Raw genomic sequence first — 55427 nt, forward strand, 5'->3', positions numbered from 1 at the left:
CGCGCTGCGCCATCTGAAAGCTCCGCACGGATGTCGGTTGCTCCACCTGCGCCAATCGGCGTATCAAACCAAAGGGCTCCGGTTCCGGCTGGATGAAAGTTCAGTGGCAGGTCACACGTAGCAAAGGCGGCTGGGTCGCGCTCTTTCTGCGTATCATGCGCTTTTCTGCAGCTTGGCTTTGCCATCACAGTCTGGGAAGCGGACACAGCCGAGAAATGCTCCATAGCGGCCGCGCCGTTCGACAAGCCATCCTGCGTCACAACTGGGGCAAGCCTGCTGGCTCTCGCCGCAATCACCACAAATCATTTCTCCACTGGTTTCGGAACGGACCGGGAGGCCGACACCGCAGGCCGGACAAGCCGGCATGCGACTGCCGCACAGCTTCACTTGCTCGCAGCGATACCAGTCGCGACCGTCCTTTCCGGCCATGTGAAGCAGACGCCCGCCGCAACCCGGACAGGTGTGGGTGTGCTTCTGAGCCTCCAGGGGCACGACCACGCCGAATTCGGGCTCTTTCATCAGCTCCTCGACGAAGACGGAGGGACGCGCCTCGGATGCAAGGATGGTCACGGTTCGCCGGGCCCGGGTCACGGCGACATACATGACGCGCCGCTCTTCGGCATTCGGATAGGGCTCGGCCTCGGGCGATACCAAGCTGAGCAAAGGGTCGTCCACGATCATCGATGGGAAGCCCATCTTGGCGTTGTCGGCACCGAGGATGATGACGTGATCGGCCTCGAGGCCCTTTGATGCATGGATGGTCTTGAAGGTGATCGTCGCCCCGGGGTTTTGGCGCTGAAGCCGCCCGACATCAGGCCTCAGGAACCGATATCGCCCGAGGATCAGGATTGACGGCTTCCCGCCACCCTTCCCTTCTGTGGCGGCAAGAAAAGCCACGGCGTCATTCAAGGTCGTCTCCCCGGTGTCGCGGCGCGTCCAGGCGATCCTGATAGAAGGCTCGTCCGTCTCACCTGCCGGGATCACCGTCTTGGTGATTTGAGCGGGGTTACGGAGAACGAAGCGGCGAGCCGCCAATGCGATCTTGTCGACTGATCGGAAGGTCCGGCCGAGATCGACCGTGCGGTGGACCCCCGTGGCTCCTGCATAGGTGCCGCCGAATTCCGCGCCGAAGTTGCGCATGATATGGATGTCCGACCCGGCGAAGCGGTAGATCGATTGCCAGTCATCGCCGACGGCAAACATTTTGGCATCGGAATGCTGGCGCTTGAGTGCCTGGATCAGCTTCGCACGTCCGGTCGAGATATCCTGGAACTCGTCGACGAGGATATGCCGAAACGGGCTCTGGTAGCGTCCGCTTTCGACGAGGGCCGTGGCGCGGTTCACCATGTCCTCGAAGTCGATCCGATCACCGAGGCGGGACTGATACTCGCGGAACACGGCCCCGAATATCTTGAGGAAGGCCTCGGCCCGCTTGCCCATCTTCAGCGTCTGCGCCTTGTCTGAACAGTCCTCGACCCGGTAGCCGCCGTTCTTGAAGTGGCGCAGGAAGGTGCCCATCAGCGAGGTGAAGCTATCCACCACCCCGACCTCGGCGACGCGATCGTAGATCTCGATATCGGGGATCGGCCGCAGCGTGACGTGGGGTTCGAGCTTTTCGGCAAGCGCGTCGAGCAGTCGGCCCTCTTCACGCTCCCAGCTGTAGGTTTCCACCAGAACCGTCTCGTGCTCGGCATGGACCTGCCGTTTCCAATCCATGCTCTCGAGATATTCCTGGCGATCGACGTAAGGGGCCGTCGTCAGCTCCTCCTTGCCGTCCCTGCCGCGTTTCTTGCGCACGCCGAAATGCTCAATGTAGATGCCGCTCTCTGTCAGCCGGAAATCAGGCGTGTAGACGCGGCGCCCGGTCTTCTGGAGTTTGTGCTCGTAGCTCGGCTCGTATTCATAGGCGATGCCGTTCCGGAAGAGCCAGTTGGCGATCAGCAGCTCTTCGAAGCTGTTCACGGTCTCGCCTTGCAGCGTCCGCAGGTTGCGGCTCTCGATCTGCGCATACCATTCGTGCTTAGTCTTGAAGTCCCACTCGGAGGGAAAATCGTCAAAGAAGCCGGCGAACCAGCCGATAACTGTCCGCGCGATGTCACTGGCGGTCGCCACGACGTGCCGCAGGATCTCCTTCATGAGCGACAAGAACGCGTTGTCGTCTGTCGCTGTCGGCGCCAACGGCGGCTTCTCGCCTTCCACCTCACCGATTATCTCATAGGCCAACGCGTGGAATGTGCGAGCTGCCACGGAAACCCCGCACCTGGCTTCGATCCGCTCCGACATCTCGGTCGCTGCGTCTTTCGCGAAGGCAAGCAGCAGGAGTTCGCTTGGCTTCCGTATCTCCGCCTTCACGAGGTAAGCCGCCTTGGCGGTGATCACGCTGGTCTTGCCCGATCCTGCGCCAGCCAGAACCAGAGTCGCATCTTCGTCGACGACAACCGACAGGCGCTGTTCCGGCGTCAGAGGCAAGGACTCGACCGTGTCGAAGAAATCTTTCCATCGAAGCAGCTGAGCTTCCACGAATGCCTCGATTGACTCGTCCCGGGCGGCATTCGGATCGGATGCAAACGCCATGATCGGGGCAATTCGGGACATCACCTTGGCGCCGACGGCCTCGGCATTCAGCTTGGACAGCACACGTCTGTTCAGATCGGCAGCATCGCGGGCCAGCGGCGCTACGTGGCATGCTGCAGGATAAGCATCCGACACCTTGAGCGCATCGAGCGCATGCAGGATGCGCCGGACGGCTGCGTCCTCCTTTTCCAGCTCCGCACGGTTGAAATCCGTCCATGCGCTGGCAGCCGCCTCCGCGAATTTCCTGGCCGTAGACGTCTCCACCGCTGGCAAGGTCAGGTTTCGGCCACCCCCAAGATCGAGCGAAAGCGACGTTGAGAGAAGGCCCTTCCTCACCGATGGGCGCGTCGCGATAGCTTCAAACCCTATCCAGGGCGAACCAGCCCCGCGTGCCGCAATACCCTTTTCTTGCAATGTGAGGGATCTTGGATGTCGGCCCAGAGGGTCGACCAGGAACCCCAAGAAGGATTTTGAGGTGAGATTCATGTGCACCGCATTGCCAGTCTTTCCAGAGGTGTAGCAGATATCTGACAGCGGGGAACCTTGTGGGGCGCATTTCAGGCGCCAATGGGCGCCTGCCTTGTTCATTTATGCCCGGCAATGCACTCGAACCGGGCGAAAGACGGCGGAAAGCGGGCTTTCGCTGCACATGGCGGAACCGCAGCTATCGCTTTATCCGATCTATTTGACCATTTGCGCTGGTAGCCGTCTCGGAGATGGCGTTGCGCCGGCCTTGGTGCTTCACCGGCATGCAGACATCGAATGGTACTACAGTACCATTCGCTGGGTGTATAAAGACTGCGCGAGTGCTGAGATAGTCAGCCAAACCCTTGAAGCAAAATTGGCACACTGCATCTGATTGGTCGCTATCGTCTTCCGTTGACGCGCTTACTCTATCGAGCGTTGCTGCTCACTCTAATCTGACATAAATATCACGCAAACGTGATTTATGTTTCAGCAATCCGAGCATCGAACCGCTATAGCAGAGGTATCGAAGCGAGGTGTATCATGGGAAAACGCAAAAGTAGCTTCACTGTCAGCGATGTTAAAAGAGCTGTGACAGCTGTTTCAGGCTCGGGGCTGACGGTGTTCGGCGTGACTATCAGCAACGACGGAAGCATCAGGATTGATACGGCAGCCAACGAGGGAGGGCGTGTTGTCGATACTGGCTCGAGTTCTTTCGATCAGTGGAAATCGAAGCGTGCTGCATTGGGCAACGATTGATGCGTGTCCAATTGAAGGGCATTAACTCCATCCGGAAGAAGCTCTCAGATGGATCAGTGCGCGTTTACTATTATGCTTGGAAGGGTGGTCCACGTTTGCCTGGGAGACCCGGAGATCCTGAGTTCGTGGACGCCTATCATACAGCCGTTCGAGAGCGACGCTCGCAGCCAGAAGGCACTTTGCAGGCCATTCTGAACGCTTACCAGGAAAGCCAGAAGTTTCAGGACCTCGCTCCGCGGACCCAAAAGGATTACGTGCGTCACATTCGGAAGATCGAGGGGGAATATCACGACTTTCCTCTCACAGCTCTTTCGGACCGAGGTGCGAGAGGCGAATTCCTGACATGGCGGGACAGGATGGCCAAGACATCTCGACGCCAAGCTGACTATACCTACTCAGTGCTAGCTCTGATAATTGCTTGGGCGTATGATCGCGGTCTCGTGCCTGCAAATCCGTGCGAGCGTCCTGGCAAAGTCTATAGGTCTAAGAGGATCGACAGCATCTGGACGACACAGGATGAAGCCGCGTTTCTGAAGGTAGCCCCCTCGCATATCGGCCTTGCCTTTATGCTCGCGCTCTGGACTGGCCAGCGCCAAGGAGATCTGCTGCGTTTGCCCTGGTCTGCTTATGATGGCCAGAGGATTCGCCTCCGGCAGCGTAAGACTGGTGCTCGTGTTGAAATTCCTGTTGGTAGGCCGTTGCGCGCTGTACTGGACCAGACATCGAGGAACGCAGTCACGATACTGGCAACGAGCAGGAACACCTCATGGACGGAGTCGGGCTTCAGGGCGTCCTGGGGCAAAGCCTGCAAGAAAGCAGGGGTGGAGGACGTGACGTTTCACGATCTTCGCGGCACCGCCGTAACCAGACTGGCTGTAGCGGGCTGCAGTGTCCCCGAAATCGCCTCCATTACCGGGCATAGCCTGAAGCAGGTCACCGCGATCCTCGATGCGCACTACTTGAGCCGGGATTCGAAGCTTGGGATCTCAGCGATCCAGAAGCTGGAGGCGCACGAAAAAGGAACAAAATCTCCCAACTGACCTCCCAACTTTGGGAAAGCGTCCGGTCGCCTGTTGCCTAAGTGGTTGAAAAATTTGGTAGCGGAGGAGGGACTTGAACCCCCGACACGCGGATTATGATTCCGCTGCTCTAACCAACTGAGCTACTCCGCCAAACCGTGGCGCTAGTTAGGATAGGCGGGCGGGAGCGTCAAGGTGGAAAATGCCCGCGCTTGACGAACTTGTGGCGGTCCGGGCTTTGCCGCAGTATCGGCGCATGACAAATGCGAATGATCCCGTCCTTGACGACTTGCGCAACCTGATCGGGGCCCGCCAGGTGCGGACCGGCACCGCTATGGCCCCTTGGTCACGCGATTGGGCCGGTCAGACGGACTGGCGGCCGCGTGCGGTGCTGCACCCCGCCGATGCGCAGGAGGTGGCGGCCCTCCTGCGGCTCGCCAACCGGTGTGGCCTGCCGGTGGTGCCAGTCTCGGGCAATACCAACCTCGTCAAGGGCACGCGCGCCGAAGGCGCGCTGATGCTGTCGCTGGCGCGGCTGAACGCGATCCGCGAAATCCGGCCTGAGGCGCGTATCGCGGTGGTCGAGGCCGGGGTGGTGGTCGAGGCCCTGCAACAGGCCGCCCAAGCGCATGACCTGCTCTTCCCGCTCAGCTTCGGAGCGCGCGGATCGGCCATGGTGGGGGGCGTGCTGTCGACCAATGCGGGCGGCGCGAATGTGCTGCGCTACGGCAATACCCGCGATCTGTGCCTGGGGCTGGAGGTGGTCACGCCGACGGGCGAGGTGATGAACCTGATGAGCGCGCTGCACAAGAACAACGCGGGCTATGACCTGCGCCACCTGATGATCGGCGCCGAGGGCACGCTTGGCATCATCACCGCTGCCGTGTTCAAGCTCTTCCCGCGGGTGCGCGCCCATGCCACGGCGATGGTGGCGGTGCCCTCGGTCGGCGTGGCGCTGCGGCTGCTCAACCGCTTGCAGGACGACACCGGCGGCGCGGTCGAGGCGTTCGAATACATGCCGCGCAGCTTTCTGGACGCGCTCCTGCAGCGCTTTCCCGAGATGCGCCCGCCCTTTGCCAAGCGGCACGCGGTCAACGTGCTGGTGGAACTGGGCGCGCGCGCACCGCGTGACGTGACACCGGGGCCAGACGGGGAACTGCCCGTCGTGGCGCAGTTGGAGGCGGTGCTGGCCGCCGCCTATGAGGCGGGCGAGGTGCTGGATGCGACCGTGGCGCAGAACGCCGCGCAACGGGCCGAGATCTGGGCGAGGCGCGAGGCCTCGGCGCAAATCCTGCGGATGCGCAGCCCGGTGGTGGAAAATGACATCGCCGTGGCCACCGACCGGATGGAGACGCTGTTGCAGCGCATCGAAACGGTGAGCCACGCAATTGATCCCGGCATCGAGAATACCGGCGTCGCGCATCTGGGCGATGGCAACCTGCATTACGTGGGCTGGCCATCGCGCGACGATCCGGCGCTGTGCCGTGCCATTCAGGAAGCGGTCGAGGCGGAGGTGATCGCCCTTGGCGGCAGCTTCTCGGCAGAGCATGGCATCGGCCTCTCGAAGCGCCCGGCGATGGCGGCGCACAAGGATCCGGTCGCGCTGGCCACGATGCGCGCGATCAAGGCGGCGCTCGATCCCAACGGCATTCTCAACCCCGGCAAGGTCTTGCCCGACCCGTGATCCGCCCCGGCCCTCACTCGCGCCAGTCAAAGAATCCTTCGCCCGCCTGCGACAGCAGCTTGGCGGCCATCGCGCGGCCCAGGTCCGCGCCATCCTCGATCGGCGCGCTCTGGTCGTCGCTCAGGCATTCGCTGCCATCGGGGCGCAGGATTTCACCGCGCAGGCGCAGCGTGCCGCCCGACAATTCCGCAAGCCCCGCAATCGGCGTCTCGCAAGACCCGTCAAGAGCGGCGAGAAAGGCGCGTTCGGCGGCGAGCCGCTGGCCGGTTTGCGTGTCATGCAGCGCGCTCAGCATCTCGGCGGCGCGGTGGTCGTCGGCGCGCCGCTCGATGCCGATGGCACCCTGCGCCACGGCGGGTAGCATCACCTCGGGGGCAATCGCCGCGGTCGCCACATCGGCGCGGTCCAGCCGGTTCAGCCCAGCCATGGCGAGGAAGGTGCAGGCGGCAACGCCGTCGTCGAGTTTCTTCAGCCGGGTCTGCACGTTGCCGCGAAATTCCACGACCTCCAGATGCGGATAGGCGACCAGAACCTGCGCGCGGCGGCGCAGCGACGAGGTTCCGACTCTGGCCCCCGCTGGCAGGTCGGCAAGCGCGGGTGCATGGGGCGAGACGAAGGCATCCCGCACATCCTCGCGCGGCAGGTAGGTGTCGAGCAACAGCCCCCCGGGCTGCAGCACCGGCATGTCCTTCATCGAATGCACCGCGATGTCGATCTCGCCGGTCAAGAGCGCCTCTTCGATCTCGCGGGTGAACAGCCCCTTGCCGCCGATCTCTTTCAGCGGGCGGTCAATGATCCGGTCGCCGGTCGTCTTTATGACCGAGATTTCAAAGGCATCCTCGGGCAGATCAAAGGCGGCCTGCAGCCGCGCGCGGGTCTCGTGCGCCTGCGCGAGCGCGAGCGGCGAGCCGCGTGTGCCGATCTTGAACGGTTTGGTCGGGGTGGGCAGATCACGTGTCATGACGAAGGTTTAGACGCGACAAAGGGAGGTGACAAGCGGCGTGATGCTTGACATCGGCTGCGGGGGCGGCGACGAGACTTAAAACGGAGGAATTCATGCCCGCTCAAAAGACCATTCTGCGCGCCCTTGCCGGCGAGACCCTGCCCACCCCACCCATTTGGATGATGCGTCAGGCGGGACGCTACCTGCCGGAATATCGCGCGACGCGGGCGCAAGCCGGGGATTTCCTGTCGCTGTGCTATAACAGCGATCTGGCGACCGAGGTGACGCTGCAACCGATCCGGCGCTATGGCTTTGACGCGGCGATCCTGTTTGCCGATATCCTGCTTTTGCCACAGGCGCTTGGCGCGGATCTGTGGTTCGTCACCGGCGAAGGGCCACGGCTCTCGACGATCACGGATCAGGCCGGGTTCGACAAGCTGAAACCGGTCGAGGAGATCCAAGAGACGCTGAACCCGATCTACCAGACGGTGCGCAATCTGGCGGGCGAACTGCCAAAGGACGTGACGCTGATCGGCTTTGCGGGGGCACCCTGGACGGTGGCGACCTACATGATCGCGGGCAAGGGCACGCCGGATCAGGGCCCCGCGCATGCGCTCAAGGCCGAGAACAGGCCGGTCTTCGAGGCGATCATCGACCGGCTGACCGAAGGCACCATCGAGTATCTGTCATGCCAGATCGAGGCCGGGGCGGAGGTGGTTAAAATCTTCGACAGTTGGGCGGGCTCGCTCAAGGACGAGGATTTCGACCGCTACGCCCTGGCCCCCGCCAAGCGCATCATCGCCGAGTTGAAGGCGCGGCATCCGGGCATTCCGGTCATCGCCTTCCCGCGTCAGGCGGGCGACAAGTATATCGGCTTCCACGAGAAATCCGGGGCGGATTGCGTCGCGGTGGACGATTCCGTGACCGCCGAGTGGGTGGCGCAGCATGTGCAGCCGTCGGGTTGCGTGCAGGGCAATCTCAAATCCTCGCATATGGTGACCGGCGGCGACGATCTGGTGCGCGAGACCCTCAAGATCGTCGAGGCGTTGAAGAACGGGCCGCATATCTTCAACCTCGGTCACGGGATCACACCGGATGCCGATCCGGAAAATGTACAACTGATGATCGACACGGTGCGCGGGGCCTGAGCTGGGCCTGGTGTAGGGGCGCGCCGCCTACCAGCGGCTGAGCGCGTCCTCGTCCTCATCCCGTGCGGCGACCCAATCGGCCCCCGCATCTGTCACCTCCTTCTTCCAGAAAGGTGCGCGGGACTTGAGGAAATCCATCAGGAACTCGGCGGCCTGAAAGGCATCTGTTCGGTGGCGCGAGGCGGTGGCGACCATCATGATCATCTCGTCGGGGGCAAGGCGGCCGTGGCGGTGCAGGATCAGCGCATCGCCGATCTGCCAGCGGCTCGCGGCCTCGTCGGCGATGGCGCGCAGGGCCTTTTCGGTCATGCCGGGGTAATGCTCGATCTCCATCGCATCGAGATCGCCGCCAAGGTCGCGGACGATGCCGGTGAAGGTCACGACCGCGCCCATGCCAGTCTGGCGCGCGGCAAAGGCATTGGCCTCGGCCCCGAGATCGAAGGGCGCCTCCTGCACGCGAATATCCATCGTCTGAGCCTCCGGGTTACCCGCCGGTCATCGGCGGAAAGAATGCCACTTCGCGCGCGCCGGTGAGCGGCGCGTCGAAATCCCGCAACTCCTGATCGACGGCGACGCGCAGCACCGTGAGGTCGGAGAAGGCGGCGGCATAGCGATCCTCGCGCGCGCGCAACTCCTCGACGAGATCCATCACCGTTGCGGGGGCGCTGTCCACCCGGTCCTTGGGGTGGCCGATGCGTTCGCGCACCCATGCGAAATAGAGCACATCCATCAGTGTTCATCCTTCAGATGCGGCGTGGCCTTGCGCAGATAGTCCACGCCTGTGATCAGCGTCAGCCCGGCGGCCAGCCAAAGCAGCCAGATGCCCAGATGCCCGGCCCAGACCATGCCGTGATATTTCCACCAGAGACCATGAAGATCCTCGGTGCGTCCGGCGAGAATGTCGGCCACGATCTCGTTGTCCATGCCGAAGACCGACATTCCGAAATAATGCTCGAACACACCCTGCGCAAAGAGCACGGCAATGGCGACCATCTGCGCCGTGGTCTTCCACTTGGCCAGTTTCGTGACCTTGAGCGTGCCCGCCGTATCCCCAAGATATTCACGCAGGCCCGAGACGAAAACCTCTCGGAACAAAATAACCGTGGCGGGCAGCACCAGCCAGGGCGACATCGAGGAATAGCCGACGATCACCATCAGCGCGATCACCACCATCGCCTTGTCGGCGATCGGGTCGAGCATGGTGCCGATCCGGGTGACCTGTTTCCAGCTGCGCGCGAGATAGCCGTCGAACCAGTCGGTGATCGCGGCACTGACGAACAGAATGAGTGCGAACCAGTCGGCATAGGGCCGGGTGAAATAGAGAAACATCACCGCCACGGCGGGGGCCGCCAGCAGGCGCAGCATGGTCAGGATATTCGGCAAGGTCCATGTCATGGCACGGTTCTAGCCTGTCGCGTTGCCAAGGGAAAGCGCAGTCGGCATCTAAAAATCGCTGAGGCGGCGGGTGGTTTCGGGGTCCATGAAGCCCGCGACGGTGGCCTCGGTCTCAAGGTCCATGGCGCGGCGCAGATCGGGTGTCGCGGTGGCATTGAGCACCCGCTTCATCGCCCGCACCGAGAGCGGCGGGAGTTGGGCCAGGCGGCGGGCGGTGGTGTGGGCGGTGTCGAGCAGGTCGGCATCGGGGGCGGTTTTCCACGCCAGCCCCATCTGATGCAGCGTTGCGGCCTCGTAGCGGTCGCCGAAGGTGAGCATCTCGCGGGCGCACGCCAGCCCGACGAGCGCGGGCAAGAGCGCGGTCACCCCGCCGGTCACGAAGAGGTTGAGCGTGACCTCGGGGAAAAAGCCGCGCGCGCTGTCGGCCCAAATCGGGAAATCGCAGTTGATCGCCCATTCGAAGCCGCCACCCACGGCCCAGCCGTTGATCGCGCCAACCACGGGTTTCGGCCCGAATGTGATCGCAAGGGTGGCGCGCTGGATCGCCAGCACCAGATCGCGTGCCTCCGCCTCCGATGAGGGGTGGACATGATCCTGCCGGTCATCGCCCGCGCAGAACGCCTTGCCCGCGCCGGTCAGCACGATGGCGCGGGTCTCGGGGTCGGCATTGGCGTCGTCGAAGGCGCGCGCCACGTCGTCGATCAATGCCCGGTTCATCGCGTTGAGCCGGTCGGGACGGTTGAGGGTGATGCGGCGCACGGCGCCCTCGTGTAACGCGCTCAGCACCGTGTCATAGGTGAAATCGGTCATGGATATGTCCTTTGCACACGGCGGGTCTTGCCCTCGGTCAGCGGGAAGGTGCCGTACGGCACCAGCGTGATGCGCGCGCTCGCGCCGAGGTCGCGCTTGATGGCCTGCGCCACCTCTTCGGCCAGCCCCGGCGCGGCGTCCTGCCCCTTGGCCAGTTCCGCCGTAACCGGCAGGCTGTCATGGGGCGGGGGCGTGTCGAGTGATATGCGGTAATCGCCGGAGAGCGCGTCGAACCGGTTGAGCACGGCGGCGACCATGGTGGGAAAAAGGTTGAGGCCGCGTACCACCACCATGTCGTCCGAGCGCCCAACCACGCGAAACCGAAACCCCGTACGCCCGCAGGAACAGGAGGCGGTTTCGTCCACGGTGATGATGTCGCCGCTGCGAAACCGCACCAGCGGCTGACAGTCGCGCACCAGATGGGTCAGAACCAGTTCGCCGGTCTGTCCTGCCATGAGGGGCAGGGGCGTGCCGCTCTCGGGTTCGATCAGTTCTGGCCAGAGCACGTCGGCCGCCATGAAATGCAGGCGTGTGTCATGCTCGCATTGCGCCGCGAAATTGCAGAACACGTCCGAGACGCCGTAATTGGCGTTGCGCGGCTCCATCCCCCAGACGTCCTTCAGACGGGCGCGAAAGGCCGGATCGTCCAGCCCCGCCTCACCGCCGAACAGCCCTAGTTTCAACCCGAGGTCGCGGGGGGTGAGATTGGGGAATTTCTCGGCGATGACACGCTCGAGCACCGCCGGATAGGACGGCGTGCAGGAGATCGCGGTGATCCCGACCTCGCGGATGGTGCGCACCAGCAGATCGGTCGCGCCCACGCCAAACGGGACCACCAGCGCGCCGGTGGCCTGTAGCGTCATGTGATCGGTGAGGCCCCCCATCCACATCTGGTAATTCAGGCAATGCACCACCGTGTGATCGGGCGTCAGCCCGGCGGAGGATTGACAGCGCCCGCCCACGGCCTCGGTCACCGCGCAATCGCGTGCCGAGAGGGCAAGGTTCATCGCCTGCCCGGTGGTGCCCGAGGTGCGGTGCAGGCGCACCGCGTTGTGGCGGGACGCGGCCATGTAATGACCGAAGGGCGGGTGATCGGCCTGCGCCACGCGCAGTTGCGCCTTGTCCGAGACGGGCAGGGCGGGCAGGTCAGCGAGATCGGCGGGCGGGCGCGCGCCTTGCCAAAGGTCACGGTAAAAGGCCGAGTGGCGGGCGACGTAATCGCCCTGAACGGCCCAGGCGGCGGCCTGATGGGCGCGCAGCCGGTCTTGGCTTGCGAATTCGGCTTGGTCGAGCAGGCTCATGGCTGCAATCCCCGTTCCCAGAGTGTGGTAAGCGTGCCGATCACCGCCGCACGGTCGGTCGAGACCGCAACCAGCCCCGGCTCGGCGGAGAGGTGGAGGCTGGAGAGGTAGTGATCGGTCATGCCGCCAAGCGCATAGGCGCGGCGGGTGAGTTCGGCCTCGGACAGCGTGTCACACCCTTCGCGGGCGTGGCGACGGCGGGTGGCCCTGACCACGGTGGCGATCCAGTCGCGGTTGAGCCGGTGAAAGGCGGCGCGCGCCGCCGGGAATGCGTAGAGATGATGAATCAGGCATTTCATCAGCCCGCGATTGACCTCGAACAGGGTGACGTAGGCCTCGGTCGCGGCGCGCATCGGCGCATCGGGGTGGGTGTGGCCTGCGTCGATCATGCGGGTTTGCAGAAAGCTGGCGAAGCCTTGCAGCAGGTCGTCGAGAAGCTGCGCCTGATCGGGAAAGTAGAGGTAGAACGTGCCGTTGGCGATGCCCGCTTCGCGGCAGATGGCGGCGATGGTCAGATCCTGCGGCGCACAGTGTTCCAGCAGGTGACACGCGGCGATACGAATGGCCTGCGCGGTGCGCTGCCCCTTGGGTAGATGGATGGCCTCGGCGGCAAGACTCTGTGGGTAGCAGTGAGACGGGGGCATGGGGGCACGATAATTTATGAAGATGAATTCATGTTCATATTTTTGAGCGACATGTCAAGATGATTTGCTATGATCGCGGACTCGCCTGTTGCTGCCTGTTCAGCCCATGCGGCGCCCCGGCGGGTCGAAGGGCAGGAACTCGACCGCCGACTGCTTGACCGGAGCGGGGTAGAGTTTCATCAGGTCGAGCACCTCCTGCGGCAGGCCAACAGTGACCGCGAGGCCAAGCGACGTGGCCTCTTCCGGGGTGAGGGCGTAGTCATGCGTCCATGTCCCCGAGGCGAGTTTAGCGGCCAGCGCCTCGGCCTCGGCGCGCTCCATGCGCGGGGTCATGATCTCGACCGCGCCGCGCTTGACCTGCGCGGTGGCCTTCTCGCTGACATCGGCGAGCACCAGCGCCAGATCCGAGACATGTTCCACCGGCTTGGCATCTCGTGCGGCAAGGATCGAGGCGGCGGAGACGCCCATGATCTGCGGGTCGATGGGGCCGAGCATGGAAAACTCGCCCATCACGATCTCGTCGGCGGCGAGCGCAATGAGCGTGCCGCCCGACATCGCATAGATCGGTACGAAGACCGTCACCTTGGCGGGATGCGCCTCGACTGCGCGGGCGATCTGCATGGCGGCGAGCACAAGGCCGCCGGGGGTGTGCAGCACCAGGTCGATGGGCATGTCGCGCGGCGTCGCCTTGATCGCGGAGATAATGGATTGGGCATCCTCCAGCCCGATCATGCTGGACATGTTGAAGCCGAACAGGCTGCGCTTTTCCTGCCGATGGATCATGGTGATGACCCGGCTGCGCCGGCGTGTCTCGATGTTGCGGATGGCCCGTGCGCGACGCAGGGCGAACATCCGCCCGGTCATAAGCGGTTGCAGCATCATCGCGAGAAAAGCGAGGACGATGAGGGTAGAAAGGTTAAGTTCCATACACTTGCCTTGCGTTTGGATATGTGTCGGGTCGGGTTTTGGCACATCTGTTGCAATCAAAGAGCGGTAGGTGAATTGAAAAATCAGACGGGATGCTACAATGATGGCAATCGGTTCAATGTCTCGGAAAGAGACGTGTAAGACAAGTCCAAGAGGCGCGGGCGATGAAACAGGTTGTTATTCTACTCATGATCCTCGGCTTGTCGGGCTGTGGCGGGGCAAACCGGTTTGGCGGAGATGTCCGTGCGGCGCGGCCCATGGCCTCGGGGCCGATTTCGGATGCCTGCCTGCAATCGGATCGCAAGGCACGGTCACGCGCGCTCTGCGGCTGTATTCAGGCCGTGGCCAACGATACGCTTAGCGGACGCGACCAGCGCCGCGCCGTCAGCTTCTACCGCGATCCGCATTCCGCACAGGAAATCCGGCAATCGGACCGTCCCGGCGACGAACGCTTCTGGCGCGTATACACCACATATGCCGAGCAGGCGGAGCGCATCTGCGTCTGATGCGCTCCGCCCGGTTCGGGCCCGAGACCCTTCTGAAACATCCCTGTTCAAGCCTTGCGCGCCTCAATCTCCGTGTCGCCGCAAGGTATATTTTTCCCGTTAAACGTGAAAAATAGTTGCCTTTCTCGGAGATTTTGCCCTAATTAACGTGAAATTTCACATGACACGGGAGTTTGTGATCCGAATGGATCGCACCCTCGCGCCGCGCCCTGCCGGTGTCGAGCCCTATGGAAGTGGAGTGTCGGGATGACGTTCAATCTTGCTCTCGAAGAGATCGCGCAGAACGCCTACACGTCAGCGCATTTCGGCGGCAACATCCTTGCCACCGGGGACCGTCTGGGGGCCGATGGCACGTTTGACGAGACCGCCGAAGCGCTCAACATCGAGTTTCTGCGCTATCCCGGCGGAGCGCTCACCGAATCCTGCGGCTGTGTCTACGAGGCGGCGCGCGCGACCGGCGACGAGACGGGCTGGGATGTCGACACGCGCAGCACCCCGGACGCGCTTTTGCCGATGACGGAGATGTTCGGCTATGCCGAAGACGCGGGCATCGCGGTGACGGTGGTGTTGCCGACGCGTGATTTCCTGTCCTCTGAAAAGGATACCAATGGCGACCGCTACGCCGATGTGGACGAGGACGCCGTGCGGCTTCTGGTCAGTGACGTGATGAGCGGCAAATTCGGCGGCATGCCTGAAATCCAGTCTTTCGAGATCGGCAATGAATACTGGGGCAGCGGCGAGATGAACGCCGTGGAATACGGGCGTGTGGCCTCGGAAATGGCGACGATCATCAATGACGAGATGACGAGGCACCCCAACGCCTTCCAGTTCGAGACGACCGACATCCTCGTTCAGATGGGAATGAACTACGGCTATTCGAACCTGTCGAACAGTTTCGAAGGCACGGCGGAGGAACAGCTTGCGGCCGTCAATGAGATCTACGGGCTCAACCTGTCGCCCGGTGACTACATCTATTCCTCCGGCAACGTGGCCTGGCCCAAGGTCAATAACGCGATCATCGTCAACGAGTTCGGCACCGAAGCCGAGCGCGAGAGCATCGACGCCGTGGTCGCACATATCTATTCGCGTGGCGATGAGACACCCAACAGCCGGTACTTCGAGTTGTCGCAGATCGACGACACCTGGCGCGAGGCAATGCCCGATCTTGAGGTCTACGCCACCGAATGGAACCTCAAGCGGTCGGTCAGTGATGATCGCCAGGACGAGTTCGGCCTGAAACAGGCGCATGAGATGCTGAATATCGTCGAGGCGTTCGAATGGGGCGGCGTGACGGCGGCGCATGTCTGGCCGGTTCAGATGAACAGCCGGACCGGGCTGGCCAAGGGGGAAGGCGATGGCGATCTGCGCGTCGCCGGTGAGATGTTCCGGATCATGAGCGAGACATTGCCCGGCACCCGCCCGCTGTCACTGGTGGGCCGCGAACGGCGCGAAACCGAGATCGAAGGCGACACGGCGGATGTCCACAGTTTTTTCGCCGATGACCGGCTGATGACCTATCTGGCCTCGACCTCGGACGAGACGAAGGAACAGGTGGTTGATTTCAGCAACCTCGTCAGTTCTGCCGAAAGCGTCTCGATCACGCGGCTGGGGGTGGCCGAAGGCGAAAACCCCACCTCGACCAATGCAGAGCCGCGCGTGACGCAAGACGACCCCGAAGCGCTGTTCGAGGATGGTGTGTTGATGACCGATCTGGCCCCGCACGAGATTCTGGTGATCGAGATGTCGAACCCGGTCTATACGCAGGAACTTTACAGCGTGGCCGGGGCATCTGAGGAGCTCGATCCGGTGATCGGGGAGCTGATGATAGAGGGCACACCGCAAGCCGAGGCGGCGGAGCCGGAGCTGTTGTCACTCCTGATGCGTGCCGGAGGGAATGGCCCGGACGATAACGAGGATGAGGGCGAGGCGACCCTGCCAGGCCTGCCGGTGCTGCCCCCGCAAGAGCCGCCATCCGAGGACGAGGGCACGGCCGCGGTGGCGGACGATGGTGATGACGGGGGCGGCGGAGGAATGGGGTTCCTCGGTCTTGCATTGCTGCCGCTTTTGTTGCTGGCGGGCGCGGGCTGAAGCCAGCGTGCACATCACGCCTTGAGCCGGTAGCCCCGTGCCAGCATCCACCAAGCCAGCAGGCAGACCGCGAGGGTCGATCCCGTACCGACCGCAAGACCCAGCATCGGCCCGCTGTCGGAGACACCGATCACCCCAAAGCGCACGCCGTCGATCAGGTAGAAGACCGGGTTGAAATGGGTGATCGAATAGAGCCCCGCTGGCAGCGCCTCGACCGAGTAGAACGTGCCCGACAGAAACGCCAGCGGTGTCACTACGAAATTGGTGATCGCCGCCATCTGGTCGAACTTGTTGGCGAAAATCCCCGCGACGATGCCGACCCCGCTCATGAAGGTCGCGCCAAGCAGCACGAAGATCAGCGCCCAGACCGGGTGCGCCGGGACAATGCCGAGCACCACGAACAGCCCTGCGCTGATCGCGAACGCCACGAACACACCGCGCCCGATACCCCCCGCGAGATAGCCCAGCACCAACTCGCCGCCCGACAGGGGCGGCATCAGCGTGTCGACGATATTGCCCTGCACCTTGGAGATCACGATCGAGGACGAGGTATTGGCAAACGCGTTCTGGATCACTGTCATCATCAGGATACCCGGCGCGATGAAGGTGGTGAAGTCCACGCCCATCACATCACCCCGGCGTGGCCCGATGGCGATGGAGAAGATTACCATGAAGAGGCCCGCCGTGATCAGCGGGGCCAGCAGCGTCTGTGTCCAGACCGCGAGGAAGCGGCGGTTTTCGCGCTCGGCCAGTGTCATCAGGCCCAGCCAATTGACCCGGCCAAAGCGGCGGGTGCCCATCTCGGCAGGGCCGGTGGTGGCTGTCTCGGTCGTGTGGTCTCTCATGGGGGCTCCCGGCCTGAAGGTTTGGCGTGAAAACTGCGCGTGGATGGGTGCGTGGACGATTCGATGCCTTGTAACTCACACACCAGTGATTAGAATAGGGCCTCGATCCGAATGACAAGGCGGCGGGCCAATGGCCGGGCCGCCTTTTGATGCCGTAAGATGCAGAACCTGATGCAAGGAAGCCCCGATGTCGTGGAATGACGAACGCGTAGAGCTGTTGAAGAAGATGTGGGGCGAGGGGCAATCCGCCAGCCAGATCGCGAAGGAGTTGGGCGGTGTGACGCGCAACGCGGTGATCGGCAAGGTGCATCGCCTCGGCCTGTCCAATCGCAACGGCTCTGGCGCGTCGGGTGCGGCGAGTGAGGCAAAGCCCGCGCCCGCCGCCGAGGCCAAGCCCAAGCCTGCGCCAAAGCCTGCCCCCAAGCCTGCGCCGAAACCCGCCGCCAAGACCGAGGCCCCGGCCGAGGCCGCCCCGGCCCCCGTCTCGCGGATCAAGGCGATCATCCCGGCAGGCCAGCCCCTGCCGCCACAGCCCTCGGCCAATGAGATCGATCCCGAGGCGCTCGCCAAGGTGAGCGAGATCGAGAAGAAGGCCAAGCGGCTGACATTGATGGAACTGACCGAGCGCACCTGTAAATGGCCGGTGGGCGACCCCGCGACCGATGATTTCTGGTTCTGCGGTCTGCCGGTGCAGGCAGGCAAGCCCTATTGCGAAGCGCATGTCGGCGTCGCGTTCCAGCCGATGTCGAACCGGCGCGACCGCAAGCGCTGAGCTTTTCCGAAAGGATGAAACAAGGTGCCCCGGTCATCATGCCGGGGCGCTTTGTTTTGGTTGCTTTCTGGCCTGTTGCGGACCTTGGAGCGAACCGCGCATCGCGCGGGTGCCTCAATCAGAAGTCCGCGTCAGACCACATTCTTGTGTCTCGACAAGAAGGTCCGGCCCCGGGCCTCGGGCCCGGGACCTCATCAATCAACCGATGGCCGCTGCCTTGACGTCCTCGTCGATGAACGGGACGTATTGCGCGAAATTGTCGGCGAACATCTGCACCAGCTTGGCCGCCTGACGGTCATAGGCTGCCGGGTCGTCCCAGGTGCGGCGCGGGTCGAGCAGCACTTCGGCCACGTCCGGTACGGCCACCGGCACGTCAAAGCCGAAATTCTCGTCCTTGCGGAATTCCACATCGCCGAGTGAGCCGTCGAGTGCCGCCGTCAGCAGCGCGCGCGTCGCCTGGATGGGCATGCGCGAGCCGGTGCCATAGGCACCGCCGGTCCAGCCGGTATTGACCAGCCAGCAGGTCGCGCCGTGCTTGGCGATCTTGGCTTTCAGCAGGTTGCCATAGGCCTCGGGGCGGCGCGGCATGAAGGGCGCGCCAAAGCAGGTAGAGAAGGTCGGCTCGGGCTCGGTCACGCCGCGCTCCGTGCCTGCCACCTTGGAAGTGAAGCCCGACAGGAAGTGATACATCGCCTGTGCCGGTGTCAGCCGCGCGATGGGCGGCAGCACGCCAAAGGCGTCGCAGGTCAGCATGATGATGTTCTTGGGATGCCCGCCAAGCGCCGTCTCGGAGGCGTTGGAGATATAGTGCAGCGGGTAGGCGCAGCGCATGTTCGCCGTCAGGCTGTCATCCGCAAAGTCGAGTTCGAGCGTGTCCTCGTCGAACACCATGTTCTCGATCACCGTGCCGAATTTCGACGTTGTGGCGTAGATTTCAGGCTCTGCATCGGGATCGAGGTTGATCGTCTTGGCATAGCAGCCGCCCTCGAAATTGAAGGTGCCCCGATCCGACCAGCCATGCTCGTCATCGCCGATCAGCGTGCGCGCGGGATCGGCCGAAAGCGTCGTCTTGCCGGTGCCCGACAGGCCAAAGAACACGGCGGTGTCGACCGGGTTGCCCTTGGCATGGTTGGCCGAGCAATGCATCGGCATGATGCCCTTTTCAGGCAGCAGGTAGTTGAGCAGGGTGAACACGGATTTCTTGTTCTCGCCCGCGTATTCGGTGCCTCCCACGAGGATCATCTTGCGCTCGAAATTCATCGCGATGACGGTTTCGCTGCGGCAGTCATGCTTGGCGGGGTCCGCCTTGAAGCCGGGGCAGTTGATCAGCGTGAAATCGGCGATAAAGCTGTCGAGCGTCTCGCGTTCGGGTCGGCGCAGCATGGTGCGGTTGAACAGGCTGTGCCAGGCCAGTTCCGAGATCATACGCACATTGATCGAATGCGCCGGATCGGCCCCGCCAACGAGGTCCTGCACGTAATAGTCACCGTCCTTCATATAGGCGAGCATGTCGTTGTAGAGCGCGTCGAACCCCTGCGCCGACATGGCGGCGTTATTCTCCCACCAGATGCTGCTAGCGACGTTGTCGGTCTTGACGATGTGCTTGTCCTTGGGCGACCGGCCGGTGAATTTGCCGGTGGTCACGAGGAATGCGCCGCCATTGCCGAGGGTGCCTTCGCCGCGCTTGAGCGCGGCCTCGATCAGCGCCGGTTCGATGAGGTTGTAATAGACATTGCCCAGCCCGGTGATGCCCTGATCTTCGAGCCGGAATTGCGGGTTTACCCGTCCGAATGTCATGTTGCCTTGCTCCTGTTCGTCGAATCCGCGGAAACGCGGGATCAGAGAGGGGGCGCCGGCGGGCGGCGCCGGTCGGGCACCTTGCCCGGCTGCGCGCGTCTTAACATGACGTTTCCGTAAAATAACAGGGCGGTTTCACGCAGTTAGCGCAACCACGGTCAAGTTAGCGCAACCAGATGGCTGTTAGCCAAAACGCGGGTCGCCCTCTCGGAGAAAAGTGAGTCAATTTAGCCATTCGCAACAATTTTTTGCCCCAATGGGGCGGCGCGACCCCGGTGATTCGCAGTTTTGGATTGATAATGCAGTGGGAAAAGGCACATAATGGCACAAAAAATGCAGGTAATCTGAGCAGCAATAAGGAATAAAGCAATGTCCAGGATCGCCCTTGTGGACGATGACAGGAATATTCTGACATCCGTAGCGATGACACTCGAGGCCGAAGGTTTCGAGGTGGAAACATATAATGACGGGCAACAGGCCTTCGACGCGTTCAGCAAGAAATTGCCGGACATGGCCGTGCTCGACATCAAGATGCCGCGCATGGACGGGATGGACCTGTTGCAGCGTCTGCGCCAGAAATCGCAGATGCCGGTGATTTTCCTGACCTCCAAGGATGACGAGATCGACGAGGTTCTTGGCCTGCGCATGGGGGGCCGACGACTATGTGAAAAAGCCGTTTTCCCAACGGCTTCTGGTGGAGCGCATCCGCGCGCTCCTGCGGCGGCAGGATGCGCAGAACGGCGAGGTCGTGGCCGAAACCGAAGAGACCAAGGTGATCGAGCGCGGCTATCTGCGGATGGACCCGCTGCGCCACGCGGTAAGCTGGAAAGGGCAGGACGTGTCGCTGACCGTGACTGAGTTTTTGCTGTTGCAGGCCCTCGCGCAGCGCCCCGGTTTCGTCAAGAGTCGCGATCAGCTGATGGATGTGGCCTATGACGATCAGGTCTATGTCGACGACCGCACCATCGACAGCCATATCAAGCGTCTGCGCAAGAAATTGCGCGTGGTTGATGCCGAATTCTCGGCGATCGAGACGCTTTATGGTATCGGATATCGGTACAACGAAGAATAATGACCCTTGCCGAGGGGATAGACGTGCGCGATTTGCCGCCGCGAAAAGACAGCGATCTCGTCCTTGGGGATGATTTCGTGGCCCCCGACCGTGTCGATGAGGCCGAACTGACCGCGCGCCGCGCGCGGCGCGGCTTCCTATCGCTGCGCGAATCCTCGCTGACACGCAAGATCGTCACATTCAACCTCATCGCGCTCAACGTGCTGGTCGTGGGCATCCTATATCTCAGCGGGTCGCATGACACGATGGTTAGGCAGCGCGTCGATAGCCTGACGCAGAACGCGGCGCTGATGTCGGACGTGGTCGAGGCCCGGCTTCCGGCGACGGCACCGATCAATTTCGCCACCGGCGACGGGCTTGATGTCGAGGACACGCTGGCGCGCCTCAATGTCGAGACCGGCACCGAGTTGTTACTGTTTGACCGCACCGGCATGCTGTTGGGGCAAAAATCCGGCAACGTGTCGCGCCGCGGTGCAGACCGCGCACTGCCGGCAACGCCGATGACGGATTTCCTCGGACGGTTTTGGGACTGGATGTCGGCCCCGTTCTCGGGCGGCCCTGACGCCGACGCCGTGCGCAGCCTAGAGGGCATGGTCCGTGATATGGTTGACTCGGCGGTGGCCGACGGCGTGCAGGTGCGCAGTGCCGCTGGGCCGAGCGGCACGATCCTTTCGGCGGCAGCCCCGGTTTTGCAGGGCAATACACCGGTCGCGGTGGTGGCGCTGGCCAATGCCTCGGGCGAAATCGACAAGCTTGCGCGGGTCGAGCGCGAGCGCGTCTTGCAGATGTTCCTGATCGCCACGTTGATTTCGGTCGGGCTCAGCCTGATCCTCGCCTCGACCATCTCGAACCCGCTTGCCGACCTGGCCGCAGCCGCCGAGATCGGGCGTGAGCGCAACCGCCAAAAGGGTGCGGGCGGGCGCATCCGCATTCCCGACCTTACCGCGCGGCCCGATGAGATCGGGCGTCTCTCGGGTGCGCTCCGGGGCATGGTCGGTGCGCTTTACCACAGGATCGAGAGTAACGAGCAATTCGCCGCCGATGTGGCGCATGAGATCAAGAACCCGTTGGCGAGCCTGCGCTCGGCAGTGGGCACGATGCGCATCGCCAAGCGTGAGGATCAGCGCGAGCGCCTGCTGGAGGTGATCGAACATGACGTGCGCCGCCTCGACCGACTGGTCAGCGACATTTCCAACGCATCGCGGCTGGACAGCGAGTTGGTGAAGGAAGAGCAGGAAGCGTTCGACCTGCTGACGATGCTGCGCAATCTGGGCCAGTATCTGGGCGAGGAAGCCGAGAAGAAGAGCGTCGATTTCATCACCGATTTCCCCGAACAGCCCATTGTCATCACCGGGCTGGAGGCGCGTCTGGCGCAGGTATTCGTCAACCTGATCACCAATGCGATCAGTTTCTGTGAAGAGGGCGACGCGATCCGGGTCTGGGCCCGGCGGCGCGCCAACCGGGTGCTGGTCGTGGTCGAGGATACCGGCCCGGGCATTCCGGATCAGGCGCTGGAAAAGGTGTTTCAACGCTTCTACTCCGAGCGGCCCGAGGGCGATTTCGGCAACAATTCCGGGCTGGGCCTGGCGATTTCCAAGCAGATCGTCGAGGCGCATGACGGTGTGATCTGGGCCGAGAACATCCGTCCCACACATGCCGATGCCACCTCCGATCCGCTGGGCGCGCGCTTTGTCGTGGGCCTGCCGGTCTGATCCGGTGACCGCCCACGCGCCCGCTCAAGAGATTGTCATTCATGCCACCTGCGTGGCGCTGGAAGGACGCGCCGCGCTCATTCGTGGTGCGGCGGGGCAGGGCAAGTCGGGGCTGGCCCTGCAACTCATTGCGCTCGGGGCCACGCTGGTCGCCGATGATCGCACGCGGCTCTGGCGGAACGATGATCGGCTGATCGCCGATGCGCCCGACACGATCCGCGGCCGGATCGAGGCGCGCGGGTTGGGCATCCTGCATCTGCCGCAGACCGGGCCCGCGCCCGTGGCCTGCGTGGTCGATCTGGACCGCAGCGAAACCGACCGGCTGCCGTCCCTTTGTCACGAAACCGTGATGGATCTGCGCCTGCCGTCCTTCGGAAAATCGCCGCATCCGCATTTTCCTGCCGTGATCCTGCTATATCTCAGATATGGGACGATAAGTTGAGGCCTGATGCCAGCATGACCATCAACGCGGATACAGAAGCAACAGAGGTGGCGGGAGACGGGCGCCCACGTCTGGTCTTGGTGACCGGCCCATCGGGGGCTGGGCGCAGCACCGCCATTCGGGCGCTCGAGGATATGGGCTTTGAGGCGATCGACAACATGCCGCTAAGCCTGCTGCCCCGTTTGCTGGAAGGGGGCGCGCCGCCGGACAAGCCTCTCGCGCTGGGTCTCGACGTGCGCAACCGCGATTTCTCGACCAATGCGCTGGTCGAGTTGATCGACCGGCGCGACTGGCATGCCGGGCTGCCCTTGCAGGTTCTCTACCTCGATTGTCGCCCCGAGGTTCTGCAGCGGCGCTTTTCCGAGACCCGTCGCCGCCATCCCCTTGCGCCGGCGGAAAGTGCCGAACTGGGCATCGCGCGGGAATTCGACCTGCTTGGACCGGTGCGCGCGCGGGCCGATCTGGTGATCGACACATCCGATATGTCGCCGCACGACCTGCGCGCGGACCTGGAACGTTGGTTCATCCCGCGCGGTGCCGTCCGGCTGGCAGTGTCGGTGCATTCGTTTTCCTACAAGCGCGGCCTGCCGCGCGGGCTCGACATGGCGCTGGATTGCCGGTTCCTGAACAATCCCTATTGGGAGCCGTCGCTGCGCGGTCTCGATGGGCGCGCGCCCGAGGTCGGTGATTTCGTGCGGTCTGATCCGCGTTTCGAGAGCTTTCGTGCCAAGGTGACGGCGCTGGTCGAAGAGTTGCTGCCCGCCTACGAGGCCGAGGGCAAGGCCTATCTCGCCATCGGTTTCGGCTGCACCGGCGGACAGCATCGCAGTGTTGCGATGGCAGAAACCCTCGCGGCCACCCTTGCGCAGGACGGCTGGCGCGTGTCTATAAGGCATCGCGAACTGGAGCGGCGCGGCCCTGAACTGGCCGCGCCGCCCCCATCTGAGGAGTGACCCAAGTCGTGATCGGAATCGTGATCGTGGCGCATGGCGGGCTGGCCCGCGAATATCTGAGGGCGGTCGAACATGTGGTCGGCCGCCAATCCGGTATTGTCGCGATCACCATTGAAGGCGATCATGATCGCGCGCGCAAGCAGGACGAGATCTGCGCCGCTGCGGATTCCGTCGATAGCGGGGGCGGGGTGGTGCTGGTCACCGATATTTTCGGCGGCTCGCCGTCGAACCTGTCGCTGCGTGCCTGCCGCCCCGATGATCGGCGGATTCTCTACGGGGCGAACCTGCCGATGTTGATCAAGCTGGCCAAGAGTCGCCATCTGAGCGTATCCGAGGCGGTGCGCGCCGCGCTGGATGCGGGGCGCAAATACATCGACAGTCACAATGTGACCATGGAATAAGAGGGGGCGGCAGATGATGGATAAGGTCACGCGTCAGTTGAAGATCGTGAACGAAAAGGGGTTGCACGCCCGCGCCGCCGCCAAACTGGTCGAGGTGGTCGAGGGATTTGACGCAACCGCCGAGGTGTCGCATAACGGGCAATCGGCATCGGGCGACAGCATCATGGGGCTTTTGATGTTGGCAGCGGCCAAAGGAAGCACTATTGACGTCGAAATCGCCGGGTCCGATGCGGAACCGCTAGCCGATGCGATGGCGGCGTTGATCGCGGATCGTTTCGGCGAGGACATGTGAACGCGCGGGAGACCCCCCAAGCGGGGATGAAGAGCGGAGCAGGGACGGGGCAGTGAGCACCAACGCGCAGAACGAGACCGGCAGCGAGGCCGGCGAAACGGTCCTATTCACAAAGTATGACCGCCGCAGCCTGACCTATGCCAACAGTTTCGACTCGCCCATGACATCGACGATCATCCGGGCGATGGAATGGCTGACCGGCAAGATCACCATCGTCCGCATGATCCGCCAATTCGAGAAGCGCGGCGCCCCCACCGGGCAGCCGTTTTGGCGCGCCGCTCTCGATACGATGGGGATTCCCCTGCTGACCCCCGATGAGGAGGTGCACAACATTCCCGCCGACGGTCCGGTGGTGGTGGTTGCCAACCATCCGCATGGTCTGGTCGACGGGATGATCCTGGCCGATCTGATCGGGCGGCGGCGCAGCGATTACAAGATACTGACGCGCGCGCTGCTGACCGGCATTGACGAGGTCGCAGCCTCCTACATGATCTCGGTGCCGTTCCCGCACGAACCTGACGCGCAGCGCAAATCTGTCGAGATGCGCGCCAAGGCGATGGCGCATCTCAAGGAGGGCGGTGTGATCAGTGTCTTTCCCTCGGGTGTGGTGGCCTCGTCGGACACCATGTTCGGCCCGGCGGTAGAGCGGGAATGGAACGTGTTCACCGCGCAGATGATCCGCCGGTCCGGTGCGCGGGTGGTGCCGATCTTCTTTCCCGGATCGAATTCGCGCTGGTATCAGATGGCCAACCGGATTTCGGCGACCCTGCGGCAGGGCCTCTTGCTGCATGAGGTGGTGCATAGCTGCAACCGGCCGCAGCGTCCGGTCGTGGGCGCTCCGGTGAGCAACGAAAAGATGAAGATGCTCGAAAGCGATCCGCGCGGCTTTATGGAATGGCTGCGCGCTCATACACTCTCGCTGGGAGAGCGGCAGCGCTAGCGCGGGCGGTACGGTGGGTCAGACGACTGTTGTTCGCTTACGGACAATGATTGATCCCGCGTGCCTGCCAGCCGCTCTCTTGCCAGTGCAGTTCCGTCACCGAAAGGTTCTCGATCCGGTGCGCGAAGGCGTCATAGGCGCTGATCCCGAGCGCCGCCTGCACCTGCGTGAGGATCGCACCCATATGCGCCACTGCGACGATATCGCGCCCCGGATGGGTGGCGCGCAGGCGTGTCACGGCACCCGAGACGCGGGTTGAAACCTCGTGCCAGCTTTCGCCACCGGGCGGTCGGATATCGCCGGGACGTTCCCAGAAGGCACGCAGGTGATCCTGATCGGGGATCGTGTCGAAGCCCTGTAGCTCCCACTCACCGAAATGGATTTCGCGCAAGTCACGCTCATCGGTCAGGCGCAGGCGTGGCCCGGCGATGGCATCGGCGGTGGCGCGTGCGCGGACAAGGTCGGAGGATACCACCACAGCCCCTTCCGGCAGATGCGCCGAGAGCCGCGCCAGCCGCGCGGTATCACTCAGATCGGCGGGAATGTCGGACCAGCCGACCATGGATTTGGCATGTGTCGGACCGTGCCGGACCCAGAAAAAGCGGCTCATGGCAGCACACCCTTGAGCACTTGCGGCAGGCCCGCGATCACGTGCACCACCAACCCCGCGCGCCCGGCCAAGCGCTGGTTGAGCGCACCCTGCGCATTCTGGAAGCGGCGGGCGAGGGCGTTGTCTGGGACCACCGACAAACCGACCTCGTTTGAGACCACGACCACTGGTGCGGCACAGGTGTCTAGCGCATGGAAGAGTGCTGCTTCGGCCTGGGGCAGATTGCTTTCGGCCAGCAGATGGTTTGAGAGCCACATCGTCGCGCAATCGAGCAGGACAATGTCGCCCGGCCCTGCCTGCCCAAGCGCCGGGCCAAGCTCGCGCGGGGCTTCGAGTGTGCGCCAAGCGCGGCCGCGCCGGGCACGGTGCCGCTCGAGCTTGGCGCGCATCTCGGCGTCATGCGCCTCGGCGGTGGCAAGATAGATTCGCGCGCCGCCATGGGCCGTGACCATCCCCTCGGCATAGGCCGATTTGCCGGAGGCGGCCCCTCCAAGCACCAGGGTCAGTGGCGGCAACATGAGTTTGAGACCTTTCTTATTTTGATCCGGTCGGCATGTCCCTGCGTAACACTCCGTGACTTGCTCAGAAAGAGCCATTGGCACCAGATGCATGACAGGGGGATCACATGCCACTCGATGCACCGCAGCAAAGCAACATGTCCCGCACCGCGATGAAAGCGGAAATGCTGGACGCGGAGACCGAACTCGCGCTTGCCTATGCCTGGCGCGACCACCGCGACGAGGCGGCCCTGCACCGCCTGATTACCGCCTACATGCGTCTGGCCATATCGATGGCCTCCAAGTTCCGACGCTATGGCGCGCCCATGAATGACCTCATCCAAGAGGCCGGGCTGGGCCTGATGAAAGCCGCTGACAAGTTCGACCCCGACCGGGGCGTGCGGTTCTCGACTTACGCGGTGTGGTGGATCAAGGCCAGCATTCAGGATTACGTGATGCGCAACTGGTCAATGGTGCGCACCGGCTCCACCTCCAGCCAGAAATCTTTGTTCTTCAACATGCGCCGGGTTCAGGCGCGGATCGAGCGCGAGGCGATGGCCAATGGCGAGGAATTAGACGGCTACCAGCTGCGCGAGATGATCGCCCATGAGGTCGGCGTGCCGCTGCGTGATGTCGAGATGATGGAAGGGCGTTTGTCGGGCTCCGATTTCTCGCTCAATGCCACACAATCCTCCGAGGATGAGGGGCGCGAATGGATCGACACGATCGAGGATGAGGGCGCGCGCGGCGATGAGCTGGTCGAGAAGGATCACGACTTACAGGCACTGCGCGATTGGCTGGGCGATGCGATGGGCAAGCTCAACGAGCGCGAGCGGTTCATCGTCCGCGAGCGCAAGCTGCGGGATGCGCCGCGCACGCTCGAAAGTCTCGGCGAGGAATTGAGCCTGTCCAAGGAGCGGGTGCGTCAGCTTGAGGCGGCGGCGTTCCAGAAAATGCGCAAACATCTTGAAAAGCACGGCGGCGAGGTGCAGAACCTGCTTGCATGAGCCTGCGCGCCCTTGCCCTGACATTCGGATTATGCGCCGCCCTTCCAGTGGCGGCGCAAGATGTGGTGATCTTGGGCGAGGTGCATGACAATCCCGCCCATCACGCCGAACAGGCAGCGCAGGTTGCGCGGTTTCAGCCCGCCGCCATCGTTTTTGAAATGCTGACCGAAGACCAGGCCGCGCAGGTGACAACCGAACTACGCGGCGATGCAAAGGCGCTGGCCGAGGCACTCGATTGGGCAGATAGCGGCTGGCCCGACTTCACCATGTATCACCCGATCTTCACCGCCGCCCCAGAGGCGGAGATTTACGGCGCGCTGGTGCCGCGTCCCATAGCGCGCGAGGTGTTTGACATCGGTCCGGCGAAGGTATTCGGCGAGGAGGCTGCGCGCTACGGCCTCCACCGCGGTCTCGACCCGGCAGAGCAGGCCACTCGCGAGGCGATGCAGATGGCGGCGCATTGCGACGCGCTGCCGGAAGACATGCTGCCCGGCATGGTCGCCGTGCAACGCCTGCGCGATGCGGTGCTGGCGCGGGCAGTGATCCGCGCGATGGACGAGACCGGCGGGCCGGTCGCGGTGATCACCGGCAACGGCCATGCGCGCCGCGATTGGGGCGTACCTGCGGTGCTGGCCGAGGTGGCGCCAGATCTCGACGTCTGGGTGCTGGGCCAGACCGAGGATGACCGCCCGATCGAGGGCGAGTTCGACACGGTCAAATCGGCCCCCGCCGCCGACCGCCCCGATCCCTGCGCGGCGTTTCAGTAGCGGCCCTGCCCTTGCACGCGCGCGGCACCCGCCCTACTGTCAGCGCGGCCCTGGAAGGAACGCGCATGCTCACCTCGAAACGTATTCTTCTGATCATCGGCGGCGGCATCGCGGCGTTCAAGTCGCTCGACCTCATCCGGCGGCTGCGCGAGCACGGTGCCGAGGTGACGCCGGTGCTGACACGGGCAGGCACGGAGTTCGTCACGCCGCTGTCGGTCTCGGCGCTCGCCGGGCGTAAGGTTTTCTCGGACCTTTTCGATCTGACCGACGAGGCCGAGATGGGGCATATCGAGCTCAGCCGCTCGGCCGATCTGATCGTCTTGGCCCCCGCCACCGCCGATCTGATGGCCAAGATGGCGCAGGGCCATGCGGATGATCTGGCCTCGACGCTGCTTTTGGCCACGGACACGCCGGTGCTGCTGGCCCCGGCAATGAATGTGCGGATGTGGCAGCACGCGGCGACGCAGCGCAATATCGACACACTGATTGGCGACGGCATCGGTTTTGTCGGCCCGAATGAGGGCGACATGGCCTGCGGCGAACATGGCCCCGGCCGTATGGCCGAGGTGCCCGAGATCCTCGCCGCAGTTGAGGCGGCGCTGGCAGACGGGCCACTCCGGGGGCGGCGCGTGCTGGTCACGTCCGGCCCCACGCATGAGCCCATCGACCCGGTGCGCTATATCGCCAACCGATCCTCCGGGGCGCAGGGCACGGCGATTGCGCGGGCGCTGGCGGCACACGGGGCCGAGGTGGTGTTCGTCACCGGCCCTGCCATCGTGCCGCCCCCCGAAGGCGTCGAGGTGATCCGCGTCGAGACCGCACGCGAGATGCTGGCGGCGGTCGAGGGCGCGCTGCCCGCCGATGCCGCCGTCTTCGCCGCCGCCGTTGCCGATTGGCGCGTTACCAGTGAAAGCGACCGCAAGATGAAGAAGACCGAAGGCGGGCTACCGGTGCTGGACTTCACTGAGAACCCGGACATCCTAGCGACGGTAAGCCGGATGGCCGAGGGGCGACCGCCACTGGTGGTAGGCTTTGCCGCCGAGACGCATGACGTGGTGGAGCACGCCACGGCCAAGCGCGCGCGGAAAGGCTGTGACTGGATTGTCGCCAACGATGTGAGCGCCGGGACGGGCATCATGGGCGGGGCCGAGAATGCCGTGACGCTGATCACTGGTGAGGGCGCGGAAAGCTGGCCGCGCATGGGCAAAGATCAGGTGGCGCGGCAACTGGCCGAGCGGATCGCACAGGCGCTGGCCTGAGGATTTTGGATATTTTTGGCAAGATGAAGAGAGGCCGTCCATGCTGACCGTCGCGTTTCAATGGGAGGAGGGGGCGGATCGCTCCCTGGGTCTGCCCGCGTATGAGACGGACGGGGCGGCGGGTGCCGACCTGCGCGCGAATTTCCCCGATCGCGGCGTGGTGATGCTGGAGCCGGGCGCGAGAGCGCTGGTGCCGACCGGCCTGCGGCTGATGGTGCCTGCGGGATACGAGGTGCAATTGCGGCCGCGCTCTGGGCTGGCGCTGAAATACGGGATCACCCTGCCCAACAGCCCCGGCACCATCGACAGCGATTATCGCGGCCCCCTGGGTGTGATCGTGATGAACGCCGGAGAGGAACCCTTCGAGATCGAGCATGGCGCGCGCATCGCGCAGATGGTCGTGGCCCCGGTGGTGCAGGCGCGATTCGAACTGGTCGAGAGCCTGGAGGCCACCACGCGTGGCGCGGGGGGCTTTGGCTCCACGGGTGCGCGCTGATGCTGCTGGTCGGGGTGATGGCGGCGGTGCTCTGGGGCATCGGGGCGGCGATGGGCACCCCCCGGCGCCTGCGCTGGGGGATGATTGCGGGGCTGTGGGCTGGCGTCACGCTGGCGCATCTGGTGCTGCCTTTGGGCCACCCCGTCCGGCTCGCAACCGGCGAGAGCGCGGCGCTGTGGCTGATGATCGGGGGCGCGGCGGCGCTGGTGCTGGTCTATCGTGCGGCGCTGCGCAGCTTGCGGGCACGGGCACGGGCTGGGGCGCGGGAGGCTGAGGCGGACAACAGCCCCAAGCCGCTTTTCACCGAGACCGAACTGAGCCGCTATGCCCGCCATATCGTTCTGCGCGAAATCGGCGGGCCGGGGCAGAAGGCCATGAAACAGGCGCGGGTGCTGGTGATCGGGGCAGGGGGGCTCGGCTCTCCGGTGCTGCTCTATCTCGCGGCTGCCGGGGTGGGCACCATTGGCGTCATCGACGACGACGAGGTCGACAATTCCAACCTGCAACGGCAGGTGATCCACCGAGATGCCGATATCGGTCTGCCCAAGGTGCAATCGGCCATGGCCGCGATGCAGGCGCAGAACCCTCAGGTTGTGGTGCGCCCCTATCAGCGGCGGCTGTGCCCCGAGATCGCCGAGGAGCTCTTTGCCGAATATGATCTGATCCTCGATGGCACCGACAATTTTGAGACCCGCTATCTGGCCAATGCCGCCGCCGTGGCACAGGACAAACCGCTGATTTCCGGTGCGCTGTCGCAATGGGAGGGGCAGTTAAGCGTGTTCGACCCGGCGCGCGGCGCGCCCTGCTACCAATGCATCTTTCCCGAGGGACCCGCGCCGGGGCTTGCGCCGTCCTGTGCCGAGGCCGGGGTACTTGGCCCGCTGCCCGGCGTCGTGGGGGCGATGATGGCCGCCGAGGCGGTAAAGCTGATCACCGGAGCGGGTCAAAGCTTGCGCGGCGAGATGCTGATTTACGACGCACTTTACGGCGAGAGCCGCAAGATCGCGCTCAACCGCCGGTCGGATTGCCCGATCTGCGGCGACAAAGGAGAGAGACATGACCAACCCGTTGCTGGCTGAGTGGGACACGCCCTTTGCCCTTGCCCCGTTCGACGCGATTTCGGACGAGGATTTTGCCCTCGCCTTTGACGTCGCGATGGACAAGGCGCGGGCCGAGGTGGTGGCGATCGCTGACAATCCCGACGTCCCGACCTTCGCCAACACGATCGAGGCGCTGGAAGCGTCGGGCAAGGCGCTCGACAAGGTGCTGTCGGTGTTCTTCACCGTGGCGGGCGCGGACAGCAACCCAAGGCGGCAGGAATTACAGCGCGACTTTGGCCCGAAGCTGGCGGCCTACTCCTCGGAGCTTTATGGCAACAAAGCGCTTTTCGCGCGGGTCGAGGTGGTCTGGCAGGCGCGCGAGACGCTCGACCTGACGCCAGAGCAGCAGCGCCTGTTGATGCTGACGCATCGCGCCTTCCGCCGGGCGGGCGCGGCGCTGACTGGCGAGGAAGACAAACGCATGCGCGCGATCATGGCGCGGCTGGCGGAACTGGGCACGGCGTTCACGCAGAACCTGCTGGCGGATGAGGCGGGTTGGCATATGGAGCTTTCGGAGGCCGACCTGGAGGGGCTGCCGGACTTCGTGATCCGCTCTGCCCGCGCGGCGGGGCAGGAAAAGGGGTCGGATGGCCCCGTCATCACGCTCTCGCGCTCGCTGCTCGTGCCGTTCCTGCAATTCTCTCCGCGCCGCGACCTGCGCCGAAAGGCGTTTGAGGCATGGGGCTCGCGCGGGGTCATGGGCGGCGAGACCGACAACCGCGCCATTGCCGAGGAAATTCTGCGCCTGCGGGCCGAGCGCGCGGCGCTTTTGGGCTACGACAGCTTTGCCGCCTACAAGCTTGAAACCGAGATGGCCAAGACGCCGGAGGCCGTGCGCGACCTGCTGATGGCTGTCTGGGAGCCGGCCAAGGCGCAAGCCGAGGCCGATGCGGACAAGCTCACCGCGATGATGCGCGCCGACGGGATCAACGGCGATCTGGAGCCTTGGGACTGGCGCTATTATTCCGAGAAGCTGCGGCAGGCGGAGCATGATCTCGATGAGGCCGCGCTCAAGCCCTATCTCTCGCTCGACGCGATGATCGAGGCGGCGTTTGGCTGTGCCAACCGGCTGTTCGGGTTGGAGTTCACGCCGCTTGACGTGGCGCTCTACCACCCCGATTGCCGGGCGTGGGAGGTGACGCGAGACGGGCGGCATGTGGCAGTCTTCATCGGAGACTACTTCGCGCGCGGCTCCAAGCGCTCAGGCGCGTGGTGCTCGTCGATGCGCGGTCAGGCCAAACTGCCAAAGGTGCAGGGACCGGTGGTGATCAACGTGTGCAATTTCGCCAAGGGCGATCCGGCGCTGCTGAGCTATGACGACGCGCGCACGCTGTTCCATGAGTTCGGCCATGCGCTTCATCACCTGCTGTCGGATGTGAGCTATGAAAGCCTGTCGGGCACATCCGTGGCGCGCGATTTCGTGGAACTGCCGAGCCAGCTGTACGAGCATTGGCTGGAGGTGCCGGAGGTGCTGGAACGCTACGCCACCCATGTCGAGACCGGCGCGCCGATGCCGCCCGAGATGCTGGATCGACTGCTCAAGGCGACGACCTATGACATGGGCTTCCAGACGGTGGAATACGTGGCCTCCGCGCTGGTCGATCTGGCGTTTCACGAGGGCGCGCCGCCCGAGGATCTTATGGCGGCGCAGCGCGATGTGCTGGATCGGTTGGGCCTGCCCCACGCCATCACCATGCGCCATGCAAGTCCACATTTCGCGCATGTGTTTTCCGGCGACGGCTATTCCAGCGGCTATTACAGCTACATGTGGTCCGAGGTGATGGATGCCGATGCCTTCGCCGCCTTCGAGGAGGCGGGTGGCGCGTTCGACACCGCGCAGGCGCGGGCGCTGGAGCGGCATATCTTGTCGCAGGGTGGCTCGTCGGACCCGGCCGAGCTCTATACCGCGTTCCGCGGACGGCTTCCGGGGGTCGAGGCGCTCTTGCGCGGGCGTGGTTTGGCCGCCTGATTGCCCTGAGAGCGAGAGATCGCGCTGTTTTCGGGCGCGATCCGCATTTTTCGAATCAGTACTTATTGACGGATTCGTCCTGTCTGGACTATATCTTGTGATATTCAAACCGAGGGCCCTCTAATCTCTGTGGCCCCGGCATATATGGGGGGTGAACGGTGCATTCATGCGCTAAAGGACGGCTGACATGCGCCCGAGCGCCTGCGTTTGTCCCGCATCTGTCGCCGAACGTCATTGACGAGTTTAGGAGTTTTCCATGTTGCGTGTGTCCCTGATCGCGGCGGCCTTTCTGGCGGTGACCATCGCCTTGGTGCTGATGCAGCCCGGCAAGCCGCGCCGCATGGCCGCGCCGGAGATCCCGCTGGTCGGGGATGTGACGCGCAGTGGCCCCGATCTGGCCGAGGTCGGCGCCGCTGTGGACAAGCCAGCCGATCCGCTGTTGCCGAGCGTACAGGCGGCGCTTGATCCCGGCGCGTCGGCACAGTCCCCAAGCCCCGAACAGGTCGCACCAAGATCGGCAAGCGGTCTTGAAGGCATGGTGATCGAGGCATTGGGGCAGGGCCAGTCCGAAAGCTATATCGACGCGCTGGTCAATGACGCGGCGCAAAAGGGCCGGGTCGAGGTGCCGAGCGCTCTGGTCACGCCCGAGGGACGGGTCGATACCGCCGTGCTGCTGAGCGCGCTGTCGCAACCGGCGCGCCCGCGCGTGCCGCCAAGCTATACCGTCGCCACCGGCGACAGCCTCGCCGCGATCGCCTATCGGTTCTACGGTAATCTGAACCGGCAGGCGGATATCGTCGCGGTCAATCCCGATACGCTCGGGGCGGGCGCCCGCCTCACGGTGGGGCAGGTGATCAACCTGCCCGCCGACTAGAGCCCCCGGAACGCAATACAGGTTACGATGGCAGGAATGATCGAGGGGCCGAACCAACGGCCCCCTTTCATTTTGTGGACGGTGCCAATCGCCGTCAGCCGCGTGCGCGTTGCGGTGCTGTCGTCGTGGCTTGGCGTTTGCCGGATAGTCTGCGCAGGGCGCGCGGGATAAGCCCGTGCTCGGCGATCCAAGCGGAATAGGCCTGATAGTCGGGATCGGCCATCAAGTGCTTTTCCTCGGTCTTGGCGCGCATGAAATAGACGACATTCACGAGGCCGAGCAGCACGCAGTTGCGGATCGCGACCACCGGATCGTCTGCTGTGGTCAGAAACGGCATGGCCGCGAACCACCAGTAGATATTCTTGGACAGATAAGCTGGATGCTTGAAGTAACGGTAAGGGCCGACGGTCACGATTCCGCGATTGGTCAGGTTCGAAAAACGAATGCCGAAGATCACCGTCGCCGAGGCGTAAAGCGCCGTAAGAACGGCCATGATGACGCCCCACACGATCAGTAGGGTGGGCATGTCGGCCAGCCAGATCTTCCAGCTTTGGCCGTCGATCATGTAGTTCAGCGGTCCATCCCCCTTGATCAGCGAGAACGGCGGGTAGCAGATCAGCGCGAACACCCAGGCAGATAGATAGGGGTTGGCAGAGCGGATATGGCTATCGAGCGGGCGGAAGGTCATCACATAGCCGAATGTGCCGAAGCAGACGTCGAAGAGAAACATCAGCGCGATCACCGTGACGAAGAACGGCACGATCCCGGAAAAGACATTCTCGGTCGCGAAATGGACCAGAGGGCCAAAAACGGCAGGGATGATCGAGAAGAGAAAGGCGAGAAAGAACATCTTGATGCCCCAGCCGATCAGGTGGTCCTTGATCGCCTCCATGTCGACATCGTCACGTCCACCGGTCATCAGGCGGCCGAATTGCCACAGCTTGTCGCGTGGCTCTACCATGTAGCGCGTGGTCAGCAGGACATAGACCGGGCAGAGCGCCAGGAACATCGGGCCGAACACGCCAAGCGTCCAGAAATAGAAGGTGAAACCATCATTCTGATAGGTGTGCAGGATCTGGTAGCCGAAGGCGATCAGGCCGAAGGTGGCCGCGAGCCCCACGAGCTTGACCCCGACGATTGGCCAGATATCGGAATAGGGGTGCGGATTGGACCAGTCCATGCCGGTGGACGGGCGCAAGTGCACCTTGTCGACCAGAACATCCCACAGCGCCGAGGTCACAGCGGTTCCGATCAGCAGCGCAAACGTCAACGTGAGCGCGTTCCAGCCCGATGTGATGCCGATGATCAGCAAGACCGCAAGCGTCACCGAGCCCGCAATGCCCGAGCCGATGCTGACGGCTGATTTGGGGTGCTCTGTCATGCCTCGTGCCTTTTTCTTGATCGTGCGCAGTGCCATGTCGCGCTGGTGTCCCTTTTTGAACGCAAGTATCGGGTGAAACTGTGGCGTATACGCGGAAAAAGGAGGGCTTTCACCCCCGATTGTTCAGGGATTCGGCTCGTTTCGGGAACGGTTCAGCCGCGCGCGTCCTTGGGCGAGCCCATCACCACATAGGAGGTGATCGCGTTGACCTGCGGCAGGGTACCGAGCACTTCGGTGTGAAAGCTCTTGTAGGCGGGCAGGTCGGCCACCTCGACGCGCAGCAGATATTCCACCGCACCCGTGGTATTGTGGCATTCCACCACTTCGGGGGCGCGCGCCATGGCGCGCTCGAACGCCTCCTGGCTGGCCTTGGTGTGGCTGTTGAGTCCGACGGTGATATAGGCGGTGAAGCCTATCCCGAGCGCCGCGCGATCCAGCACCGCACGATAGCCAGCGATCACCCCGCGCCGTTCGAGATCCTGCACCCGGCGCAGACAGGCCGAGGGCGATAGACCTACGCGCTCTGCCAATTCAAGATTGCTGATCCGACCGTCGCGAGTCAGCTCCTGCAATATGCGTTCGTTTATGTGGTCCATAATCGTCATTGATTGCAAACATCACATAAAATCACAATAAAACGCAATTCAAATGCGCAAGATATCGCATATAGTTGCTTTCATGACATTCGATCTCTTTACCGCACTCGCGACCTTTGCCTTCGTCACGGTCATCACGCCGGGGCCGAATAACCTGATGCTGATGGCGTCGGGCACGAATTTCGGTTTTGTCCGCACCATCCCGCATATGCTCGGGATCGGTCTGGGCTTCCCGCTGATGGTGTTTTGCGTGGGCATGGGGGTGATGCGGGTCTTTGACATATGGCCGCTCAGCTACACGCTGCTCAAGGCGGTGTCGGTGGCCTATCTGTTGTTTCTGGCGTGGAAAATCGCCAATGCAGCGCCGCCAAGGGCGGCCGAGGGGCCGGCGGAAGGCAAGCCGCTGACCTTCCTGCAATCGGCGGCGTTCCAATGGGTCAATCCCAAGGCCTGGAGCATGGCACTCTCGGCGATCACGCTCTACGCCGCTGGGCGCGATCTGATGGCGGTGCTGTGGGTTGCGGGGGTATATGTGGGCGTTTCGGCGATCAGCACGACGGGTTGGACCGTTCTGGGCCAGCAGGTGCGCCGTCTCTTGAAGAACCCCACCCGGCTCCGGGTGTTCAACTGGGTCATGGCCGTGTTGTTGGTGGCGACACTGGTGCCTGTGCTCTGGCCTGCGGGCTAAGGGTGTTGCGAGTGGCCTGAAGCTGCCGTTGACATCTAGGACCAATGCGCGGAATCGAGGTGCCGCAGGCACCGCCGCGCAGCGCCCGGCCGCCCCCTCGGGCGGGCGCTTTTGCAACGTTTCAAGCCATTGAATACGCGGGAGTGTTTGGCTGGCATAAAGTGCGGTCCACCGAGGTTGCTGCGCCCACCCGGCGGTCGGGCGCCGCGCGGCTCATCTCGTTAACACCAAAGGTCCACTTCAGGCCATTCTCGCCGCCCGTCTCCTCGGGATCAGGTCGATCAGGCGCGCAACGGGTTCTCATTGCAAAACCGGCCCAAGCCAGCCATATAACGCCGCGACACGCAACGGGATGAGCTGATCGCGATGACCAATTACCTCGACTTTGAAAAGCCTCTGGCGGAAATCGAAGGCAAGGCCGAAGAACTGCGCGCGCTGGCGCGTACCAGCGAGGGGATGGATGTCGAGGACGAGGCGGGCGCGCTCGACCGCAAGGCCGCCGAATTGCTGCGCGATCTCTACAAGACACTCACCCCCTGGCGCAAATGCCAGGTCGCACGCCATCCCGAGCGACCGCATTGCCGTGATTACATAGACGCGCTGTTTTCCGAATACACGCCGCTCGCTGGCGACCGCGCCTTCGGCGAGGACGAGGCGGTAATGGGCGGGCTTGCGCGCCTTGATGATCGTCCCGTGATGGTGATCGGCCACGAAAAGGGCAATGACACCAAGAGCCGCCTGACCCGCAATTTTGGCATGGCGCGCCCGGAGGGTTATCGCAAAGCGGTGCGCCTGATGGAGATGGCCGACCGCTTCGGCCTGCCGGTGATCACGCTGGTGGACACGCCCGGTGCCTATCCCGGCAAGGGCGCCGAGGAGCGCGGGCAATCCGAGGCCATTGCACGTGCCACGGAAACCTGCCTCGGCATCGGCGTGCCGCTGGTGTCGGTGATCATCGGCGAGGGCGGATCGGGGGGCGCGGTCGCCTTTGCCAGCGCCAACCGCGTCGCGATGCTGGAACATTCGGTCTATTCGGTGATTTCGCCCGAGGGCTGCGCCTCGATCCTGTGGAAGGATGCCGAGAAGATGCGCGAGGCCGCCGAGGCGCTGCGCCTGACTGCGCAGGACCTGATCAAGCTGGGCGTCGCCGACCGGATCATCGACGAGCCTTTGGGCGGCGCGCACCGCGACCCTGCGGCGACGATCAAGGCGGTGGGCAAGACGATCACGGCTATGCTGAGCGAATTGGCCAAAAAGGACCGCAAGGCGTTGATCACGGACCGCCGCCAAAAGTTTCTCGATCTCGGCAAGAAGGGCCTCGCCGCCTGAGCGCGTTCAGCGCCGCGCCCTCTGCACCCGGCGAATGGCGATCAGGGTCATCACCGGGCCGATCAGTTCGAACACCACCGTGGAGCCGATGGTGAGGGTGAGGATCATTTCGCCATGCTGCGGAAACTCGCGCGCCGCGATCAGCGCCATGCCCACGGCAACCCCCGCCTGCGGCAGGAGTGCCGCCCCGCACCAATTGCGTTCCAGCGCCGGGAGCCCCGCAAGCCGCCCGCCGATCCATCCGCCCGCGATGCGCGCGACGCTGCGCAACAGGATGAAGAGCCCGCCAATAAGGCCGATCCCCGCCAGCAGCGACAGATCAAGCCGCGCGCCCGCCAGCAGGAAGAACAGCACCATGAACGGCCATTGCAGGTGCTCGATCTCGTGAAAGGCACGCTCGTGATGGCGGGCGAGATTGGCGATCAGCATGCCCGCCACCATGCCTGCGATAAGGAATGAGACATCGAGCCAGATCGCGAGCCCGGCGGTGAGACAGACCAGGCCGATGGCTTCGGTCTCCAATGGCTCGCCCTGGCTGAGCCGCCCGGTGAGATAGGCGGCGGGCCAGCCGATGAGACCGCCAAGCGCCACCGCGCCGCCGATCTCCCACAGTGCGCCGGTGAGCAGCCCCGCGCCCGCGCCCCCCGAGAGCATATGCGCGCCGACGGCGGCCAGTGAAAAGGCCAGCAGCCCCCAGGCGTCGTCAATGGCGACGACCCCGAGGATAAGATCCACAAACGGACCCTCGGCCCCCGCCTGCCGTATCGCGTCCTGTGTCGCGGCGGGGGCGGTTGCCGTGGCGATGGCCCCAAGAAGCAGCGCCACAGGGGCAGGCAGACCGGCGAGCCACAGACCGAGGCTGACGGCCGCCATAGTGATCAGAACGATGCAGACCGAGATCAGCAGGATCGCACGGCCATGCTGTGCCAGCCGGTCTAGGGTCAGGGAACTGCCCAGAAGAAAGGCGACCATGGTGAGCGCCATGACCGACAGGAAATCGTAGAGCGAGCGCATTTCCGGCGGGATGAGGTCAAGGCCAGAGCCGCCCACCGCGATCCCGCAGGCCAGAAGCAGCGTGACCCGGGGCAGGCTGGTGCGCCGCCCGACCGTGTCGGCGGCGAGCCCCACCAGAAACAGCGCGCCAAGCGTGGTCAGAAGCAGTGCCAGCTCCATCGCTCAGCCCACCAGCATGCGCAGGCCCTGTGTCACGTCCGAGCGCACCGCGAGGCGCAGGCTCGGCTCGTCCCCCGCCTTGAGCGCCGCGATGATCAGGCGGTGATAATGCGGCGGATCCTTGCGCCGCAACCGCCCGTAGAGCGCGCGCATGGTCGGGCCAAGCTGCAGCCAGACGGTTTCGGCCATGGCCAGCATCGCCGGGGCCTGCGCGCGCAGATAGAGCGTGCGGTGAAATTCGAGGTTGCGGCGGATATAGGCGACGGCATCCTGCCGGGCGATATCCTCAGTGATCCGCGCGTTGATCGTCTGAAGCCGGTCAATCAGCGCGATATGCGCGCGCGGCAGGGCGCGGCTTGCCAGTTCAACCTCCAGCAATGAGCGCAGGGCGGCCAGTTCCTCAATCCGTTCATTGCTGAGTTCCGGGGTCGAGACGCGCCCCGAGTTCGACATGGTGAGCGCGCCCTCGGCGGAGAGACGGCGCAGCGCCTCGCGCGCGGGCGTCATCGAGACCTCGAATTCGCTGGCGATGCCGCGCAGGGTCAGCGCCTTCCCCGGCGCGATCTCGCCATGCATGATGCGACTGCGCAAGCCGCGATAAACGCGGTCATGGGCCGCCGGGGCCGGATCGGGGCGGGGCGAAATCAGCATGCGACCATGTGATCACAAATCGCGCCGGGGTCAATCGCTGAAACGAAAGCGGTGCAGGGCAGCCCCCTCGCGGCGCAGCCAGCGGCGCGGCGTCTCGTAGCCGGGAGAAAGCCGCGCCACCACCGCCCAGAAGGCGGGGGAATGGTTCATTTCTGCAAGATGCGCCACCTCATGCGCGGCGACATAATCCAGCACCTCGGGCGGGGCCATGATCAGCCGCCAGGAATAGCTCAGCGCCCCACGCGAAGAGCACGACCCCCACCGCGAGCGGGTGTCGCGCAGGGTGATGCGGGTATAGCCCTGACCCAGCCGTGCCGCATAGGCGTCCGACGCCGCCGCCAGCCGGTCGCGCGCGCGCGCCTTGAGCCAGCCTTCGAGCCGCGCAGGCAACTGCGCCTCGGGGCCTGGCACCTCAATTGAATCGGCGCGCAGGCGCACGCCCCGGCCCGCCCCAGACCCGATTCGCAAAAGTCGTCCTTCAATCGGTAACTCGATCCCTGCTGCCACGCGCAGGCAGTCCGGCCGCCCGGCCAGTTGTGCGCGCAGCCAATCGCCCTTGGAGGCCGCGAATGTCAGCGCCTCGGCCTCGCTCACCCCGCGTGGCACGGTGAGGGTCACGCGCCCGTCAAGCCCCGAGACCCGCAGCGAAATTCGCCGCGCGCGGGGGCTGTGCCGCAGGCTGACGGCAACAGGGGGGTTGCCTGAAAGGAGATGTTGGCCCATATGGCCTCCGAACCGGGTGTCGCATGCCGCCGCAAAGCCTTTGACAGCGCAAAGGTGTTATGGCAGGGGACGCGGATCACCTGCAAGAGATGTCAGTGAAAGAGGATCACCCATGGCCAAGGAAGAATGGGGCGTCAAGCGTCTGTGCCCGACCACCGGCAAGCGCTTTTACGACCTGAACAAGACCCCGATCGTCAGCCCCTATACCGGCGAGGTGGTGGAACTGGCCACCGGCAAGACCCGCTCCATGCGGCCCGATGCCGAGGACGCGGAAACCAAGAAGCTGAAGACCGGCACCTCCGAGCAAAGCAGCGACCTGATCGATGATGAGGAAGATGTCGATGTGGATATCGACGACGACCTGCTGGAGGATGACGAAGACGATGATGTCTCGCTCGATGATATCGCCGACGTCGCCTCTGACGACAACGAGATGTAAAGATCACCGGGCGGGATTTTCCTCTTGATCCCGCCTGCCGCTTTGCCTAGATAGCGGCGCACGGCCCGACGCGGGCTTGGTTTCGGGGCCTTAGCTCAGCTGGGAGAGCGCTTGCATGGCATGCAAGAGGTCAGGGGTTCGATCCCCCTAGGCTCCACCAAAACCCTACAGATCAATATGTTAACTGAAGATTAGAGTGGTGTGACACACAGGTGTGACACAAGAGGAAGCTGCATGCGTATCTGAGCCAACCCCGACACGGTATCTTTTATTTTTGCTGGCCACTGCCAGGACATGATCAATCGGCCCGCCTAGAACGCCAGCGGTGCGTTTTCCTTGATCTCCTTCAGGACAAAGAAGGTGCGAATCTGCCGGACACCAGGCAGCGCGATCAGCATCTTGTTGTGCATCGTGTTGAAGTCATTCATGTCGCTGACCCGGATTTTCAGCAGGTAGTCGAAATCCCCGGCGACCAGGTGGCAATCGAGCAGTTCCTTCATATCCGACACCGCCGCCTCGAACGCCGCGAAACTTTCCGGGGTCGAGCGATCGAGCACGACACCGACCATCACCAATGTGCCCCGCGCCACCGAGGCCGGGTTCACATGCCCCATGACCCGCGTGATGTGCCCTGCCTCGAACAGGGCCTGCGTGCGCCTGTGGCAGGTCGCCGGGCTGACATTCACCGCCTTGGCAATCTCGGCATTGGTCAGCCGCCCATCCGATTGCAGATGGCGCAGGATGTTCTTGTCGATTCGATCTAGTTCCGGCATGAGAGAATCTTTCATTTTTCAGTCTCCGAAATCCCAAATGAACATCAAAAATGCAATAGATTAATTTATCGCGTAAGTTTCCGGAGTAATTTCGAGAACACCTTTCGCAGACTTTTTGCTAGCCTTTCCCGTAAAGCAAAACAGGAGACTGCCCCATGTCGCTTCTCGACACGTTCGACCGCTACCCGCTCACTTTCGGAAAGACAGCCATCGAGCGTTTGCCGCGCCTGACCGAGGCTGTTGGCGCAGGCGTGGAGTTCTACGCAAAGCGTGACGATTGTAATTCGGGGCTGGCGTTTGGCGGCAACAAGCTGCGCAAGCTGGAATACATTGTGCCCGATGCCATTGCGAGCGGTGCCGACACGCTGGTTTCGATCGGCGGGGTGCAGTCCAACCACACCCGCATGGTCGCGGCGACGGCGGCCAAGATCGGCATGAAATGCGTGGTCATCCAGGAAAAATGGGTGCCGCATTACGATGCCGTCTATGACCGGGTGGGCAACATAATGCTGACCCGGTTGATGGGCGCAGATTCGCGGCTGGTCGATGACGGGTTCGATATCGGCATCCGAAAGAGCTGGGAAGACGCGATCAAGTCCGTCGAGGATGCGGGCGGCAAGCCTTACCCGATCCCCGCAGGCGCCTCGGTGCACAAATACGGCGCGCTCGGCTATGTCGGCTTTGCCGAAGAGGTGGCCGAACAGGAGGCCGAGCTTGGCTTCACCTTCGACTATATTGTCGTCTGCGTCGTCACCGGCTCGACGCAGGCTGGAATGATCGTCGGCTTTGCCGCGCAGGACCGCGCCGACCGCGTGATCGGGATCGACGCCTCCGGCACGGTGGATCAGACGCGTGATCAGGTCCGCTCGATCGTGGATAACACCGCTGATCTGGTCGGGCTGGGCCGCAAGGTGCGTGAGGATGAGATTCACATCAATCCCGATTACGCCTATCCCGCCTATGGCGTGCCCTCCGAGGAAACCAACGATGCCATCCGCCTTGCCGCCCGAACCGAGGCGATGATGACCGACCCGGTCTATGAGGGCAAATCCATGCAGGGCATGATCGACCTTGCCAAGAAGGGGTTCTTCCCCAAGGGATCAAAGGTGCTCTATGCCCATCTCGGCGGCGCGCCCGCGCTCAACGGCTACAGCTATTACTACAAGGACGGCTGAGCGGCGTGATCCTCGAGGATCATCTCCGAGGCTTTTTCCCCGATCATGATCGCAGGTGCGTTGGTGTTGCCCGAGACGATCTCGGGCATGATCGAGCAATCGGCGACGCGCAGCCCGGTGATGCCGTGGACGCGTAGCCGCGCATCCACCACCGCACCCTCACCTTGCCCCATCTTGCAGGTGCCGGTGGGGTGGTAGATCGTGGTGGAATAATTCCGCGCCCAGTCGAGCGTGCCCTCGTAATCGTCGAGATCGAGCGAGGCGTCGGGGCGGAATTCCTCGGATATCTTGGTGGTCAGCGGTGCGTGCCGGGCGATGCGGCGGGCAATCTTGATGCCTTCGACGATGGTCCGGCAATCGGTCTCGGTCGACAGGTAATTGGGGTGAATTTTAGGGTAGGTGCGTGGATCGGCTGAGGCGAGGCGGATTTGCCCCCGGCTCTCTGGCCGCAACTGGCAGACCGACATGGTGAAGGCCGAGAAGTGATGTGGCCCCTCGCCGGGGCTGTCGGCGGACCAGGGCTGTACGTGGAACTGGATATCGGGGGTCTCGACATGATCCCCGGTGCGCATGAACCCGGTCGCAAGGCTTGCCGCCATCGCCATAGGCCCCGCGCGGAACATCGCGTATTTCAGCGCGATCCGCGCCTGATCGAACAGGCTGCGCACTTCGTCGTTCAGCGTCGGCTCATTGCATTTGAACACCAGCCGCGCCTGCAGATGGTCCTGCATGTTGCGGCCCACGCCGGGCAGGTCGCATAGCGGCTCGATGCCGTGCTCGGCCAGATGCGCGGCCTCGCCCAGCCCCGACAGCATCATCAGGTGCGGCGAGCCGATGGCCCCCGAGGACAGGATCACCTCGCGCCCTGCCTTTACAACGTGCGGCACCCCGGCGCGGTCGCGATAGGCGACGCCTGTGGCGCGCGTCCCGTCAAAGGTGATGTGGCTGGCCTGCGCGCGCGTCAGGATCGTCAGGTTGTCGCGTCCTCGCACCGGGTTGAGAAAGGCCACCGCAGAGGAACACCGCCGCCCGTTGCGCGTGGTCAACTGGAAATAGCCCACGCCTTCCTGAGTGGCCCCGTTGTAATCGGGATTGAATGGATAGCCCGCGTCTTGTGCGGCGGCCACCCAAGCATCGCAGATGGGCCGTTGCAGGCGCATGTTCGACACCGACAGAGCCCCCTGATCGCCGTGATACTCATCCGCGCCCCGTTCCTGCCGCTCGGAGCGCTTGAAGAGCGGCAGCACGTCGTCCCAACCCCAGCCCGGGTTGCCCATCTGCGCCCAGCGGTCGTAATCCTGCGGTTGGCCCCTCACGTAGAGCAGCCCGTTGAGCGAGGATGACCCGCCCAGAACCTTGCCGCGCGGCCAGTCGAGCGCGCGACCATTGAGCCCCGGATCGGGCTCGGTGCGGTAGCACCAGTCGACGTTCGGGTTGTGCATCGTCTTGAAATAACCCACCGGAATATGAATCCACGGGTTCCAGTCGCGCCCGCCCGCCTCCAGCAGCACGACCTTGGTCTTGGGATCGGCGGAGAGGCGATTCGCCAGAACGCACCCGGCAGAGCCCGCGCCGACGATCACGTAATCCGCTGATATCTCCGACATTTCCCTGTGGCCTTTCGTTCTGTGCGCGGGGTGGACAAGTTTTTCCTTGCCAGATTGACCATAAGTCGAGCAATATTGAGACTGCAAGTATCAAAATTGCAAAACCAGGGAGGAAACCATGAAAGCATCGAAAGCCCTAGCCGGGATTTCCCGGAGGGATTTATTCCGTCTGTCAGGTCAGTTCGGCCTGTCATCCGTGGTCTTGGGCGCGGGTGCGCTGACGGGGGCGGTCAGCCTGCCATCCCTCGCGCGCGCCGCCGAAAGCACCTATGAGAAACGCTTTGCGAAAGAGCCCAAGCACACGCTGAAACTGGGCGCTGCCGGCTTCAACGCGCGTAACCTGCTGATCGAACGCGCCGGCGTTCTGGAATTCGCCCGCGATCTGGAGGAGCGGACCGAGGGCGAGATCCGGGTGGAATTCATCGGCGACAACCAGATTTGCGGCCAGCTCAACTGTGTCGAGAAGACCCAAACCGGCGTGATCGACATGTACGCGGCCTCGACCCAGAACTCGGCGGGCGGTGCGCCCTATCTCAACGTGCTCGATTATGCCTACATGTTCCCCAGCCGGGCAGCGCAGTATCATTTCCTCTATTCCCCGGCCTCGCAGCGCATTCTGCGCGATCCTCTGGAAAAGCGGCATGGGCTCAAGTTCCTGTTCTCGCACTGCGAATTGCGCGGCATCCAGCTGGGCAACAACTTTGCCGAGAAACCCACCGTGACCAAGCTCGAAGAGCTGTTCGGCACCAAGAACCGCGTCACCGGCACGCAGTTGGGCCGTATCGCGATGCAGCTTCTCAACCTCAACCCGGTGCCGGTGGCCTGGGAAGAGACATTGGACGGGCTCAAGCAGGGCCTGATCGACGGCGCGGAAACCTGGGCCTCCGCCGTGGCCTATGCCAACATGTCGCCGGTGGTCAGCCAGTCGGTCGATCTCAAGTTCTTCTGCGGGACCGAGCACACCTCAATGTCGGCGCGGGTGTTCGACGAAATGGAGGCGCATCTGCAGGACGCGATCATGGAATCAGCCTATCTGGCGCAGGTCCATGTGCAGGCGGCGAACGAGGCGGCGCTGGTCAAGACCGTCGGCTTCTCGGATCCGCAGCTTCCCGGCACGATCTTTGCCGAGAATAATGTGCGGCCTGCCTTCCTTGCAGACGATCAGATCAAGATGGCCGAGGAAATGTGCTCGCCCGAGTTCAACCCGGAGCCCTGGGCACAGTGGCGCGAGCGGCTCAACAACTGGGCCGGGGGCATCGACACCTATCAGGAGATCTACGACGTCGCCCGTGAGATCCCAGTCGATACGCTGCCCGAGAATGTCGAGCCGCGCCGCTGGTGGCGGTCGGCCTGACACGCTAGGCTCTGATCGGGCCGCGCGTCTGGCGCGCGGCCCGTTTCCAAGCCGCCGAGACGTGCGGCCAAGACATACGGCAACCCAAAGGGAGGAGTGGGCATGACCGGCTGGTTTCAGGGCACCGAAGAGATCTTCAGTGCCCTCGCCTCGGGCGATTCATGGATGTTGAGTGAAGCGATGCGCGCACCCGCGGTCTGGCCGCTGGGCCTGATCGCCATGCTGGTGGTGGCGGTCGGATTTCTGATCCTATACCGTGTCGTGCCCTGGGCCGAGCGTAATTTCGAGCAATCGCTGATGGTCATCTCTTACCTCGCCATCGGCGGCATCATCTTTGTCGAGGTGTTCCGCCGCTTCGTGCTGTCACAGCAGGTGCCGTGGTCCACCACATTGCCGCCGTTCCTCTTTCTCATCATGACGTGGTTCGGGTGTTCCTTTAACGTCAAGCTGCGCACACATCTGGCCTTCGCCGAGTTCCGCACCGCGATGCCGCGCGCCGGGCAGATGAGCTGCCTGATGCTGGATGCGGTGCTGTGGATCGGGTTTTCCTGGGTCGTGGTCGTCACATCGACCAAGGTGGTGGCCAATTCCGCCGCCAATTTCCAGATCATGCTGGGCACCGACAACGTGATGCAGTGGTGGTTCCTCTTGTCGGTGCCGCTGGCCTTTACCACGCTGGTGGCGCGTGTGCTCGAGAACGTTGCCACAGACATCGCCAATTTCAGGCGGGGCAACACCCTGATCACCCAGGCCGTGATCGGAGGCGACTGACATGACCGATCCATCAACGCTCGTCACGCTCATTTCCATCGCGGTGACGCTTCTCTTCATGCTTGGCGTGCCGGTCTTTCTGGTGATCGGCTATTGGGTGATCGGCGTCTCCTTCGTCCTCGGCATGCCGCTCCAGAATATCGGCGGGGCGCTGGCGGATGTGTTCACCGATGGCTTTGCGCTGCTGGCCATGCCGCTCTTTATCCTGACCGGCGACCTGATCAACCGCTCCGGTATCGCGCGCCGACTGTCGGATTTCGCCTATGCCTGCCTCGGCTGGATACGCGGCGGGCTGGCAATGGCGAGCCTCGGGGCCTGCGGGCTCTTTGCCGCGATCTCCGGCTCCAACTCGGCCACCACGGCGACCATTGGCTCGATGCTGCATCCCGAAATGGTCAAGGGCGGCTATGACGAGCGGTTCTCGGCGGCCACGGCGGCGGCGGGCGGCACGGTCGGGATCATCATCCCGCCCTCGATCATCTTCATCGTCTACGGCTTTCTGCTCAACCTGCCGATTTCAGAGCTGTTCGTCGCGGGCATCATTCCGGGCGCGCTGATGGTTGCGGCGATGATGTTCGCCGCCTTCCTGATCTGCTTCAGCAACAAGTGGGGCATTCTCATCGCGCTCAGCCCGATGCGGGTGATCAAGACCGCGATCGGCGCATGGCTCGGCTTTTTCGCCATCGGCCTCGTGCTCTGGGGCATCTATACCGGCAAGTTCTCGCCCACCGAGGCGGCGGGCGTGACCGTCGGCTTCTGCGTTATCGTGGGCTTCATCAGCCTGCCGCTCTACAAGATCATGGGCGGGGCCAAGGGCCGCGATGTCAGCGAAAAGAGCGTCTCGGAAATGCTGGTGGTCGAAGGGTTCAGCCCGCTGGAACTGCCCTCGATTACCATGCGCTCGGCGCAGATCACGGGCATTCTGGCACCGCTCATCGCGGTGTCGGTGGTGATGCAGCAGATCCTGTCGGTTCTGGGCGCACAGGAACTGATCGGCAATTTCGTGACCTCCATGGGCGGCTATTACGCGGTGCTCTTTACCTCGATGGCGATTGTCTTCGTCTGCGGCATGGTACTCGAAAGCCTGCCGGTGACGATCATCCTCGCGCCCATCCTGGCACCCATCGCGCATGAGGTAGGTGTCGAGCCGGTGCAATTCGCGGTGATCTTCCTTGTGGGGGCCTCAATCGGGTTCATCACGCCGCCTTACGGGCTTAATCTCTACGTCGCATCCGGTGTAACGGGCGTTCCCTATTTCCGCCTGTTGCGTTACACGGTCCCGTATCTGGTGGCTTTGCTTTCGGTCTGGTTCATCGTGGCCCTCGTTCCAGAGCTTTCGACGGCCCTGCTTCCGAACCGTTGACTATGGGGTATTCATGGACGGTGACAGCACGGGAACAATCCCGACAAACCTGCGCCTGCTGCTGGTGATCGAAGAGATCGCCCGCGCAGGCGTGCCGGTCACACCTACGGATGTAAATGTGGCCCTCGGTCTGCCCAAGCCGACCATCCACCGGCTCTTTGCCACGCTGGAGGACGAGGGCTTCCTGCAACGCGACATGGATGGGCGTACTTATTCGCCCGGCCCCCGGCTGCGAACCATGTCGGGCGGCATCCTGTCGTCGCTGCGCATCCGCACCGCGCGGCAGGCCATTCTCAAGCGGCTCAGCAGCGAGATCGGCGAGACCTGCAACATCGCGCTGCCGGATCGCGACGCGATGATCTATCTGGAGCGGGTCGAGACCGAATGGCCGCTGCGCATCCAGCTGCCCATCGGCACCCGTGTGCCGTTCTACTGCACGGCCAGCGGCAAGATGTATCTCAGTTCGCTGGCACGCACCCATCTGATGAAATACCTCACGGCCACCGATCTGGAGGCGCGCACCCCCAACACCATCACCGACCGTGATCGGCTGATCGAAGAGATAGGTGACATTCGCGCGCAGGGCTATTCCCTCGACCGCGAGGAATTCATGCACGACATGATCGCACTCGCCGTGCCGATTACGGACGTCAACGGCCGCTTGATGGCGACGCTGGCGTTCCACGCCCCGACGCAGCGATTCGATATCGCGCGGGCGCTGGAGTTTCGCGAGCAGATGCATGCCGCCGCCCGTGATCTCGCGAGCCTTGTCAGCGACGGCGGCTAGCCCTTGCGCGCCAGCCCCTCATGCGGGGCGGGCAGGGCGGGCTCGGACTCGGGTGCCAGTTCCTCGAAGTCGAAATTATCGAGCCGCCGCGCGCGCCGCCCGGCCTTGTCAGCGGAAATCTTGATGTCCGAGATGTCCTTGGCCGCCTGATGGAAATGCCGGTCGAGGTTTTCGACCCGACTGCCGAGCCGGTCCACATCGGCAAAGAGCAGTCCCAACTCGCGCCGGATCGCGCCTGCCTGTTCGCGCATCCGCGCATCCTTGAGGATCGCGCGCATGGTGTTGAGCGTGGCCATGCAGGTGGTGGGCGAGACGATCCAGACCTTGGCCGCGAACCCCTCGCGCACCAGTTCGGGAAAATTCGCGTGCAATTCGGCATAGACCGCCTCTGACGGCAGGAACATCAGCGCGCCGTCGGCGGTCTCACCGTCGAGAATGTATTTCTCGGAAATGTCCCGGATGTGCTTCTTGACCGAGGTACGCAGGAATTTCGCGGCCTCGTTCAGGTCCCAATCCGTCTTGGCCCGGCGCAGCGCCTCATAGGCCTCAAGCGGGAATTTGCTGTCGATGCAGATCGGCCCTGGCGGGTTGGGCAGGTGAATGAGGCAATCGGCGCGTTTCCCGTTCGAGAGCGTCGCCTGCAAGGTGTAGCTGTCCGAGGGCAGCGCCTTGGTCACGATATCGGTGAGCTGAATCTCGCCAAACGCCCCACGTGTCTGCTTGTTGCTGAGAATGTCCTGCAACGACAGCACATCGCCCGACAGCTTGGTGATATTGTCCTGCGCCTTGTCGATGGCCTGCAGGCGCTGTTGCAGATCGCCAAGGCTCTGCGCCGTGCGGCGGGCCGAGCCTTGCAGGTTCTCGGTCATCTGATTGCCCACCTCGGCAAGGCGTTTTTCCATCAACTGCAGCATATGCGACTGGCTCGCCGCCTGCGCCTCGGAGACATGGTTGAGCCCGCCCGCAAGCTGATGCTGCCCGTCCGACAGCCCCTGCACCCGCTGGCCGAGTTGCGTCATCTGCTGCGCCAGCGGTTCCGTCATGCGCGCCGACCGGGTTGCGGCGCGCACGGCGGTGATCAGCAGGATCACGATCAGCAGTACCACGCCCGCACCAATCAGCGCGATCAGCGTGAGGGGATCGTCAAGCGACAGGGAATAGGGGCCGATCTGGATCATGTGCGACCGAACAGGCGTTCGATGTCAGACAGTGGCAATTCCACATAGGTGGGCCGCCCGTGATTGCACTGGCCGGAATGCGGCGTGCGCTCCATCTCGCGCAGGAGGGCGTTCATCTCCTCCGCGCTCATCCGGCGGCCGGAACGGACCGAGCCGTGACAGGCGACGCGGCTGAGAATCGCGTCAATGCGGAATTTGAGCGTGTCGCTCGCCCCTTGATCATGCAATTCATCCAGAATGTCGCGCAAGAGCGCCTGCGCGTTGACTTCGCCCAAGATGGCCGGGGTTTCGCGCACGGCGACAGAGCCCGCGCCAAACGGCTCGACCACAAGGCCGAGGGTGGCGAGATCCTCGGCATGCTCGGTCAGCAGCGCGCAATCGGCCTCGGACAGGTCCACGATCTCGGGGATAAGCAGCGCCTGCGCCGCGATGCCGCTCTCGGCCATCTGACGTTTCAGCCGTTCATAGACAAGGCGTTCATGAGCTGCGTGCTGATCGACGATCACCATGCCGGTCTCGGTCTGGGCCACGATGTAATTCTCGTGGATTTGCGCGCGTGCGGCGCCAAGGGGCAGGGTGGTGGCGGACACCTCCTCCGGCGCCGGCGTGTGGCGCTCCGGTTCGACCCGGGCGCTCCACTCCGTCGCCATCTCGGCGAAACCGGGGGATTGCGCCTGATAGGCGAGGCTACGCGCCTGCGGCGACGGGCGGTCCATCTGGTAGACGCGCGCGCCTTGTGGCTCCGGCCGGAACGCGCCCAATGTGGCCCCTGCCACGGTCGATGAGGCGCGATGCCCCGCCTCGGCCAGCGCATGGCGCAGCCCCGAGACGATCAGTCCGCGCGCCAGCCCCGGATCGCGAAACCGCACCTCGGATTTCGCCGGATGCACGTTCACATCCACCAGCACCGGGTCACAGTCGATAAATAGCGCTGCCGCCGGGTGCCGGTCGCGGCTGAGCACGTCCTGATAGGCCGCACGCAGCGCACCGTAGAGCATCTTGTCGCGCACCGGGCGGCCATTGACGAAGAGATATTGCGCCACGCTCGTTCCGCGCGAATAGGTCGGCAGGGCGGCATAGCCGGTCATCCGCAGGCCCTCGCGGGTGGCGTCGATACGCAGGGCGTTGTCGGCGAACTCCGCCCCCAGGATACGCGCCAGCCGCCCGTGCAGTGCGTCGAACAGGTCCCCCGTCTCGGCATCGGCGCGAAACGTGATCCGCCCCTCGCCCCCACCCGAGACATCGCGCAGGGTAAAGCCCACATGCGGCTCTGCCATCGCAAGACGCTTGACGGTGTCGGCAATCGCTTGGCTCTCGGCGCGGTCGGAGCGCATGAATTTCAGCCGGGCGGGCGTGGCGTAGAAAAGATCGCGCAACTCCACCACGGTCCCTGCATTGAGCGCGGCGGGTTTGACGCCGCCCATCTGCCCACCCGCGACGGTGATCCTACCGGCCTCTTGCCCCTCTGCCCGCGACGTGATGCTCAGCCGCCCGACCGCGCCGAGCGACGGTAGCGCCTCGCCGCGAAAGCCGAAGGAGTGGATGTTCAGCAGGTCGCTGCCGTCGATCTTGGAGGTTGCATGCCGCGCCAGCGCCAGTGGCAATTGATCGGGCGCCATGCCACAGCCATCGTCACTCACCCGGATCAGCGTCTTGCCGCCATCCGCCACAGCCACCTCGATCCGCCCCGCCCCGGCATCGAGCGCGTTTTCCACCAGTTCCTTGACCGCAGAGGCCGGACGCTCCACCACCTCGCCCGCCGCGATGCGGTTGACGGCCCCCTCATCCAACTGGCGGATCACTGGGGAGGGCTGGCTTATATTGGGGCTAGGTTTGTTCATCCCCCAATACCTAGCACGGATCATAGCGATTCTGCCATATTCCCAATGCCGCATTCCGGGGCTTGGGCAAAAGAAATCCGGTGCCTCGGGTTGGAAGACTCTAACATTCCATTATGTGAATGCAAATTGTCAAAGGAGTTGATCATGTTCAGTCAGACCAGCCCATCCCGTGGCCCCGGCTCCCCAAACGTCACCGGCTTTTACGATCAGGCGTCGGGTAGCATCCAATATGTCGTCGCAGACCCGGCCACGAACAAGGCGGCGCTGATCGACGTGGTGCAGGATTTCGACCCCGCCGAGGCAAGGTCCTATCACGAAAGCGCGGATGAAATTCTCGATTTCGTCACCCGCGAAGGGCTGGAGGTCGAATGGATTCTCGACACTCACCCCCACGCCGATCACCTGATGGCCTCGGCCTGGCTCCGCGACAAACTCGGCGCGCCGAACGCCATCGGGGCCAAGGTGCGCGACATCGCGCGCATTTGGGAAGACCTCTACAACATGCCCGGCGCCTTTGACCCGGATCGCGATTTCGACCGGCTCTTTGACGACGGTGCGCAGTTCAGTATCGGTGAACTGAAGGTGCGCGTGATGCTCTCGCCCGGGCATACGCTCGGCTCGATCACCTATGTGGTGGGCAGCGATGCGGCCTTTGTGCATGACTCGTTCATGCATGTCGATGTCGGCACCTCGCGCGCCGATTTCCCCGGTGCTTCGTCCAGCATGCTCTATGACAGCCTGCAGGCGATTCTGGCGCTGCCTGATGAGACGCGGCTCTTCGTCGGCCATGATTATCCGCCGGTGGGTGACCGGCAGGATCCGGCATGGGAGGCGACGGTGGCCGCACACAAGCGCGACAATCCGCATGTCGGCGGCGGTGCCAGCCGCGACGCGTTCATGAAGGTGCGCGACGACCGCGACGCAACGCTCGGCCTGCCGGACCGCATCCTCTACGCCTTGCAGGTCAACCTGCGCGGCGGCCGCCTGCCCGATCCCGAAAGCGACGGGCAGCGCTATTTCAAGATCCCAGCCAATCGATTCTGAGCCAAGGAGACCACGATGAAAACCGAAGAGATCGACGGCACCACGTTGGAGACATGGACGATAGAGGAGGTGGCCCGCGCATGGGACGCCAACGAGATCGTGCTGATCGACGTGCGCACGCCGCAGGAATACATGTTCGAGCATATCGAGGGCGCGCTGCTCTTGCCGATGCCGTTCTTCAACGCAGAAAAGCTGCCGGGCCAGAGCGACAAGCGCCTCGTGATCCATTGCGGTTCCGGCGTGCGCTCCGAGAAGATGGCGCGTGCCGCCATCGCCGCCGGGATCGGTCGGATCGCGCATATGGAGGGCGGTTTCGGCGCGTGGAAAGCGGCGGGCCAGCCCTACATCGGCACCAACATGGCCACCGGCGCGCCGCAGGCGGTCAACCCATGAAAAAACCCCGGGCGCGAACGCCCGGGGGTGATCTCTTCAAGCTGACGGGAAGGAGGAACGTCAGCTCTTGGAGAATTCGGGGTAGGCCTCCATACCCAATTCGGACATGTCGAGCCCGTTGATTTCTTCCTCTTCACCGACCCGGATGCCGACGACAGCCTTCAGGATGAACCACAGGACAAGACTGCCGACGAAGGTAAAGGCACCGTAGGCGGCGATCCCCAGAAGCTGCGTCGTGAGGCTGGCGTCACCATTGTAGAAGATCACGGCGATGGTGCCCCAGATGCCCGCGAAGAGGTGGACCGGGATCGCGCCGACAACGTCGTCGATCTTGAGCTTGTCGAGCAGAGGCACGGTGAAGACCACGATCACGCCACCCACGGCCCCGATCCACAGCGCACCGAAGAGCGTCGGCGCCAGCGGCTCGGCGGTGATCGACACGAGGCCGGCCAGCGCACCGTTGAGTACCATGGTGAGGTCAGGCTTCTTGTACAAGACCTGCGTCAGGATCAGTGCGGTCACGGCACCGGCCGCGGCGGCCATGTTGGTGTTGGCGAAGATACGGCTCACGTCAGAGACATCACCGACGGTGCCCATCGCAAGCTGCGAACCGCCATTGAAGCCGAACCAGCCCAGCCACAGGATGAACGTGCCCAGCGTGGCAAGTGCGAGATTCGAGCCCGGGATCGGGATGACCTTGCCGTCCTTGCCGTATTTGCCGATGCGCGGCCCCAGCACGATGGCACCGGCCAGCGCGGCCCAGCCACCCACCGAGTGGACGACGGTCGAGCCTGCGAAGTCCGAGAAGCCTGCCTCGCTGAGCCAGCCGCCGCCCCACTGCCAGGAGCCCGAGATCGGATACATGATACCGGTCAGCACGACCACGAAGGCCAGGAACGGCCACAGCTTGATCCGCTCGGCCAGCGCACCCGACACGATCGAGGCGGTCGCGGCGACAAACACCAGCTGGAAGAAGAAGTCCGAGCCCACTGATGCGTAGTCGAGCGCCGCATCTGCCGCAGCGACGCCAACGGCGTCAAGCACGGTCGGGCCGCCAATGGCGAAGAAGCCATTGAAATCGCCCGGATACATGGTGTTGAAACCGATCAGCCAGTACATGATCGCCGCAACCGAATAGAGCGCGATGTTCTTGGTCATCTGCATGGTGACGTTCTTGGAGCGCACCAGCCCGCCTTCCAGCATGGCAAAGCCGCAGGCCATGAAGAACACCAGAAACCCTGCCATGCAGAACAGCAGTGTCGTCATGATATAGGGGCCGATTTCGTCGAACCCCGGTGCGGCGGCGTCCTGCGCCATGGCCAGGGACGGCACGGCGATCATCGCCGCAGAGGCCAGGCCCTTTTTCGTAAAGCTTTTCATATTCATTGGTCTTTCCCCCTTACGGCTCAAAGCGCGTCGTCGTTGGTTTCGCCGGTGCGCACGCGCATGGCCTGTTGGATGTCGAGCACGAAGATCTTGCCGTCGCCGATCTTGCCGGTGCGGGCGGCCTTGGTGATGGCCTCCACCACCTGATCCGCCATCGCGGCAGAAACCGCGATCTCGAGCTTGATCTTGGGCACGAAGTTCACGGCGTATTCTGCCCCGCGATAGATTTCGGTATGGCCCGATTGAGAGCCGAAGCCCTTGATCTCGGTGACCATCATGCCGCGCACCCCGATATCGGTCAGCGCCTCGCGGACCTCCTCGAGCTTGAACGGCTTGATCGTTGCAATGATGAGTTTCACGTTGGTCCCTTTCCGTTTTCTCTCACTCAGCGCGCTGTTTGCAGGTGCAGAAAAGGCGCTGACGGGAGAGTCTGGAAGGGAGAAGCGCGGATTTTGCCCCGTTTGGCGGATCATGTTGTGCAAAAAGCAGGCAAAAAATAAATAATGCGCAATAAATAGGCAAATGGAAAACGCTACGGCCCGCGCGCTGGGTCTCTACATTTGGCAGCGCGCACTATAAACTGGCGCAAACAAACGATGGCCGGGCAGGGCAAGCATGAGCAATTCAGGACGGCGCAAACCGCCATTGGTGGCCCCCAAGCGCAGCCGCAAGACGGCCAAGCCGAAATCCACGCGGCGCACCACCGC

General features: G+C 63.6%; 56 protein-coding genes, 2 tRNA genes and 1 pseudogene (1 of these 59 running past the window's edge). 33 read left to right on the plus strand and 26 right to left on the minus strand.

From position 1 onward, the window contains the following. Positions 1-185 (minus strand): hypothetical protein (locus RID11_RS15070; protein ID WP_350140758.1); only part of this gene is annotated, 185 nt, incomplete at its 3' end. Continuing rightward, the gene (locus tag RID11_RS15075; protein WP_350140756.1) at positions 154-2838 is read right to left on the minus strand and encodes a UvrD-helicase domain-containing protein; all 2685 of its coding nucleotides are present in this window, start codon (positions 2836-2838) and stop codon (positions 154-156) included. The genes RID11_RS15070 and RID11_RS15075, both read right to left, overlap by 32 nt. Before the next feature lie 744 nt (positions 2839-3582). Between RID11_RS15075 and RID11_RS15080 the strand changes: the two genes are divergently transcribed. Then, positions 3583-3798: a hypothetical protein gene (locus RID11_RS15080; protein ID WP_350140637.1), complete on the plus strand. Its 216-nt coding sequence runs from the start codon at positions 3583-3585 to the stop codon at positions 3796-3798. 125 nt (positions 3799-3923) lie between these two features. After that, positions 3924-4838 carry a tyrosine-type recombinase/integrase gene (locus RID11_RS15085; RefSeq protein WP_350140639.1) on the plus strand — a complete coding sequence of 305 codons (915 nt, stop codon included), beginning with the start codon at positions 3924-3926 and terminating at the stop codon, positions 4836-4838. A 55-nt stretch (positions 4839-4893) separates the two neighbouring features. On the opposite strand, the gene RID11_RS15090 is transcribed toward RID11_RS15085, so the two are convergent. After that, positions 4894-4970, minus strand: a tRNA-Met gene (locus RID11_RS15090). 103 nt (positions 4971-5073) lie between these two features. On the opposite strand from RID11_RS15090, the gene RID11_RS15095 reads away from it, so the two are divergent. After that, a complete protein-coding gene (locus RID11_RS15095) occupies positions 5074-6501 on the plus strand; it encodes an FAD-binding oxidoreductase (protein ID WP_350140641.1) in 1428 nt (475 codons plus the stop codon). A gap of 13 nt (positions 6502-6514) precedes the next feature. Here the strand turns inward: RID11_RS15095 and hemC are convergent, their stop codons facing one another. Continuing rightward, positions 6515-7462, minus strand: a complete 948-nt coding sequence (hemC, locus tag RID11_RS15100; protein WP_350140643.1) for a hydroxymethylbilane synthase — start codon at positions 7460-7462, stop codon at positions 6515-6517. A gap of 95 nt (positions 7463-7557) precedes the next feature. On the opposite strand from hemC, the gene hemE reads away from it, so the two are divergent. After that, positions 7558-8592, plus strand: coding sequence for a uroporphyrinogen decarboxylase (gene hemE / locus RID11_RS15105; RefSeq protein WP_350140645.1), 1035 nt, complete (start codon positions 7558-7560; stop codon positions 8590-8592). A gap of 27 nt (positions 8593-8619) precedes the next feature. Here hemE and RID11_RS15110 read toward each other — a convergent pair whose 3' ends face one another. The 7 genes from RID11_RS15110 to RID11_RS15140 form a co-directional block, all read right to left on the minus strand. Beyond that, complete coding sequence (locus tag RID11_RS15110; protein ID WP_350140647.1) at positions 8620-9060, minus strand: molybdenum cofactor biosynthesis protein MoaE; 441 nt, start codon at positions 9058-9060, stop codon at positions 8620-8622. Positions 9061-9076: 16 nt separating this feature from the next. After that, positions 9077-9322, minus strand: a complete 246-nt coding sequence (gene moaD, locus RID11_RS15115) for a molybdopterin converting factor subunit 1 (protein ID WP_350140649.1) — start codon at positions 9320-9322, stop codon at positions 9077-9079. Further along, a complete protein-coding gene (gene pgsA, locus RID11_RS15120; RefSeq protein WP_350140651.1) occupies positions 9322-9987 on the minus strand; it encodes a CDP-diacylglycerol--glycerol-3-phosphate 3-phosphatidyltransferase in 666 nt (221 codons plus the stop codon). The genes moaD and pgsA overlap by 1 nt, the downstream gene beginning before the upstream one ends. A 48-nt stretch (positions 9988-10035) precedes the next feature. Next, positions 10036-10797 (minus strand): enoyl-CoA hydratase/isomerase family protein, encoded by a 762-nt coding sequence (locus tag RID11_RS15125; RefSeq protein ID WP_350140653.1) that lies wholly within the window; start codon positions 10795-10797, stop codon positions 10036-10038. Further along, complete coding sequence (locus RID11_RS15130; protein ID WP_350140655.1) at positions 10794-12098, minus strand: phenylacetate--CoA ligase family protein; 1305 nt, start codon at positions 12096-12098, stop codon at positions 10794-10796. The genes RID11_RS15125 and RID11_RS15130 overlap by 4 nt, the downstream gene beginning before the upstream one ends. After that, entirely contained in the window at positions 12095-12742 is a 648-nt protein-coding gene (locus RID11_RS15135; protein WP_350140657.1) for a TetR/AcrR family transcriptional regulator, read from the minus strand. Before RID11_RS15135 ends, RID11_RS15130 begins: the two co-directional genes overlap by 4 nt. 99 nt (positions 12743-12841) lie before the next feature. After that, positions 12842-13669, minus strand: coding sequence for an SDH family Clp fold serine proteinase (locus tag RID11_RS15140; protein WP_350140659.1), 828 nt, complete (start codon positions 13667-13669; stop codon positions 12842-12844). Between the two features lie 164 nt (positions 13670-13833). Between RID11_RS15140 and RID11_RS15145 the strand changes: the two genes are divergently transcribed. Both RID11_RS15145 and RID11_RS15150 read left to right on the plus strand, forming a co-directional pair. Next, a complete protein-coding gene (locus RID11_RS15145; protein ID WP_350140661.1) occupies positions 13834-14175 on the plus strand; it encodes a hypothetical protein in 342 nt (113 codons plus the stop codon). 246 nt (positions 14176-14421) lie between these two features. Further along, positions 14422-16263 carry a type I secretion protein gene (locus tag RID11_RS15150; RefSeq protein WP_350140663.1) on the plus strand — a complete coding sequence of 614 codons (1842 nt, stop codon included), beginning with the start codon at positions 14422-14424 and terminating at the stop codon, positions 16261-16263. Between the two features lie 14 nt (positions 16264-16277). Here RID11_RS15150 and RID11_RS15155 read toward each other — a convergent pair whose 3' ends face one another. Next, entirely contained in the window at positions 16278-17108 is an 831-nt protein-coding gene (locus RID11_RS15155; RefSeq protein ID WP_350140665.1) for an ABC transporter permease, read from the minus strand. A gap of 187 nt (positions 17109-17295) precedes the next feature. On the opposite strand from RID11_RS15155, the gene RID11_RS15160 reads away from it, so the two are divergent. Beyond that, a complete protein-coding gene (locus RID11_RS15160; protein ID WP_350140667.1) occupies positions 17296-17880 on the plus strand; it encodes a GcrA family cell cycle regulator in 585 nt (194 codons plus the stop codon). A 198-nt stretch (positions 17881-18078) separates the two neighbouring features. On the opposite strand, the gene RID11_RS15165 is transcribed toward RID11_RS15160, so the two are convergent. Beyond that, complete coding sequence (locus tag RID11_RS15165; protein WP_350140669.1) at positions 18079-19677, minus strand: phosphoenolpyruvate carboxykinase; 1599 nt, start codon at positions 19675-19677, stop codon at positions 18079-18081. 369 nt (positions 19678-20046) lie between these two features. Between RID11_RS15165 and RID11_RS15170 the strand changes: the two are divergent. The 7 genes and pseudogenes from RID11_RS15170 to RID11_RS15200 all read left to right on the plus strand — a co-directional run bounded on the left by RID11_RS15170 (position 20047) and on the right by RID11_RS15200 (position 25489). After that, positions 20047-20749: pseudogene (locus RID11_RS15170) on the plus strand (response regulator transcription factor). After that, positions 20749-22461, plus strand: a complete 1713-nt coding sequence (locus RID11_RS15175; RefSeq protein ID WP_350140671.1) for an ATP-binding protein — start codon at positions 20749-20751, stop codon at positions 22459-22461. The pseudogene RID11_RS15170 and the gene RID11_RS15175 overlap by 1 nt, the downstream one beginning before the upstream one ends. Positions 22462-22465: 4 nt before the next feature. Then, entirely contained in the window at positions 22466-22903 is a 438-nt protein-coding gene (locus tag RID11_RS15180) for an HPr kinase/phosphorylase (RefSeq protein WP_350140673.1), read from the plus strand. Positions 22904-22917: 14 nt separating this feature from the next. Beyond that, positions 22918-23856, plus strand: coding sequence for an RNase adapter RapZ (gene rapZ / locus RID11_RS15185; RefSeq protein WP_350140675.1), 939 nt, complete (start codon positions 22918-22920; stop codon positions 23854-23856). A gap of 8 nt (positions 23857-23864) precedes the next feature. Next, positions 23865-24257 (plus strand): PTS sugar transporter subunit IIA, encoded by a 393-nt coding sequence (locus tag RID11_RS15190; protein ID WP_350140677.1) that lies wholly within the window; start codon positions 23865-23867, stop codon positions 24255-24257. Positions 24258-24273: 16 nt separating this feature from the next. Continuing rightward, positions 24274-24549 carry an HPr family phosphocarrier protein gene (locus tag RID11_RS15195; protein WP_502949360.1) on the plus strand — a complete coding sequence of 92 codons (276 nt, stop codon included), beginning with the start codon at positions 24274-24276 and terminating at the stop codon, positions 24547-24549. Between the two features lie 52 nt (positions 24550-24601). Beyond that, positions 24602-25489: a lysophospholipid acyltransferase family protein gene (locus RID11_RS15200; RefSeq protein WP_350140681.1), complete on the plus strand. Its 888-nt coding sequence runs from the start codon at positions 24602-24604 to the stop codon at positions 25487-25489. 37 nt (positions 25490-25526) lie between these two features. Here RID11_RS15200 and RID11_RS15205 read toward each other — a convergent pair whose 3' ends face one another. Next, on the minus strand, positions 25527-26099 hold the full coding sequence (locus RID11_RS15205) for a histidine phosphatase family protein (protein WP_350140683.1): 573 nt from the start codon (positions 26097-26099) through the stop codon (positions 25527-25529). Next, on the minus strand, positions 26096-26617 hold the full coding sequence (cobU, locus tag RID11_RS15210) for a bifunctional adenosylcobinamide kinase/adenosylcobinamide-phosphate guanylyltransferase (protein ID WP_350140685.1): 522 nt from the start codon (positions 26615-26617) through the stop codon (positions 26096-26098). Before cobU ends, RID11_RS15205 begins: the two co-directional genes overlap by 4 nt. Before the next feature lie 107 nt (positions 26618-26724). On the opposite strand from cobU, the gene RID11_RS15215 reads away from it, so the two are divergent. The 7 genes from RID11_RS15215 (at position 26725) to RID11_RS15245 (ending at position 34068) form a co-directional block, all read left to right on the plus strand. Continuing rightward, positions 26725-27603: an RNA polymerase factor sigma-32 gene (locus RID11_RS15215; protein ID WP_074785847.1), complete on the plus strand. Its 879-nt coding sequence runs from the start codon at positions 26725-26727 to the stop codon at positions 27601-27603. Then, entirely contained in the window at positions 27600-28370 is a 771-nt protein-coding gene (locus RID11_RS15220; protein WP_350140687.1) for a ChaN family lipoprotein, read from the plus strand. Before RID11_RS15215 ends, RID11_RS15220 begins: the two co-directional genes overlap by 4 nt. A gap of 65 nt (positions 28371-28435) precedes the next feature. Beyond that, positions 28436-29629: a bifunctional phosphopantothenoylcysteine decarboxylase/phosphopantothenate--cysteine ligase CoaBC gene (coaBC, locus tag RID11_RS15225; protein WP_350140690.1), complete on the plus strand. Its 1194-nt coding sequence runs from the start codon at positions 28436-28438 to the stop codon at positions 29627-29629. Positions 29630-29669: 40 nt separating this feature from the next. Beyond that, on the plus strand, positions 29670-30125 hold the full coding sequence (dut, locus tag RID11_RS15230) for a dUTP diphosphatase (RefSeq protein WP_350140692.1): 456 nt from the start codon (positions 29670-29672) through the stop codon (positions 30123-30125). Beyond that, positions 30125-31204: a HesA/MoeB/ThiF family protein gene (locus RID11_RS15235; protein ID WP_350140694.1), complete on the plus strand. Its 1080-nt coding sequence runs from the start codon at positions 30125-30127 to the stop codon at positions 31202-31204. Before dut ends, RID11_RS15235 begins: the two co-directional genes overlap by 1 nt. Further along, positions 31182-33194 (plus strand): M3 family metallopeptidase, encoded by a 2013-nt coding sequence (locus RID11_RS15240; RefSeq protein ID WP_350140696.1) that lies wholly within the window; start codon positions 31182-31184, stop codon positions 33192-33194. The genes RID11_RS15235 and RID11_RS15240 overlap by 23 nt, the downstream gene beginning before the upstream one ends. A gap of 256 nt (positions 33195-33450) precedes the next feature. Next, on the plus strand, positions 33451-34068 hold the full coding sequence (locus tag RID11_RS15245) for a LysM peptidoglycan-binding domain-containing protein (RefSeq protein ID WP_350140698.1): 618 nt from the start codon (positions 33451-33453) through the stop codon (positions 34066-34068). A gap of 94 nt (positions 34069-34162) precedes the next feature. Here RID11_RS15245 and RID11_RS15250 read toward each other — a convergent pair whose 3' ends face one another. Both RID11_RS15250 and RID11_RS15255 read right to left on the minus strand, forming a co-directional pair. Next, positions 34163-35449: an isoprenylcysteine carboxylmethyltransferase family protein gene (locus RID11_RS15250; protein ID WP_350140700.1), complete on the minus strand. Its 1287-nt coding sequence runs from the start codon at positions 35447-35449 to the stop codon at positions 34163-34165. A gap of 152 nt (positions 35450-35601) precedes the next feature. Then, on the minus strand, positions 35602-36045 hold the full coding sequence (locus RID11_RS15255; RefSeq protein ID WP_350140702.1) for an Lrp/AsnC family transcriptional regulator: 444 nt from the start codon (positions 36043-36045) through the stop codon (positions 35602-35604). A gap of 82 nt (positions 36046-36127) precedes the next feature. Between RID11_RS15255 and RID11_RS15260 the strand changes: the two genes are divergently transcribed. Both RID11_RS15260 and RID11_RS15265 read left to right on the plus strand, forming a co-directional pair. Then, on the plus strand, positions 36128-36733 hold the full coding sequence (locus RID11_RS15260) for a LysE family translocator (protein WP_350140704.1): 606 nt from the start codon (positions 36128-36130) through the stop codon (positions 36731-36733). A gap of 366 nt (positions 36734-37099) precedes the next feature. Continuing rightward, positions 37100-38062: an acetyl-CoA carboxylase carboxyltransferase subunit alpha gene (locus RID11_RS15265; RefSeq protein WP_350140706.1), complete on the plus strand. Its 963-nt coding sequence runs from the start codon at positions 37100-37102 to the stop codon at positions 38060-38062. 6 nt (positions 38063-38068) lie between these two features. On the opposite strand, the gene RID11_RS15270 is transcribed toward RID11_RS15265, so the two are convergent. From RID11_RS15270 to RID11_RS15280, 3 genes are read right to left on the minus strand one after another with little or no spacing between them, the layout of a single operon-like run. Continuing rightward, positions 38069-39235 (minus strand): cation:proton antiporter, encoded by a 1167-nt coding sequence (locus tag RID11_RS15270; RefSeq protein WP_350140708.1) that lies wholly within the window; start codon positions 39233-39235, stop codon positions 38069-38071. 3 nt (positions 39236-39238) lie between these two features. Then, positions 39239-39886, minus strand: a complete 648-nt coding sequence (locus RID11_RS15275; protein WP_350140710.1) for a GntR family transcriptional regulator — start codon at positions 39884-39886, stop codon at positions 39239-39241. A gap of 30 nt (positions 39887-39916) precedes the next feature. Further along, a complete protein-coding gene (locus tag RID11_RS15280; protein WP_350140712.1) occupies positions 39917-40609 on the minus strand; it encodes a M48 family metallopeptidase in 693 nt (230 codons plus the stop codon). Positions 40610-40721: 112 nt separating this feature from the next. Here RID11_RS15280 and RID11_RS15285 point away from each other — a divergent pair, with 112 nt between their 5' ends. Then, positions 40722-41048 carry a TIGR02300 family protein gene (locus RID11_RS15285; RefSeq protein WP_350140714.1) on the plus strand — a complete coding sequence of 109 codons (327 nt, stop codon included), beginning with the start codon at positions 40722-40724 and terminating at the stop codon, positions 41046-41048. An 84-nt stretch (positions 41049-41132) separates the two neighbouring features. Beyond that, positions 41133-41208, plus strand: a tRNA-Ala gene (locus RID11_RS15290). A gap of 151 nt (positions 41209-41359) precedes the next feature. On the opposite strand, the gene RID11_RS15295 is transcribed toward RID11_RS15290, so the two are convergent. Beyond that, positions 41360-41836, minus strand: coding sequence for an Lrp/AsnC family transcriptional regulator (locus tag RID11_RS15295; RefSeq protein ID WP_350140716.1), 477 nt, complete (start codon positions 41834-41836; stop codon positions 41360-41362). Positions 41837-41976: 140 nt separating this feature from the next. Between RID11_RS15295 and RID11_RS15300 the strand changes: the two genes are divergently transcribed. Continuing rightward, entirely contained in the window at positions 41977-42996 is a 1020-nt protein-coding gene (locus RID11_RS15300) for a 1-aminocyclopropane-1-carboxylate deaminase (RefSeq protein WP_350140718.1), read from the plus strand. Here the strand turns inward: RID11_RS15300 and RID11_RS15305 are convergent. Further along, positions 42981-44603: a GMC family oxidoreductase gene (locus RID11_RS15305; RefSeq protein ID WP_350140720.1), complete on the minus strand. Its 1623-nt coding sequence runs from the start codon at positions 44601-44603 to the stop codon at positions 42981-42983. The two genes, RID11_RS15300 and RID11_RS15305, sit on opposite strands and share 16 nt — an antisense overlap. 118 nt (positions 44604-44721) lie before the next feature. Between RID11_RS15305 and RID11_RS15310 the strand changes: the two genes are divergently transcribed. The 4 genes from RID11_RS15310 to RID11_RS15325 all read left to right on the plus strand — a co-directional run bounded on the left by RID11_RS15310 (position 44722) and on the right by RID11_RS15325 (position 48878). Continuing rightward, positions 44722-45957 carry a TRAP transporter substrate-binding protein gene (locus RID11_RS15310; protein WP_350140722.1) on the plus strand — a complete coding sequence of 412 codons (1236 nt, stop codon included), beginning with the start codon at positions 44722-44724 and terminating at the stop codon, positions 45955-45957. 102 nt (positions 45958-46059) lie between these two features. Further along, positions 46060-46728, plus strand: a complete 669-nt coding sequence (locus tag RID11_RS15315; protein ID WP_350140724.1) for a TRAP transporter small permease — start codon at positions 46060-46062, stop codon at positions 46726-46728. A 1-nt stretch (position 46729) separates the two neighbouring features. Continuing rightward, on the plus strand, positions 46730-48091 hold the full coding sequence (locus RID11_RS15320; protein WP_350140726.1) for a TRAP transporter large permease: 1362 nt from the start codon (positions 46730-46732) through the stop codon (positions 48089-48091). 13 nt (positions 48092-48104) lie between these two features. Further along, a complete protein-coding gene (locus RID11_RS15325; protein ID WP_350140728.1) occupies positions 48105-48878 on the plus strand; it encodes an IclR family transcriptional regulator in 774 nt (257 codons plus the stop codon). Here the strand turns inward: RID11_RS15325 and RID11_RS15330 are convergent. Continuing rightward, complete coding sequence (locus RID11_RS15330) at positions 48875-50056, minus strand: DNA recombination protein RmuC (protein ID WP_350140730.1); 1182 nt, start codon at positions 50054-50056, stop codon at positions 48875-48877. The two genes, RID11_RS15325 and RID11_RS15330, sit on opposite strands and share 4 nt — an antisense overlap. Then, entirely contained in the window at positions 50053-51897 is a 1845-nt protein-coding gene (mutL, locus tag RID11_RS15335; RefSeq protein WP_350140732.1) for a DNA mismatch repair endonuclease MutL, read from the minus strand. The genes RID11_RS15330 and mutL overlap by 4 nt, the downstream gene beginning before the upstream one ends. Positions 51898-52041: 144 nt before the next feature. Here mutL and RID11_RS15340 point away from each other — a divergent pair, with 144 nt between their 5' ends. Together RID11_RS15340 and RID11_RS15345 are read left to right on the plus strand one after the other, a co-directional pair. After that, positions 52042-52941, plus strand: coding sequence for an MBL fold metallo-hydrolase (locus tag RID11_RS15340; RefSeq protein ID WP_350140734.1), 900 nt, complete (start codon positions 52042-52044; stop codon positions 52939-52941). Between the two features lie 15 nt (positions 52942-52956). After that, positions 52957-53334 carry a rhodanese-like domain-containing protein gene (locus RID11_RS15345; RefSeq protein ID WP_350140735.1) on the plus strand — a complete coding sequence of 126 codons (378 nt, stop codon included), beginning with the start codon at positions 52957-52959 and terminating at the stop codon, positions 53332-53334. A gap of 60 nt (positions 53335-53394) precedes the next feature. Here the strand turns inward: RID11_RS15345 and RID11_RS15350 are convergent, their stop codons facing one another. Together RID11_RS15350 and RID11_RS15355 are read right to left on the minus strand one after the other, a co-directional pair. Continuing rightward, positions 53395-54720 carry an ammonium transporter AmtB gene (locus RID11_RS15350; RefSeq protein ID WP_350140737.1) on the minus strand — a complete coding sequence of 442 codons (1326 nt, stop codon included), beginning with the start codon at positions 54718-54720 and terminating at the stop codon, positions 53395-53397. A gap of 20 nt (positions 54721-54740) precedes the next feature. Then, a complete protein-coding gene (locus RID11_RS15355) occupies positions 54741-55079 on the minus strand; it encodes a P-II family nitrogen regulator (protein WP_074785879.1) in 339 nt (112 codons plus the stop codon). Positions 55080-55335: 256 nt separating this feature from the next. On the opposite strand from RID11_RS15355, the gene RID11_RS15360 reads away from it, so the two are divergent. Continuing rightward, positions 55336-55427 carry the beginning of a transglycosylase domain-containing protein gene (locus RID11_RS15360; RefSeq protein ID WP_350140739.1) on the plus strand. 2041 nt of this gene lie beyond the right edge of the window, so the window shows 92 of its 2133 coding nt (coding positions 1-92); its start codon is at positions 55336-55338; the stop codon falls past the right edge of the window.

The sequence above is a fragment of the Roseovarius sp. genome (assembly GCF_040219995.1).
Lineage (GTDB): Bacteria > Pseudomonadota > Alphaproteobacteria > Rhodobacterales > Rhodobacteraceae > Roseovarius.

Excerpts from the sequence above, each read along its gene's own strand:
- RID11_RS15080 (WP_350140637.1), top strand. The coding sequence starts at position 3,583 with ATGGGAAAACGCAAAAGTAGCTTCACTGTCAGCGATGTTAAAAGAGCT.
- RID11_RS15095 (WP_350140641.1), top strand. The coding sequence starts at position 5,074 with ATGACAAATGCGAATGATCCCGTCCTTGACGACTTGCGCAACCTGATC.
- hemC (WP_350140643.1), bottom strand. The coding sequence starts at position 7,462 with ATGACACGTGATCTGCCCACCCCGACCAAACCGTTCAAGATCGGCACA.
- hemE (WP_350140645.1), top strand. The coding sequence starts at position 7,558 with ATGCCCGCTCAAAAGACCATTCTGCGCGCCCTTGCCGGCGAGACCCTG.
- RID11_RS15110 (WP_350140647.1), bottom strand. The coding sequence starts at position 9,060 with ATGGATATTCGCGTGCAGGAGGCGCCCTTCGATCTCGGGGCCGAGGCC.
- moaD (WP_350140649.1), bottom strand. The coding sequence starts at position 9,322 with ATGGATGTGCTCTATTTCGCATGGGTGCGCGAACGCATCGGCCACCCC.
- pgsA (WP_350140651.1), bottom strand. The coding sequence starts at position 9,987 with ATGACATGGACCTTGCCGAATATCCTGACCATGCTGCGCCTGCTGGCG.
- RID11_RS15125 (WP_350140653.1), bottom strand. The coding sequence starts at position 10,797 with ATGACCGATTTCACCTATGACACGGTGCTGAGCGCGTTACACGAGGGC.
- RID11_RS15130 (WP_350140655.1), bottom strand. The coding sequence starts at position 12,098 with ATGAGCCTGCTCGACCAAGCCGAATTCGCAAGCCAAGACCGGCTGCGC.
- RID11_RS15135 (WP_350140657.1), bottom strand. The coding sequence starts at position 12,742 with ATGCCCCCGTCTCACTGCTACCCACAGAGTCTTGCCGCCGAGGCCATC.
- RID11_RS15140 (WP_350140659.1), bottom strand. The coding sequence starts at position 13,669 with ATGGAACTTAACCTTTCTACCCTCATCGTCCTCGCTTTTCTCGCGATG.
- RID11_RS15145 (WP_350140661.1), top strand. The coding sequence starts at position 13,834 with ATGAAACAGGTTGTTATTCTACTCATGATCCTCGGCTTGTCGGGCTGT.
- RID11_RS15150 (WP_350140663.1), top strand. The coding sequence starts at position 14,422 with ATGACGTTCAATCTTGCTCTCGAAGAGATCGCGCAGAACGCCTACACG.
- RID11_RS15155 (WP_350140665.1), bottom strand. The coding sequence starts at position 17,108 with ATGAGAGACCACACGACCGAGACAGCCACCACCGGCCCTGCCGAGATG.
- RID11_RS15160 (WP_350140667.1), top strand. The coding sequence starts at position 17,296 with ATGTCGTGGAATGACGAACGCGTAGAGCTGTTGAAGAAGATGTGGGGC.
- RID11_RS15165 (WP_350140669.1), bottom strand. The coding sequence starts at position 19,677 with ATGACATTCGGACGGGTAAACCCGCAATTCCGGCTCGAAGATCAGGGC.
- RID11_RS15175 (WP_350140671.1), top strand. The coding sequence starts at position 20,749 with ATGACCCTTGCCGAGGGGATAGACGTGCGCGATTTGCCGCCGCGAAAA.
- rapZ (WP_350140675.1), top strand. The coding sequence starts at position 22,918 with ATGACCATCAACGCGGATACAGAAGCAACAGAGGTGGCGGGAGACGGG.
- RID11_RS15195 (WP_502949360.1), top strand. The coding sequence starts at position 24,274 with ATGGATAAGGTCACGCGTCAGTTGAAGATCGTGAACGAAAAGGGGTTG.
- RID11_RS15205 (WP_350140683.1), bottom strand. The coding sequence starts at position 26,099 with ATGAGCCGCTTTTTCTGGGTCCGGCACGGTCCGACACATGCCAAATCC.
- cobU (WP_350140685.1), bottom strand. The coding sequence starts at position 26,617 with ATGTTGCCGCCACTGACCCTGGTGCTTGGAGGGGCCGCCTCCGGCAAA.
- RID11_RS15215 (WP_074785847.1), top strand. The coding sequence starts at position 26,725 with ATGCCACTCGATGCACCGCAGCAAAGCAACATGTCCCGCACCGCGATG.
- RID11_RS15220 (WP_350140687.1), top strand. The coding sequence starts at position 27,600 with ATGAGCCTGCGCGCCCTTGCCCTGACATTCGGATTATGCGCCGCCCTT.
- coaBC (WP_350140690.1), top strand. The coding sequence starts at position 28,436 with ATGCTCACCTCGAAACGTATTCTTCTGATCATCGGCGGCGGCATCGCG.
- dut (WP_350140692.1), top strand. The coding sequence starts at position 29,670 with ATGCTGACCGTCGCGTTTCAATGGGAGGAGGGGGCGGATCGCTCCCTG.
- RID11_RS15235 (WP_350140694.1), top strand. The coding sequence starts at position 30,125 with ATGCTGCTGGTCGGGGTGATGGCGGCGGTGCTCTGGGGCATCGGGGCG.
- RID11_RS15240 (WP_350140696.1), top strand. The coding sequence starts at position 31,182 with ATGACCAACCCGTTGCTGGCTGAGTGGGACACGCCCTTTGCCCTTGCC.
- RID11_RS15245 (WP_350140698.1), top strand. The coding sequence starts at position 33,451 with ATGTTGCGTGTGTCCCTGATCGCGGCGGCCTTTCTGGCGGTGACCATC.
- RID11_RS15250 (WP_350140700.1), bottom strand. The coding sequence starts at position 35,449 with ATGACAGAGCACCCCAAATCAGCCGTCAGCATCGGCTCGGGCATTGCG.
- RID11_RS15255 (WP_350140702.1), bottom strand. The coding sequence starts at position 36,045 with ATGGACCACATAAACGAACGCATATTGCAGGAGCTGACTCGCGACGGT.
- RID11_RS15260 (WP_350140704.1), top strand. The coding sequence starts at position 36,128 with ATGACATTCGATCTCTTTACCGCACTCGCGACCTTTGCCTTCGTCACG.
- RID11_RS15265 (WP_350140706.1), top strand. The coding sequence starts at position 37,100 with ATGACCAATTACCTCGACTTTGAAAAGCCTCTGGCGGAAATCGAAGGC.
- RID11_RS15270 (WP_350140708.1), bottom strand. The coding sequence starts at position 39,235 with ATGGAGCTGGCACTGCTTCTGACCACGCTTGGCGCGCTGTTTCTGGTG.
- RID11_RS15275 (WP_350140710.1), bottom strand. The coding sequence starts at position 39,886 with ATGCTGATTTCGCCCCGCCCCGATCCGGCCCCGGCGGCCCATGACCGC.
- RID11_RS15280 (WP_350140712.1), bottom strand. The coding sequence starts at position 40,609 with ATGGGCCAACATCTCCTTTCAGGCAACCCCCCTGTTGCCGTCAGCCTG.
- RID11_RS15285 (WP_350140714.1), top strand. The coding sequence starts at position 40,722 with ATGGCCAAGGAAGAATGGGGCGTCAAGCGTCTGTGCCCGACCACCGGC.
- RID11_RS15295 (WP_350140716.1), bottom strand. The coding sequence starts at position 41,836 with ATGAAAGATTCTCTCATGCCGGAACTAGATCGAATCGACAAGAACATC.
- RID11_RS15300 (WP_350140718.1), top strand. The coding sequence starts at position 41,977 with ATGTCGCTTCTCGACACGTTCGACCGCTACCCGCTCACTTTCGGAAAG.
- RID11_RS15305 (WP_350140720.1), bottom strand. The coding sequence starts at position 44,603 with ATGTCGGAGATATCAGCGGATTACGTGATCGTCGGCGCGGGCTCTGCC.
- RID11_RS15310 (WP_350140722.1), top strand. The coding sequence starts at position 44,722 with ATGAAAGCATCGAAAGCCCTAGCCGGGATTTCCCGGAGGGATTTATTC.
- RID11_RS15315 (WP_350140724.1), top strand. The coding sequence starts at position 46,060 with ATGACCGGCTGGTTTCAGGGCACCGAAGAGATCTTCAGTGCCCTCGCC.
- RID11_RS15320 (WP_350140726.1), top strand. The coding sequence starts at position 46,730 with ATGACCGATCCATCAACGCTCGTCACGCTCATTTCCATCGCGGTGACG.
- RID11_RS15325 (WP_350140728.1), top strand. The coding sequence starts at position 48,105 with ATGGACGGTGACAGCACGGGAACAATCCCGACAAACCTGCGCCTGCTG.
- RID11_RS15330 (WP_350140730.1), bottom strand. The coding sequence starts at position 50,056 with ATGATCCAGATCGGCCCCTATTCCCTGTCGCTTGACGATCCCCTCACG.
- mutL (WP_350140732.1), bottom strand. The coding sequence starts at position 51,897 with ATGAACAAACCTAGCCCCAATATAAGCCAGCCCTCCCCAGTGATCCGC.
- RID11_RS15340 (WP_350140734.1), top strand. The coding sequence starts at position 52,042 with ATGTTCAGTCAGACCAGCCCATCCCGTGGCCCCGGCTCCCCAAACGTC.
- RID11_RS15345 (WP_350140735.1), top strand. The coding sequence starts at position 52,957 with ATGAAAACCGAAGAGATCGACGGCACCACGTTGGAGACATGGACGATA.
- RID11_RS15350 (WP_350140737.1), bottom strand. The coding sequence starts at position 54,720 with ATGAATATGAAAAGCTTTACGAAAAAGGGCCTGGCCTCTGCGGCGATG.